We start from the raw sequence: 55,138 nt of genomic DNA on the forward strand, positions 1-55,138 counted from the left end.
CCGCTGGTTGCTGCGCCTGTCCGGAGGCCCGGACGCGCGCAGTGCGTCCGCTGAGGACTACTTCTTGCCCGGCTTCTTCTTGCCGGCGATCGCGCGACGCGGACCCTTGCGGGTACGGGCGTTGGTGCTGGTGCGCTGGCCGTGGACCGGCAGACCGCGGCGGTGACGGAGACCCTGGTAGCAGCCGATCTCGACCTTGCGGCGGATGTCGGCCTGGATCTCGCGGCGGAGGTCACCCTCGGTGCGGAGGTTGGCGTCCACGTACTCGCGGATCTTGACCAGGTCCTCTTCGGCCAGGTCACGAACGCGGGTGTCCGGGTTCACGCCGGCGGCGGCGAGGATCTCCTTGGACCGGGTGCGCCCGATACCGAAGACGTAGGTGAGGGCAACCTCCACGCGCTTTTCGCGCGGGATGTCAACACCTGAAACGCGTGCCATTCAATGGCTCCAGTTGTTATTTCGGGGGTCTTCCGCAGAACCACTCCCGACCGCCGACCCCTCGCTGGGAGAGGTGGTACGTCCGGGTCCCCGGCCCCCGCCGGAGGTGTCGTCAGCCGTGGCTTGGACGGGCTCTGCGTATGTACGTATTACGTGCGTCGCGCGAAGAACTGCGAGATGCAGGGGGTCGTGCGTCAGCCCTGGCGCTGCTTGTGGCGCAGGTTGTCGCAGATGACCATGACCCGGCCGTGACGGCGGATCACCTTGCACTTGTCGCAGATCTTCTTGACGCTCGGCTTGACCTTCATGGGATGTCAGGTTCTCCGGGTCAGTGCCGGCACCGCGCCGAAGCGGGCGGCGGCAAGATCTACTTGTACCGGTAGACGATCCGGCCACGCGTCAGGTCGTACGGAGACAGCTCCACGACGACCCGGTCATCCGGGAGGATGCGGATGTAGTGCATACGCATCTTGCCGGAGATGTGCGCGAGGACCTTGTGACCGTTCTGGAGCTCCACCTTGAACATGGCGTTCGGGAGGGACTCGATCACGGTGCCCTCAATTTCGATGGCACCTTGCTTCTTGGCCACGCTTCGCCTTTCGAATCGGCTACCTTGATCGTCTCTCGTCCGCCGCATGTGGACACACGGATGCACGAGAGCCGACGAGTCAGTCTACGTCAGCGGACTCCAAAAGACGAATCCGTCAAGTTTGCCCACCGCAGGAGATCCTTAGACCTCCGGGCGGGTGTCAATCACCCCAGAGGGTCGGGCGCCGTCCGGGGGCCGGGCATCACCCCAGAGGGTCGGGCGCCGCCTCCACTCCGTACTGGGCCAGCTTCTCGCGGCCGCAGTCCGGGGCGGTCAGGACCAGCGGGCCCTGCTCGGTGAGGGCGATGGAGTGCTCCCAGTGCGAGGACCAGGTGCCGTCGGTGGTGACGACGGTCCACTCGTCCTCCAGGACCTCGGTGTGGGGCGTACCGAGGGAGACCATGGGCTCGATGGCCAGGCAGACGCCCGGGACCAGCTTGATGCCCTTGCCGCGCTTGCGGGCGACGTAGTTCAGCAGGTGCGGGTCCATGTGCATCTCGGTGCCGATGCCGTGCCCGCCGTAGTCCTCGACGATCCCGTACTTGCCGGTCGCGGGGCGGGGCTGGCGGCGGATGTAGGACTCGATCGCCTTCGAGATGTCGACCAGGCGGTTGTTCACCTTCATCGCGGCGATGCCGGCCCACATGGACTCCTCGGTCACCCGGGACAGCTCGACCAGCTCCGGAGCGTGACCCGTGCCGACGAAGGCCGTGTACGCGGCGTCGCCGTGCCAGCCGTCGACGATCGCGCCGGCGTCGATGGAGATGATGTCGCCGTCCTTGAGGACCGTCCTGTCGTCCGGGATGCCGTGGACGACGACCTCGTTGACCGAGGTGCAGATGGTCGCGGGGAACCCGCCGTACCCGAGGAAGTTCGACTTGGCGCCGTGGTCGGCGATCACCTTGCGCGCGACCTGGTCCAGGTCCCGGGTGGTGGCACCGGGCACCGCCGCCTCGCGGGTGGCCGCGTGGATGGCGGCGACCACCAGCCCCGCCTCGCGCATCTTCGCGATCTGCTCGGGGGTCTTGATCTGCACCATGCTGCGGCGCCTTTCGGGTGGGGACGGTGACGGGGGCGGGACATCCACGATACGGCGGATACGAGGCAAGCAGTCGGCCGCGGCGCCCGAAGGACGCCGCGGCCGAATTCACTGCGAGTACTACACGTGCGCGCGCTCAGCCCTCGTCGGACTTCTTCAGCGCCGCCATGGCCCGGTCGGTCACCTCGGTGACCTTGCCGAGCGCGGAGATGGTGACCACCAGGTCCTGGGACCGGTAGTAGTCGATGATCGGCTCGGTCTGCGTGTGGTAGACCTCCAGCCGGGTACGCACCGTCTCCTCGCTGTCGTCCTCGCGCTGGTACAGCTCGCCGCCGCAGGTGTCGCAGACACCCTCGGCCTTCGGCGGGTTGTACGTGGCGTGGAAGACGTGCGCGCTGTCGTTGCGGCAGATGCGGCGACCCGCGATCCGCTTCACGACCTCGTCCTCGGGGACCTCCAGGTCGAGTACGGCGTCCAGCTTCACGCCCTCGTCCTTGAGCATCACATCAAGAGCTTCGGCCTGACCCACGTTGCGCGGGAAGCCGTCGAGCAGGAAGCCGTCGACCGCGTCCGGCTGGGACATGCGGTCCTTGGCCATCCCGATCGTCACCTCGTCCGGCACCAGCTGCCCCGCGTCCATGTAGGCGCGGGCCTGCTTGCCAAGGTCAGTGCCCTGGCTGATGTTGGCGCGGAAGAGGTCGCCCGTTGAGATGTGCGGAATCGACAGGTTCTTGGCAAGGTACGCAGCCTGCGTTCCCTTGCCGGCACCCGGCGGGCCGACGAGGACGATTCGCATCAGCGGAGGAACCCTTCGTAATTGCGCTGCTGGAGCTGACTCTCAATCTGCTTCACGGTCTCCAGACCCACACCCACGATGATGAGGATGCTCGTCCCGCCGAACGGGAAGTTCTGGTTAGCGCCACCGAAGCCTGCCAACGCCATCGTCGGCACCAGAGCGATCAGACCCAGGTACAGCGAGCCCGGCCAAGTGATCCTGTTGAGCACGTAGCTCAGGTACTCGGCAGTAGGTCGACCAGCCCGGATACCCGGGATGAAGCCACCATACTTCTTCATGTTGTCGGCCACTTCCTCGGGGTTGAACGAAATCGCCACATAGAAGAAGGCGAAGAAGACGATCAACAGGAAGTAGGCGGTGATGTAGTACGGGTGGTCACCCTTGACGAAGTGGTCCTTGATCCAGGTCGCCCAGCCCGCGGTGGAGTTGGAGAACTGGACGATCAGGGCCGGAATGTAGAGCAGCGAAGAAGCGAAGATGACGGGAATCACACCCGCCTGGTTCACCTTGAGCGGGATGTAGGTGGACGTACCACCGTAGGAGCGGCGCCCGATCATGCGCTTCGCGTACTGCACCGGGATACGGCGCTGGGCCTGCTCGACGAAGACGACCAGGGCCACCATCACGAAGCCGATCAGGATGACGGTGCCGAATTCGATCCAGCCGTCCGCGAGCTTGCCGCTCGTCTTGATGGCCCACAGGGCGCCGGGGAAGCTGGCGGCGATCGAGATGAACATCAGGATCGACATGCCGTTGCCGATGCCGCGGTCGGTGATGAGCTCACCGAGCCACATGACGGCGGCGGTTCCGGCGGTCATCGTGATGACCATGACGATGGTCGTGAACATCGACTGGTTCGGAACGATCTGGTCGGCGACGGGGCAGCCGCTGAAGAGCGCACCGCTGCGGGCGGTGGCGACCAGGCCGGTGCCCTGGAGGATGGCGAGCGCGACCGTCAGATAACGCGTGTACTGCGTGATCTTCGCCTGGCCGGACTGCCCCTCCTTCTTGAGGGCCTCAAGTCGGGGAATGACGACGGTCAGCAGCTGAAGAATGATGCTGGCCGTGATGTACGGCATGATGCCGAGCGCGAAGATCGTGATCTGCAGCAGCGCACCACCGCTGAACATGTTCACCAGGCCGAAAAGGCTGTTATTGCCCTTACTTGCCTGATCAACACAGGTCTGGACGTTCTCGTAGCTGACTCCCGGTACCGGGATATGCGCCCCGAGCCGGTAGAGCACGATGATGCCGAGTGTGAAGAACAGCTTCTTGCGCAGGTCGGGCGTCTTGAACGCCCGGGCGAAGCCGGTGAGCACGGTGCCTCCTGCGACCCCCGCGCAGAGCGTAGAGGTGACGGTCTTGAGGATCGACGGATACGTAACAGTCAAAGGGCTCCTGGGCGCGTACGTCCAGGGGTTACCACAGCAACGGACGCCACCTTACCGGCGTACATGCCCCCCTAGGAACGACCAACCGGGGATGCCCCATATGAGAGGGCATCCCCGGTCGGATGTTCAGTCCACCGAACTGTCCGAGTTGTCTCAGACGAGCTCAGTGACGGTGCCGCCGGCGGCGGCAATCTTCTCCTTGGCGGAGCCGGAGACGGCGTCAACCGAAACCTGCAGCGCCACGGAGATCTCGCCCTGTCCGAGGACCTTGACGAGGTGGTTGTTGCGCACAGCGCCCTTGGCGACCAGGTCGGCCACCGTGACCTCTCCACCCTCGGGGTAGAGCGTCGCGAGCTTGTCCAGGTTCACGACCTGGTACTCCGTGCGGAACGGGTTCTTGAAGCCCTTGAGCTTCGGGAGACGCATGTGGAGGGGCATCTGCCCACCCTCGAAGCGCTCCGGAACCTGGTAACGGGCCTTGGTGCCCTTGGTACCACGACCAGCGGTCTTACCCTTGGACGCCTCACCACGACCCACACGGGTCTTGGCGGTCTTGGCGCCCGGGGCAGGCCGGAGGTCATGCGCCTTCAGCGGCTTGTTCTCCGCCATGTCAGTCGACCTCCTCAACCGTCACGAGGTGGCGGACGGTGTGCACCATGCCGCGGAACTCGGGGCGGTCCTCCTTGACAACCACGTCGTGCAGGCGCTTGAGCCCGAGCGAACGCAGGGTGTCGCGGTGGTTCTGCTTGCTGCCGATGTACGACTTCGTCTGCGTGATCTTGAGGCGAGCCATTACGCACCCGCTCCCGCACGCGCACGAAGCAGAGCCGCGGGAGCGACGTCCTCAAGGGGCAGACCGCGGCGGGCCGCGATCTCCTCGGGACGCTGCAGGCCCTGGAGGGCCGCCACGGTCGCGTGCACGATGTTGATCGGGTTCGAGGACCCGAGCGACTTCGACAGGATGTCGTGAACGCCGGCGCACTCAAGAACGGCGCGCACCGGGCCACCGGCGATCACACCGGTACCGGGGGAAGCCGGCTTGAGCAGGACGACGCCCGCAGCCTTCTCGCCCTGGATCGGGTGAGGGATGGTGCCCTGGATGCGGGGGACCTTGAAGAAGTTCTTCTTGGCCTCTTCGACACCCTTGGCAATGGCCGCGGGAACTTCCTTGGCCTTGCCGTAACCGACACCGACGGTGCCGTCACCATCGCCCACCACGACCAGCGCGGTGAAGCTGAAGCGACGACCACCCTTCACAACCTTGGCGACACGGTTGATCGCGACGACGCGCTCGACGTACGCGGTCTTCTCGGCGGCAGCAGCGCCGCCGTCACGGCCCTTCCGGTCCCGCCGCTCGCCGCCACCGGCACCGCTTCCGCGGCGCTGGGGTCCAGCCATTGGATTTACCTCTCTCTGTTACGTCCGCTGTGCGTAGGAACCGGGGCTAGAACTTCAGCCCGGCTTCACGGGCGGCGTCAGCCAGAGCGGCAATCCGCCCGGCGTACTGGTTACCACCGCGGTCAAACACGACGGCCTCGACGCCTGCGGCCTTGGCACGCTCGGCGACCAGGGCGCCGACCTGCTTGGCCTGGCTGCTCTTGTCGCCCTCGCCACCACGGATGGAGACGTCCAGGGTCGACGCCGAAGCGAGCGTGTGGCCCGCGATGTCGTCGATGACCTGAGCCACCATGTGGCGGTTGGACCGCGTCACGACCAAGCGCGGACGCTCCGGCGAACCGGAGATGTGCTTGCGGACGCGGATGTGGCGACGCTTGAGAGCGGCACGCTTGTACGCGTCGCCCTTGGCGATCTTCACGCCGTATGCCATCGCTACTTACCAGCCTTTCCGACCTTGCGGCGGATGACCTCGCCGGCGTACTTGACGCCCTTGGCCTTGTACGGGTCAGGCTTCCGCAGCTTGCGGATCTTGGCCGCGGTCTCGCCGACCTTCTGCTTGTCGATGCCCTCGACAGTGAACTTCGTGGGGGTCTCCACCTTGAAGGTGATGCCCTCCGGGGCCTCGATCAGGATCGGGTGGCTGTAGCCCAGGGCGAACTCCAGGTTGGAGCCCTTCGCCTGGACGCGGTAACCGACACCACTGATTTCGAGCGCCTTGATGTATCCCTGGGTCACACCGGTGATCATGTTCGCCACCAGCGTGCGGGACAGGCCGTGCAGGGCCTTGTTCTGACGCTCGTCGTTCGGGCGGACGACGTTCAGAACGCCGTCCTCACCCTTGGTGACCTCGATCGGAGCCGCAACGGTGTGCGTGAGGGTGCCCTTGGGGCCCTTCACCGCGACCGTACGGCCATCGATGGTGACGTCCACACCGGCGGGAACCTGGATGGGGAGCTTGCCGATTCGCGACATGAGCTATTCCTCCGTTCCCGACTACCAGACGTAGGCGAGGACTTCCCCACCTACGCCCTTCTTCTGAGCCTGCTGGCCGGTCAGGAGACCGTGGGACGTGGAGATGATCGCCACGCCCAGGCCGCCGAGGACCTTCGGCAGATTGGTGGACTTTGCGTAGACACGCAGACCCGGCTTCGAGATTCGCTTGATGCCGGCGATCGAGCGCTCGCGGTTCGGGCCGAACTTCAGCTCGAGGACGAGGTTCTTGCCGACCTCGGCGTCCTCGACCTTCCAGCCCGTGATGAAGCCCTCCTGCTGGAGGATCTCCGCGATGTGCGACTTGATCTTGCTGTGCGGCATCGTGACGTCGTCGTGATACGCCGAGTTCGCGTTACGCAGACGCGTGAGCATGTCTGCGATGGGATCAGTCATGGTCATGAGTTGGCCTTCGGCCTCTCTCGCCGGGGTTTCCTGTATGCGCCATCCCTCTCCCCACTCAGTGGCGGGACGGGTGCGGTGCGGGGACCTACGGCGTAGTAAGTCGGTCTTGGACGGCAGGCGCCCAACCCTGCAAGCCTACGGCATGCGGAGCGGGACTCCTGCCGACCAGATGCTTACCGAGAGTCTCCGGTGATTCCCAACGCCCAGAGGGCGAAGGAGAATTACCAGGAGCTCTTGGTCACGCCCGGCAGCTCGCCGCGGTGAGCCATCTCACGAAGGCACACACGGCACAGGCCGAACTTGCGGTAGACGGAGTGGGGCCGGCCGCAGCGCTGGCAGCGGGTGTACCCGCGGACGCCGAACTTCGGCTTACGGGCGGCCTTAGCGATCAGAGCCTTCTTCGCCACGGTCAGTTCTCCTTGAACGGGAAGCCGAGGTGACGAAGGAGGGCACGACCCTCGTCGTCATTGGTCGCCGTGGTGACCACGGTGATGTCCATGCCCCGGACCCGGTCGATCTTGTCCTGGTCGATCTCGTGGAACATGACCTGCTCCGTGAGACCGAAGGTGTAGTTGCCACGGCCGTCGAACTGCTTGGGCGACAGGCCACGGAAGTCACGGATACGCGGAAGCGCGAGCGACAGCGTACGGTCCAGGAACTCCCACATGCGGTCACCGCGGAGGGTGACGTGGCAGCCGATCGGCTGCCCCTCGCGCAGCTTGAACTGCGCGATCGACTTGCGGGCCTTGGTGACGGCCGGCTTCTGACCGGTGATCGTGGTGAGGTCGCGCACGGCGCCGTCGATCAGCTTGGAGTCGCGGGCGGCGTCGCCCACACCCATGTTGACCACGATCTTGACCAGACCGGGAATCTGCATGACGTTCTCGTAGGAGAACTCCTCACGCAGCTTGCCGGCGATTTCCTCGCGGTAGCGCGTCTTGAGACGCGGCGCGGTGGTGGTAGTCATCAGATGTCCTCACCGGTGCGCTTGGCAACACGGATCTTGTTGCCCTCGTCGTCAAAGCGGTAGCCGACGCGAGTAACGACCTTGTTGCCGTCCTTCTCAACAACCAGCTGCACGTTGCTGACGTGGACCGGGGCCTCGGTCGTCACAATGCCACCGGTCTGCGAACCGCGAGCGGTCTGGCCGGCCTTGGTGTGCTTCTTGACCCGGTTGACACCCTCGACGAGGACGCGGTCCTGAGCGGGGTAGGCCACGATGACCTTGCCCTGCTTGCCCTTGTCCTTACCGGTGATGACCTGAACCAGGTCGCCCTTCTTGATCTTCATGCTTACAGCACCTCCGGCGCGAGCGAGATGATCTTCATGAACTTCTTCTCGCGCAGCTCACGGCCCACCGGGCCGAAGATACGGGTGCCGCGGGGGTCGCCGTCGTTCTTCAGAATGACGGCGGCGTTCTCGTCGAAGCGGATGTACGAGCCATCCTGACGACGACGCTCCTTGACGGTGCGAACGATGACGGCCTTGACGACGTCACCCTTCTTCACGTTGCCACCGGGGATCGCGTCCTTGACGGTGGCGACGATGACGTCACCGATGCCCGCGTAGCGGCGACCCGAGCCACCGAGAACACGGATGGTGAGAATTTCCTTCGCACCCGTGTTGTCGGCGACGCGCAGTCGCGACTCCTGCTGGATCACGTCTATCTCCTGATCGTCTGCCGGTTCCCGGCAGGGGCTCCGTTGCGGGAGCCCCTGCCGAGCCTGGCGGAACTGACCTGAGGGGAATGCCCCTCAGGAATTACTTGGCCTTCTCGAGGATCTCGACGATGCGCCACCGCTTGGTGGCGGACAGCGGCCGGGTCTCCATCAGGAGAACGCGGTCGCCGACACCGGCGGAGTTCTGCTCGTCGTGGGCCTTGAGCTTGTTCGTACGGCGGATGACCTTGCCGTACAGCGCGTGCTTGACGCGGTCCTCGACGGCGACGACGACGGTCTTGTCCATCTTGTCGCCGACGACGAGGCCCTCACGGGTCTTGCGGAAGCCGCGCTCGGTCTTGGTCTCAGTCACAGTGTTCTCGCTCATCAGACGCTCTCCACCGTCTCGATGCCGAGCTCGCGCTCACGCATCAGGGTGTAGATCCGGGCGATGTCCTTACGGACGGACTTGAGCCGGCCGTGGTTTTCGAGCTGTCCGGTCGCCGCCTGGAAGCGGAGGTTGAACAGCTCTTCCTTGGCCTCGCGGAGCTTGTTGAGGAGCTCCTCGTTGCCCAGCTCGCGCAGCTCGGACGCCTTGGTACCGGCCGACATCACGACTCACCTGCCTCGCGCCGAACGATCCGGCACTTCATCGGAAGCTTGTGAGCAGCGCGGGTGAGCGCCTCACGAGCAATCTTCTCGTTCGGGTAGGACAGCTCGAACATCACCCGGCCCGGCTTGACGTTCGCGATCCACCACTCGGGAGAACCCTTACCGGAACCCATGCGGGTCTCGGCCGGCTTCTTCGTCAGGGGACGGTCCGGGTAGATGTTGATCCAGACCTTGCCGCCACGCTTGATGTGACGGGTCATCGCGATACGAGCGGACTCGATCTGACGGTTCGTCACGTACGCCGGGGTCAGCGCCTGGATGCCGTACTCGCCGAACGCAACCTGCGTGCCACCCTTGGACATACCGCTTCGCTTCGGGTGGTGCTGCTTGCGGTGCTTGACCCTACGGGGGATCAGCATTTCGGTCAGGCCTCCGTTCCGGTGCTCTCAGCAGCCGGAGCAGCGGCGGGCGCCTCGGCCTTGGGGGCCTCGGCGGCCGGAGCCGACTGCTGCGGCTTGCGGCCGCGGCCGCCACGCTCGCCACCGCGGCCACCGCGGCCGGCCGGGCGGTCAGCGCCGCCACGGGCCGGGCGGTTGCCCGCACGGGCAGCAGCGTTCTCGGCGCGGACCTCGGCGATGTTCTTGACGTCGCCCTTGTAGATCCAGACCTTCACGCCGATGCGGCCGAAGGTCGTCTTGGCCTCGAAGAAGCCGTAGTCGACGTTCGCGCGGAGCGTGTGCAGGGGCACGCGGCCCTCGCGGTAGAACTCCGAGCGGGACATCTCGGCGCCGCCGAGGCGGCCACCGCACTGGACCTTGATGCCCTTGGCGCCGGCCTTCATCGAGCTCTGCATGCTCTTGCGCATGGCCCGACGGAAGGAGACGCGGGAGGACAGCTGCTCGGCGACGGCCTGGGCCACCAGCTGAGCGTCCACCTCGGGGTTCTTGACCTCAAGGATGTTCAGCTGGACCTGCTTGCCGGTCAGCTTCTCCAGCTCGCCACGGATGCGATCGGCCTCGGCGCCGCGGCGGCCGATGACGATGCCCGGACGGGCGGTGTGGATGTCAACGCGGACGCGGTCGCGGGTGCGCTCGATCTCGACCTTCGAGATGCCGGCCCGCTCCATGCCCTTCGTCATCATGCGACGAATGGCGACGTCTTCCTTGACGTAGTCCTTGTACAGCTTGTCGGCGTACCAGCGGGACTTGAAGTCCGTGGTGATGCCGAGCCGGAACCCGTGCGGGTTTACCTTCTGGCCCATTACCGGGTTCCTTCCTTGCTGCTGACGACCACGGTGATGTGGCTGGTCCGCTTACGGATCCGGTAGGCACGGCCCTGAGCACGCGGACGGAACCGCTTCAGGGTCGGGCCCTCGTCCACGTACGCCTCGCTGATGACCAGCGAGTTGGCGTCCGTGTGGTCGTAGTTGTGTGCAGCGTTGGCGATGGCGCTGTCCAGCACCTTGCCAACCGGCACGCTCGCGGCCTGCGGGGCGAAACGCAGGACCGCCTGAGCCTCCGTGGCATCCATGCCACGGATGAGGTCCACCACTCGGCGGGCCTTCATGGGCGTGACGCGGATGTACCGCGCCTGGGCCCTGGCTTCCATGGTTGTCCCTTCGGTGTAAGTCATAGTCAGGTCACCCCGCGTTAGCGGCGCTTCGACTTCCGGTCGTCCTTGACGTGGCCGCGGAAGGTGCGAGTCGGCGAGAACTCGCCGAGCTTGTGGCCGACCATCGACTCGGTGACGAACACCGGGACGTGGATCTTGCCGTTGTGCACCGCGATGGTGTGACCCAGCATGGCCGGGACGATCATCGAGCGACGGGACCAGGTCTTGATGACGTTCTTGGTGCCTGCCTCGTTCTGTACGTCCACCTTCTTGGCGAGGTGGCCGTCGACGAAGGGCCCCTTCTTGAGACTGCGCGGCATCTAAACCCGCTCCTAGCGCTTCTTGTTCGTCTTGCGGCGGCGGACGATGTACTTGTTCGACGCCTTCTTGGGCGAACGAGTACGACCTTCCTTCTTACCCCACGGCGAAACCGGGTGACGGCCACCGGAGGTCTTACCCTCACCACCACCGTGCGGGTGGTCGACCGGGTTCATCACGACACCACGGACGGTCGGGCGGACGCCCTTCCACCGCATGCGGCCGGCCTTGCCCCAGTTGATGTTCGACTGCTCGGCGTTGCCGACCTCGCCGATGGTGGCGCGGCAGCGGGCGTCGACCAGGCGGATCTCACCCGACGGCATACGAAGGTGGGCCATGGTGCCCTCCTTCGCCAGCAGCTGCACGGAGGCACCCGCGGAACGGGCGAACTTCGCGCCGCCGCCGGGCCGCAGCTCGATGGCGTGGATGGTCGTACCGACCGGGATGTTGCGCAGCGCCAGGTTGTTGCCGGGCTTGATGTCGGCGGCCGGGCCGTTCTCGACACGGTCGCCCTGCGCCAGGCCACGCGGCGCGATGATGTAGCGCTTCTCGCCGTCCGCGTAGTGCAGGAGCGCGATGCGCGCGGTGCGGTTGGGGTCGTACTCGATGTGCGCGACCTTGGCCGGCACGCCGTCCTTGTCGTGACGACGGAAGTCGATCACGCGGTAGGCGCGCTTGTGGCCACCACCCTGGTGGCGAACGGTCACACGACCGGCGTTGTTACGGCCGCCCTTGCTGTGCAGGGGGCGGACCAGCGACTTCTCCGGCGTGGACCGCGTGATCTCGACAAAGTCGGCGACGCTGGAGCCACGACGGCCCGGGGTCGTCGGCTTGTACTTGCGGATACCCATTTCTCAGTCCTCGTCCGATTCCGGACGACTCGACCTCACTTAAGAGGTCGGGCCGCCGAAGATGTCGATACGGTCGCCCTCAGCGAGGGTCACGATGGCGCGCTTGGTGTCAGCCCGCTTGCCGAAACCGGTCTTGGTGCGCTTGCGCTTACCCTGCCGGTTGATCGTGTTGACCCCGGTGACCTTGACCGAGAAGACCGCTTCCACGGCCTGCTTGATCTGGGTCTTGTTGGAGCCGGGCGCGACGATGAACGTGTACTTGTTCTCGTCGAGCAGCGCGTAGCTCTTCTCCGAGACAACCGGCTTGACGAGAACGTCGCGCGGGTCGGAGTAGGTCTTGCTGGTAACGGTCGCCTCGCTCATCAGGCGTCGCTCCCTTCGGTCTCAGCGGTCTGGGGGCCAGACACGAAGGACTCGAAGGCGGCCTGAGTGAAGACCACGTCGTCAGAGACGATCACGTCGTACGTGTTCAGCTGGCCCGGCTCCAGGATGTGCACCTGGGGCAGGTTGCGTGCGGAGAGCCACGCGGCCTCGTCGTTGCGGTCGACGACCAGGAGCACGTTCTTGCGCTCCGAGATCTTGCCGAACAGCGACTTGGCGGCCTTCGTGGAGACTCCACCCTCGACCACGCCGGTGACGACGTGGATGCGGGAGTGACGCGCCCGGTCGGAGAGGGCACCGCGCAGGGCGGCGGCCTTCATCTTCTTCGGGGTGCGCTGCGAGTAGTCACGCGGCTGCGGGCCGTGGACGACGCCACCGCCGACGAACTGCGGCGCACGGGTCGAGCCCTGGCGCGCGCGGCCGGTGCCCTTCTGGCGGTACGGCTTGCGCCCACCACCGCGGACCTCGCCACGGGTCTTGGTCTTGTGCGTGCCCTGACGGGCGGCTGCCAGCTGTGCGACGACGACCTGGTGGATCAGCGGGACGCTGGTCTTGGCGTCGAAGATCTCCGCGGGGAGCTCGACGGTACCGGCCTTGTCGCCTGCCGGCGAAAGGATGTCAATGGTGCTCATTACCTCAAGCCCCCTTGGCCGCGGTACGGACCAGGACGAGGCCGCCGTTCGGACCGGGGACCGCGCCCTTGATGAGCAGCAGACCCTTCTCCGCGTCGACCGCGTGGATGGTCAGGTTCTGGGTGGTGACGCGCTCGTTACCCATCCGACCGGCCATGCGCATGCCCTTGAAGACACGCCCAGGGGTGGCGCAGCCACCGATCGAACCGGGGGAGCGGTGCTTGCGCTGGACGCCGTGACCGGCACCGAGGCCCTTGAAGTTGTGACGCTTCATGACACCGGCGAAGCCCTTGCCCTTGCTCTTGCCCGTGACGTCGACCTTGACGCCGGACTCGAACACCTGGGCGGTGATCTCCTGGCCGAGCGTGTACTCGCTGGCGTCAGGGGTGCGGAGCTCCACCAGGTGGCGGCGCGGGGTCACGTCGGCCTTGGCGAAGTGGCCCTTGAGGGGCTTGTTCACCTTGCGCGGGTCGATCTCGCCGAAGGCGATCTGGACCGACTCGTAGCCGTCGCTGTCGTTGGTGCGGACCTGGGTCACGACGCAGGGCCCGGCCTTGACGACGGTCACCGGGACAACCCGGTTGTTCTCGTCCCAGACCTGGGTCATGCCGAGCTTCTCGCCCAGGACGCCCTTAATGTTCTTAGCCATCTCGCGCGTCACCTCAGAGCTTGATCTCGATGTCGACGCCCGCCGGCAGGTCGAGGCGCATGAGCGAGTCAACCGTCTTCGGCGTGGGGTCGAGGATGTCGATGAGGCGCTTGTGCGTGCGCATCTCGAAGTGCTCGCGCGAGTCCTTGTACTTGTGCGGCGACTTGATGACGCAGTACACGTTCTTCTCAGTGGGCAGCGGCACCGGGCCCGCGACCGACGCACCAGTGCGGGTCACCGTCTCGACGATCTTCTTCGCCGAGGAGTCGATGACCTCGTGGTCGTAGGCCTTGAGCCGGATGCGGATCTTCTGTCCCGCCATGGCTACTAGTAGTCCTGTCTCTCGTTAACGCTCTGGAACCCGAGGTTCTGGTAACTCCGCCTCCGACCCACGCGGTCGGGCGTGTCGCATCCCCTCTACGCAGAAGTCCCGAAGGATTTCCCAACCAAGGGGGTGCGGGCCAAAGACCGCGCTGCCGGGGGTGAAACCCCACCGGGTGCCTGGCCGGTGCCCCACTTACGCTTCCCGAAAGATTCCCGTACGTCCGGCCCGCATGGGGCCGACGAGTACTGTGGGACTCGCTTCCGGTCCTCCCGGCGGGAGGCGCGCAGCATTGACACTCAACCGAGCAACCTGGCCAGTGTGCCACACGGGTCATGAGCCTGGCCAATTGGGTCGGGGATCTTACCCCTCCCGAGTGGCTGGTCAAACGCGGGCACGCCCCGGTGCCCCCCCCCTTACCGCATATTCGGTCGAGCGCTCCCCGCTCCCGCCCCTACAGTGACCGGCCGGGCACGGCGTCGTCACGGGGGCACAGACATGCGTACGCACTATCCGCGGACCTCTCATCTGCCCTGGTCCCCCGGGGCCACCTCGGACGACGTGCGGATGACGGACCTCGCCGCGCTGACCGGTGCGGAGGTCGTGGTCACCGAGAAGCTGGACGGCGAGAACACCACGCTGTACGCCGACGGGCTGCACGCCCGCTCCCTCGACTCCGCGCACCACCCTTCCCGCACCTGGGTGAAGGCCCTCCAGGCCCGGATCGGCGCCCGCATCCCGCAGGGGTGGCGGATCTGCGGCGAGAACGTGTTCGCCCGGCACTCCCTCGCGTACGACTCGCTGGAGAGCCACTTCTACGGCTTCTCCGTCTGGGACGGCGACCGGTGCCTGGACTGGGACCGGACCGTGGCGTTCCTCCGCGACCTGGGCATCCCCGCACCTCCGGTGCTGTGGCGCGGGGTGTTCGACGCGAAGGCGCTGCGCGCGCTGAAGCTGGATACGGGGCGGCAGGAGGGGTACGTGGTGCGCCCGGTCGAGAGCTTCCCGGGCGTCGTGTTCGGGCGCCGGGTGGGCAAGTGGGTGCGCCCCGGGCATGTGGCGACGGACACCCACTGGATGCACGCGGAGGTCGTGGAGAACGGCCTCGGACCGGCCGCCGCCCTGTGGGCCGTACGCTCCGGCGCCCCCGTCGACCCGGCGGCCCTCGCCACGTCCGTCGGCACGGGCCCCGGCGACGGGGGCGCCGCCACGGCCCCCGCCGACGCCCCCGCCGCGCTCGCCCCCGCCGACGCCCCCGCCGCGCTCGCCGCCGCCGACGCCCTCGACGCGCTGGGCCGGGGCGGCGACGACCGGCTCGCCGGTGTCCTCGCCGCGCTGCTGCACGGCACCCGCCGCACCACCCTCGCCCCCGCGCTCGCCGGCCCCCTCGGCATGCCGCTCGCCCGCCGCGTCGCGGACCTCGTCGGGCTGTACCCCGCCCTGCACCGTCCCTACCCGGACGAGGAGCGGCGGGCCGGTCTGGCCCGGATGGCGCTCGCCGCCGACCTGAGCGTCCTGCACGCGCTGTCCGGGGTGCTGGCGGACACCCCCGAGGCGCGGGAGCAGGTCGAGTGGTCGGCCCTGCACGCGGAGGAGGTACGGGAACCGGCCGGCCTGAGCGAGGCGTTCGCCGATCTCGCGCCCGAGGCCGGGGCCCGGTGCCTGGCGCAGGCCCGCGAGGCGTACGCGCTGGGCCGCGTCACCACCGCCGACGAGGCGGTCGCCGCGACCTGGCGGTGGCGGTCCGGGGACTTCCCCCGCCTGATCCAGCTGGCCGGCCCCTCGGGCAGCGGCAAGAGCACCTTCGGCCGGGGCCTGCCGGGCACCGCCACCTGTATATCCCTGGACGATCTGCGCCTGGCGAGGGGTTCGCGCGCCGACCAGAGCGCCAACGAGGACGTCCTGCGCGAGGGCCTGGACCGCCTCGACGCCGCGCTCGTCCCGGGCGCGACGGTGGTCTGGGACGCCACCTCGCTCAACCCGCGCCGGCGCTCCCTGGTCCACGCGGTCGCCCGCCGCCGCGACGCCCTCGTCACCCACGCCGTGGCCTGGATCGGCGAGGACGAACTGACCGCGCGCAACGGGCGCCGCGAGCACCCCGTACCCCCGCAGGTGCTGGCGTCGCAGCTGCACCGGTTCGTCCCGCCGTACCCCGGCCAGGCGCACCGCACCTGGTACATCGGCACCAGCGGAACCGTGGAGGACCGGGCCTGATGCGCACGAGCGAGGAGATCTACCACCGGGTCCGCTGGGACGCCCGTTTCGACCCGGCGCGCTTCGTGCTGGGCGTGGCGCAGCGCGGCCGGGAGCCGAAGCGGGTGCCGCTGGACCGGTTCACGCCGGGCGGCGACATCCCCTGGCACCGGGTCCTCTTCTTCGAGGCGGACGGTGAGCTGGTCTGGGACCGGGCGACGGGCACGGACCGCATCGACGCGACGGACGCGGGCCGGATACGGGAGCCGCGCCACCTGCCGTCCCCTTACTTCACGGCCCGCGCCCCGCACACGTACTCGCCGACGACCGGCGCGTGGGAACGGGCGGAGGCCGGGGTCGCGGGGCCTTCGGGTCCGCTGACGGTCCTCACCTGGAACACGCTCTGGGACCGCTACGACAGCGACCGCATCGACACCGCCCGCCGCCGTCCCCTGCTCACCGAGGCCCTGCGCGCGGCGGACGCGGACGTCATCGCGCTCCAGGAGGTGGAGCCCGCGCTGCTCGCGCTGCTGCTGGCCTGCGACTGGATACGCGAGGGCTACGCGCTCGCCACCGACCCGTCCGGCCACGACGTCCCGGACCACGGCCTGCTGCTGCTCAGCCGCCTGCCGGTGAGCGAGGCGGCCGTGCACGTGCTGGGCCCGCACAAGGCGGTCGCGGCAGTGGTCGTCGAGACGGCGGACGGCCCCGTGACGGTGGCGGTCACCCACCTCAGCAGCGACCACTCCCCCGACGGGGCGGCCCGCCGCGAAAGCGAACTGGCCGAGCTGGCAACGGGGTTGGCGGCGGTGTCGGGCGAACTCGTGCTCGTCGGCGACTTCAACGACGGCGGCGACCATCCGCAGACCCGGCTCGCGATGGCGGACGCGTGGACGGAGACGCACGGCCCCGCCGACGACACCCCCACCTTCGACCCGTCGGCCAACCCCCTCGCCGCGGTCTCCTCCCTCTCGGGCCGCGTCTCCCGCCTGGACCGGGTGCTGCTGCGCACGGACCGGCTGCGGGCGCGTACGGCGACGCTGTGGGGGGAGGCGCCGGGACCGGGCGGTCTGTACGTCTCCGACCACTACGGGGTACGGGTGGAGCTGGCCGCGCCCTCCGCGCAGGCCGAAGAGGTCACGGACCGCGTCGCGTCGGCGCTTCCCGGGGCGCGCGTGCACCTCGTGGGCTCCCGGCGCATGGGCTGCGCACGCCCCGGCGCGGACCTGGACCTGTTGGCGGCGCTGCCGGACCTCTCCGGCGTACGGGACCGGCTCGCCACCGCCTTCCCGGAGGCGCGGGGCCTGCGCGAGGTCACGGGCGCCCGGGTGCCGGGGCTGCGCTGGTACGTGGACGGCCTGCGGGTGGACCTGGTCACCGTGGCGACGGGAGCCGTGCCCCCGGCCGAGGCGGTGGCGCGCCGGGCGGAGCTGGGCGAGGCGGCGGCGGTCGCACTGAGCGCGGTGAGCGACGCGGAGGCGGTGCTCCTGGCGGCGGAGCCGCACCGGGAGGCGTTCACCGCGCTCGCCCGGGAGGTCAAGGAGTGGGCGGCGGCCAGGGGTCTGGACTCCGCCCCGTGCGGCGGCCTCCCGGGCATCGCCTGGGCGCTCCTCGCCGCCCGCACCGCGCATGAGGGGGGCGGCCTCCGGGACTTCTTCGCGACGTGGGCGGCGTGGGACTGGCGCGACCCGGTGGGCGAGGGCCCGGCGGACGGCCACCCGGTCACGGTGTACACGCCGACGTCCCCGGTCCGCTCGTGCACGACACAGGTCTCTCCGGCCGGCCGCGACCTGCTCACGGCGGAGCTGTTGCGGGCGTGGGAGATCCTGGACACGGCGGACGCGGACGCCCGCGACCGGCTCTGTGCGCCCCCACCGCTCACCGAGCACCGCGCGTGGGCCCTGGCGGCAGCCGCCCCCTCCGAGGAGGGCCGCCTGCGCGGCCGCCTCCTCGCCCTCACCACCGCGTTGTCCGAGGCGGGGGCACCGGACGCCCGGATCTGGCCGCGCGTCCAGCCGGCGGGCAGCCGCACGGGCTACGCGATCGGCCTGGGCGCGACGCCCCCGGAGGCGCACCGGCTGGCGGAGATCGGGGCGGAGGTACTGCGCGGCCTCACAGCCGCATCGCTGACACCCCTGCCGCTTCCTCCCCTCACGGATCTCGAGGCGCATGACGCCCCTTGAACTGGGGTCAAGCCCCGCATGGCCGTGACTCGTGGAGACCGTTCTATGCGAGTACGTGACTGAATGCCCGCCGCTCTTGTGGAGCGGGTGGACGCTCCGTAGTTTGCTGACCACATCACACCGGAGGGGACCTCAGTGGACGAACTACGCGTGATCGCGGGCGGTCCGTGCAGGAGCGGTGACGACGACAAGTGCGGGAACGGCGACTGCCCGACCGTGTACGAGACGCAGGACCCCGGGATGTTGGCCATGCAGGGATACGACGTGTCCCACCCGACACCCGATGGCGAATCAGTCGTGTTGATTCCGGAAGAGATCCTGAAGGAGGCGGCCCGTGCCCGTGGATGGCTCTGACTCCGTGCTGCTCGACGGCGACGCGTGGCAGGCGTACTTCCGCGACTTCAAGCGCTCCGCCTTCCGGCTCGAAGTGCACCAGACGTACACCATGCCCGCCGAGGCTGAGACGGTCCGTGACTTCCTCGCAGGAGCCGAGCGGCCGGAAGGATTCAACGCGCCGTGGCACCAGACAATCCGGGACCATGCGGTGGCCGGTCGGACGATGACCCGCGCCAAAATCGTGCACCGTCCGCTCACCCCATACAGCCGGTACCTGTTTGAGTGGTGCATCCCCGACAACGTCGCGGCCGGGGAGGACTATCAGGTAGTCGATTCGACCAACCGCCCGAACCCCGGACTGCCTGAACAAGACTTCTGGTTGTTCGACGAATCGACGGTCGTTCACCTCAACTACCGCCCCGACGGAACGCAGATCAATCGAGAACTGATCCAAGAACCGGACATCGGTAAGTATCTCGCCTGGCGGGATCTCGCACTAGAAAGCGCCGTGCCGTTCAGTGCCTATCGAACCTGAAGCACAAGCACGGGAGCGAAAGGATTTGGCGGAGTCCCTGCGGGGACTCCGCCGTGCTTCCGGCCTGAGCGGTGAACGCTTGGCGCTGCGCTGCAACATGAGTCAGACGAAAATCAGCCGGATCGAAACCGGCCGAGCGCTGCCCGCAGTGAATGATGTGGAGCGCATCCTGAAAGCTCTTGCGGTCCCTGATGAGGTGGCCGACGAGCTTCTGCGGCTGGCGCGCCGGGCAAACGTGGATTACGCGTCCTGGCGCGCGTACGCTCGCGTTGGGCTGTACCACAAGCAAGCCGAGTTGAAGGCTCTCGAATCGTCCTCGCGCGTGATGCGGCACTTCCTGCCGGCCATCCCGACCGGCCTCCTTCACGTCCGTGAGTACGCCGTTGAAACGCTGACGCCCATGGTGCCCAGCGATCCGGCGAGGGACGTTGCCAGAGCCGTGCAGGCCCGCATGGACCGACAAGCGATCCTCGATGACTGTTCCCGCTCCTTCTGGTTCCTGCTGACGGAACAGTCCGTGAAGTGGCAACGGGCGAGTCTCGGAGCCATGGCGGCGCAGTGTGCGCACATGGCGGAGGTCAATCGGAAGCCCAATGTGGAGATTGGGATAGTTCCGCAGGGCGTACCGGTTCCGGGTACCCCGATGAATGTCTTCGTCGTCTATGACGACCGCCTGGTGACGGTCGAACTGTTCTCGGGGGAGGTGGTCATGCGCGACCCTCGCGATATCACCCAGCACCTGAATCTGTTTGATTTGTTCTGGTCACACGCCTTGACGGGCGAAGCCGCTTCAGAGTTCCTGGCCGAATCATCGGATGTGTTTATGCGTCAACGCAACTAACTCTTTCTCGGCCCTCGTTGGGGCCTGACTATGGACTCATGGAGAGTGAAGGACCCGGTATCTCGGTGGTCTACAAGCTCCGCCACACGGCTTGAGACGGCCTCTCTCCTCCATGACTTCCGCCCGGCACGGGCGGGGGGCAGTCCTGTCTTTGGGCTGTCGTCCATCCAGGAAGGCACATGATGAACGAGCTGTACGAACTCTCCATCTCCGAGAACGCCGTGTTCAACAAAGCATGCGGTGGCCCCTGCACCGAAGGGTGCGTAACCCTCACCAAGATCGGTGAGAACGCCTGGGCGCTGGGCGACAGCAAGAAGCCTGACATGTCGCCTCTGCGCTTCACCACCGAGGAGCTGAACGCGGCTGGTATCGACCCGGCCCGCTTCACCGTCTCCGCCTGACGGACACCTCATCTCCGACTGGTCTCCGTCCACGCCAACAGGCGGAGACCGGTCGGGCCCTACTCCCCTTGCACAACTCCCTTGCATACCCGAAGGGGAACCAGCCGTGCACCACCATGGGTATCTGTGGACCGGTTCCAGAGAACGGCTCGACCGGGAAGGAGACCGGCGGCCCCCGCACCTCAATCCGCCTCCCCTGCCGGCCGGCGAGGACGACAAGGATGGGCACAAGCTCAATCAGCGCTACCGAGAAGCCGCGTCCGAGTTCCGCTCGGGTGACCTGCCTCCGATGGAAACGGCCCTCTGGCTCATGAAGCCCCCCGCTCTGATCCGAGGGACATGGGACGAGCCAAAGGAAGCTGCCGAATGGCTTGGGGAACAGCTTGCCGAGTACGCCCCCCGGTTCATGTCCGGCGCTGACCGTGACAGTAATCGCCTTGCGATACTGGTCGGCTCCGTCGCCGAACAGCTGGGCCGGGGCGGAGATGCGTCACACGGCTTCTACCTCGAACGGCCCTCGTTCCTCTCTCTGGCCCTGGTGTCCTGCTCCCCGAACCGCACCGCCCCGGAACTGGGCTGCCCGCTTCGGTAGGTCCACGCAGCAACAAAGCTCCGGCCCATTCTGGCCGGTAGCCGAAGTGATCCGGCCATTCGCCTCGATCCGGTCACCTGCCGTGCACCGGAGTGGAAGTCTCCCCGAGGGCCGGATTCGGCCGGTCCACGACTACCAGTCTGGGGAACCGTGAGACGTATCGTCACCGCCTTAGCAGCCATGTTCGCTCTCCTCGTCACTCCGCTGATCGCCGGATCGCCCGCCCAGGCCGCCGACTGGCCGGGGAGCTGTACCACCTCCTACAGCGGACCGCTGGGCGTCGCGACCTGTACCGGAGTCGCCCCGGCGACCAAGTGGCAGGCGATCGATGTCTGTGCCCTGTTCATACCGGGCGTGCTGCTGCCCTACGAGTACTGGGCAGGGGGCAATACGGTCACCGGGAACGGCACATCGACGGTGGTGTGCGGCATCGGTGAGTACGCGGAGAACCATGTCCGTGCGGTCATCCTGGCCGACGGCCGGGTGCACACCCCGATCGTGGGCTGGGGCGGCAAGTGCGTCGACGTGGCCGGCGCATCGGCGCAGAACGCCGCCGCCGTCCAGCTCTACGACTGCAACAACACCACCGCGCAGGACTGGGCCCTGGCCTCCGACGGAACCCTGCGCGCCCTGGGCAAGTGCCTCAATGTGCAGCAGGGCAACACGGCCAACGGCACCAAGGTCGAGCTGTACGACTGCCGCGCGGGCTGGGATTCCGAGCAGTGGCAGTACCGGACCGACGGCTCCCTGATGAACACCCAGTCCGGCCGGTGCCTGGACGCACCTGACAACACCACGGCCAACAAGACCCGGCTCCAGATCTGGGACTGCAACGGCAACGCCAACCAGCACTGGACGATGACGGCCTGACCCACCGCCGGCCGTCAACGCATCCATGCCGCCCGGTGCGAGCGGTCGCGACGGTGCCGGGGTGCGGGTGGTGCCGGGGTGTCGGTGCCACCCGCGCCCGCGTTCCGCGACTGCGGACGGTTGATCCGGCGCTAGCAGTCGGCAGCGTACGAGACGAACCCCGCCCACGCGGTCTCGCCGAAGGCGAGCTGCGGTACGGACAGGTCCTTCGAGTCACGGACGCGCACCGAGCCGGGCGCAGCCGCGACCTCGACGCACTCGTTGCTGTTGCCGTTGTCGCTGTAGCTGCTCTTGACCCACTTCAGCCGAGAAGCGCCGCTGCCAGAGGTCCTGATGATCATGTCTCTCCCAGTACTTGCTCGATGTAGGCCCGCGACTCCCGGGGCGTGAGAGCCTGCGCCCGCATGATCCCACTTCGCAACTCGATGATGCGCACATGCTTTGGGTCAGCGACCGGACGGCTGCCGAACTCCCCTTCGGAACGCCCAACCGCCGAACCGTCCTTGAACTTCAGCACTTCCATCACGCCACCCATTCCCGCGTGGTCCTCGCGATTGGTCGGCATCACCTGGATCTCGACGTTCCGCAACTCCCCCACCTCCAGCAGGTGTTCGAGCTGGCGTCGCAGCACCATTCTGCCCCCGAGAGGGCGCCGAAGCGTTGCTTCTTCCTGCACAAAGCTGAGCTCCGGCACAGGTGAACGGCTGAAGATGGACTTTCGAGCCATACGAGCAGCTACCAGCCCCTCCACCTCGTCGGACGAGAAGGCGGGCCGACGCATCCCGAAGAGCGCCCGCGCGTACTCCTCCGTCTGCAACAGCCCGTGGATGTTGTGGCTCCCGTAAGCCGATAGCTCGACGGCCTGGGCCTCCATCTTGGCCAGCTCACGCATCTTCTTCGGGTACCGCACAGCCGCCAGGTCCTGCTTCATCGCGGCGATCTTCCCGCCCGCCTCGCACACCCCGTCCGCCACGTCCAGGTACTCCGGGCGGGGAATCCGCCTGCCGCCCTCCACCTTGTAGATCAGGTTCTCCCCGTAACCCAGCCGCGTCCCGAACTCCGCCGCCGTCAGACCCGCCGCCTCCCGCCACGCCCTGAGCTGGCGGCCCACGGCGGCGATCACCGCGACACCCGACTCGTCGTCGGGGTCGACGTCCCAGCCAGGTTCGTCCGCCCCGGCGTCGGCCTGCCGCTCCATGCCGATCTCATCCACACTCATCCGTGCCCCGCCTCCCGCGCGTGCCGTTCTTCCTCAACCGTGTACGTCCCCCGGCCGTCACCCCGTACAGCGGGGACAACGCTGGACAAGCTCGGGACAATGACCGTACGTAAGCGCCGAGTCACTGTGCACGGTACGCACGCGCGGCCACCCTGAGTGACGTGAATCGAGAAATCACCCGAACCGAACTTCCCGCTCCCGCGCGCGAGTTCGCCGTGCAGCTCTCCCCCACGCGCCGGGGCGCACGGCTCGCCCGGCTGCTCACCACGGCGCATCTGGGCGACTGGGGGCTCCCCACCGAAACGGCCGCGCACATCGTGGCCGAGCTGGCCGCCAACGCCGCCGCGCACGGGCGCGTGCCGGGCCGGGACTTCCGGCTGAGTCTCACCGTGAGTGATGGGTCGCGGCTGCGGATCGAGCTGACCGACACCCGGGGCGACCGGCTGCCCATGCCCGACTCCCCGGGTCCGTACGCGGAGAGCGGGCGCGGTCTGCTCATCGTCGAGGCGCTGGCGGACCGCTGGGGCGTCGTGGAGGGACCGGTGCCCCGTAAAACGGTGTGGGCCGAGCTCGACCTCGTACCGTGACGGACCCCACCGCGTCGCGGCCGGCCGCGTCCCGGGCCACCGGGTCGCGGTCCTCCACGACGTAAGAAAGGCTTTTAAAGAACCCGGGAAAGAACCAGAACCAACCCCACCCCACCCCGCTCTGACCTGCATCACTCGCGCGAGTGAACTAGGCCAACTGGGCTGGATTCGCCACGGGTTGCCTGGCATATGCTCGCCGCGACAACCCCAGAACATGAAACGGCCCCCGGCGAGACACCAATCTCGGCCGAGGGCCTGACCAACGAGGAAGAAAGCACCTTCCTGATGGCTACCCCGCAGGTTATCGCGCCCCCGCGCGCCCCGTCCGGCTCCCCCGGACCCCACCACGACGTCACGCCGACCTCCGGCGTCATCCACGTCAACATCCGCCACATCTCCGGTTTCACGGTCATCGGCAACCACCTCGCCCAGCACCCGGACCTCTCGCTCACCGCGATCGGACTCGCCGCGCACATCCAGTCGCTGCCAGCCGGGGCCAGGGTCGGCATCAAGTTCCTCGCCGCCCGCTTCCCGGAGAGCGAGGCCCGGATCGCCGCCGCGCTGAAGGAGCTGGAGGCCACCGGTTACCTCCTCCGCAGCCGCGTACGCCTCCCGGACGGCCGCTTCGTCACCCGTACGACCTCGTACAACCAGCCGACCGCCACGGCACCCGCGCCCGCACCCGCACCTCCTCGGCAGAAACCCGCCCCCGTCCCGGCGACCCCGCCCGCCCCGAGGAAGCAACAACCCCCGACCGGGGAACGGCACCCCGCAGCCATCACGCTCCTCGCCGGGCTCCGCCGCCACGCGCCCCAACTCACACTGTCCGCCCGGGACATCAGCGAACTCGCTCCCGCGGTCGCCACCTGGCTTGACCGCGACGTGCGGCCCGCGGCCATCCGGCACGCCCTGACCAGCGACCTCCCGGCCCCCGTCAGACACCCGGCCGGTTTCGTCCGCAACCGCCTCACCGCGCTCCTGCCGCCACCGCTCCCCGACACGGCGGGACCCGCGCGCGCAGCCGTCCCGCTCCAGGACTGCGACCGCTGCGAGCGCGTCTTCCGGGCGCCGGAGCCCGGACACTGCCGGGACTGCCGCGAGGCGGAGACGTACAGAGCCGCCTGACCAGGCGAAACCGGACCGCCCCGGCAGGCGTCTCTCCCCGCATGGAAACCGAACTCACGGCCCCCCGGCGTGAAGCCTTCACCGGCACCGCGGGGCTCCTGACAGCGGTAGTCGGCGCCCTGGCGGGGATCGCGGTCTGGCTTCCGTACGGCCGCAGGGGACTCTTCGGCGCCTTCGAGGGTGAGACCAATCCGGAGGTGCTCCTCCTGGGCCTGCCGGTCCTGGTGGCCGGCGGGACCCTCGCCACCCTGGCCGCCTTCGCCGCCGTACGAGGCAGGTGGCGCACCGCGCTCGGGCTGGCGGCGGCGGTCGCGGCGCTCGCGGCGCTCGGGTACGGCTTCGACGTCCTGGCCGCTCCGCAGGCGGCACAGGACTGCGGATCGCCCTGCTGAGCGGGCTACGCCGGGGGCGCCCCCTCTGCCGGACTCCCGCACTGCGGGAACGCCGAAGACGCACCGGCCCCCACACAGTCTGGTCGCGGTCGGTCACGCATGGTGGAATGTGTACGCCGTACGCGGATTCGACGGAGATTCGACTCGCCTCCGCCCCCGCCTCGGCGCCACGTTGCGTACAGGGGGATATCGACGTGCAGCACGCCACCGGCATGACGTACGAGCCTTCCGGGCCGCGGGAGTCCGCGCTCCGCGCGCTCACCGGCCTCCTCGACGACCACGCCCAACGGCGCGTCGCGGTCGTCGAGGGGCCGCCCGGCATCGGAAAGACCCGGCTGTTGCAGGAGTGGGCCCGGATCGCCACCGCCGCCGGCCGCACGGTGCGCGGCGCCTACGGGGCGCTCGCCTACCGGACGGTGCCCTACGGCATGCTGCTGGACGCCGTCCAGGACACCGCCGCGACCGAGGTGCTGGCCCGCGAATCGGTCGACCGCCCGGCGGACCGGGCGACCCGGCACCGCTCGCACCTGCTGGTCACCGAGGCGGTGCGCACCGCCCTCGCCACTCCCAGGGCGGCGGTCGTGCTGGACGACGTGCAGTGGTCGGACCCCGAATCGCTCGCGGTTCTGGAGCGGCTGGTGCGCACACCCGGGCCCGCCGGAGCGCCGGTCTTCGTGCTCGCCTACCGGCAGGGGGAATGCCCGGCCGGGCTGGCCCGTACGCTCGGCTCGGCCGACGCGTCACACCTGCTGCTGCCCCCGCTGGACGAGGCGGAGACGGCACGCATGCTGCCGGACATGAGCCCCGGCGACCAGGCGCTGCTGGCCCGGCTGGGCCGGGGCAACCCCCGCCACCTGCGGCTGCTGGCCGGGTTACCGCCGGACCGGCTGGCCGAGCTGGCGGAGAGCTATCCGCACCACGGGGGCCGCCCGGGGAGCTGGGAGTGGAGCGAGCCCGCCCGACCGGCGTCGCCGGTGAGCCCCCGGCCGATGCGGGGCATGGGCGAGGCCACCGCGATCCGCTGGGAGTTCGACGGGCTCGACGGGCCGACACTCCAGGTCCTCGCCTCGGCGGCGGTGATCGGCCCCGAGGTCTCGCCGCGCGAGGTGGCGGCGGTGGCGGAACTCCCCATGGAGGACGTCACGGCGGAGCTGGACCTGCTGGTGAACCGGGGGTATCTGGAGGTCGCGGACTGCCGCTTCCGGTTCGTGTACCCGCTGGGGCACCTCGCCGCGTACCGGCAGTTCGGCCCGGCGTGGCGGGCGGGCGCGCACCGCAGGGCCGCCGCGCATCTGATGGGGCACGGGACGGAGTCGTGGGAGTGGGCCGCGCACCTGGAGAAGGCGCTGCCGGAGGTGGGCGCACAGGAGCTGGCGCAGCTCGCCCGTGCGGCGGTCTCGGCGCTGCCGACGGCTCCGGAGCTGAGTATGCGGTGGCTGCGCAAGGGGCTGCACGCGGTGGGGCACCAGGGCGATGAGCTGCCGTTACGCGATGAGCTGGCGATCGATCTGGGGCGGGCGCTCGCCGTGCGGGGGGAGTTCGTGGACGCGCGGGCGGTGCTGCGGCCGGCGCTGGCGGCGTCGGGTGCCCCGGGCCGGCGGGCGCAGGCGCTGCTGGCGCTCATGGACCGGTTGCAGGGCCGGACGGACAGCGCGTACGAGGTGCTCGCCGACCTGACGGACCGCGAACAGGCCACCGCACCCGCCACCGCACCCGCCGCGGCCCCCGCCCCCAAGGCCCCGCACCTGCCGCACGCGGATCTGCCGCACGGCGACGGCGCGGAACTCCAGCTCGCCAGGATCGAGCTGATGAACGGCCGGTTCAAGGAGGCCGCGCGCCGGGCCGAGGTGCTGCTGGCCCGCTCCACCGACGCGGAGGAGTCGCTCGGGCCCTCGGTCCTGGCCGCGATGTGCGCGCTGGCCGGTGGGGACGCGGCCGGTGCGCGCCAAGGCATCGATGAGGCGGCCCGGCTCTGGGACCGGCTGAGCGAACCGGCCCAGTTGCGCACGATGAGCGTGCTGCCGGAGTTCGGGTGGGCCGGTTTCTTCCTGGAGCGGTACGAGAAGGCGAAGCGGCGGCTGGATGTGGCGGTGGGCGTGGCGGGTCTGCACGGCCAGCACTACCTGCTGCCGCATCTGCACACGCTGCGGGCGTGTCTGTACGGGACGACGGACGACCTGGCGGCGGCGGTGGCGGCGGCCGACACGGCGATGGAACTGTCCGAGGCGTCCGGGTCGACGGAGACGGTGGCCCTGGCGGCGGCGTTCCGGCTGCGCCCGCTGCTGTGGAGCCGGGGCACGGAAGCGGCCGGTGAGGCGCTGGCGCTGCTGCGCACCCTGCCGGAACCGCCGGTGGCCTGGTGGCGGGCCGCCCTGGTGTACGCGGAGGTGGAGGTGGGCATCGCGTGCGGGCGGCGGCCGAGCGGGGCGGAGACGGAGCGGCTGCTCGGTCTGCACGACGACGCCCGGCCGGATCCGATGCTGGCATACCGGTGCGAGCTGGCCGCCTCGGTGTACGCGGAGGAGGACGACGAGGAGGCGGTCGCCGCCCTGGTGCGGCGTGCCGAGATGTCGGCGAAGGCGCTGGGGCTGCGGGGCGCACGGGCGGCGGCGGACCAGGCGCGCGCCCGTCTGCTGAGGCTGCGCGGGGACACGGCGTCCGCCCTGGCGGCGGGCGAGGCGGCCGCCGCCGGATTCGAGGCGGCCGGCCAGTTGGTGCGGGCGGGGCAGGCCCAGGTGCTGGCGGCGTGCTGTGCGGGGCTGCCGGGCGACCCGGCGGACGGAGGGAGGGTCGCGGCGGCGCGGGCGCTGTTCGACAAGGCGGGGGCGCACGCGCTGGTGGCCGCGGTGGACGCGGAGGGCTTCCTGCCCCGCGTGCTGGCGGGACTGCGGCGGCGGCCCGTGCTGCCGTGGCCCGCGGTACCGCAGGGGGTCGGGACGGGGCATTCGGTGCTGTCGCCCCGGGAGCGGGAGATCGCGGATCTCGTGGCGAACGGGCTGTCCAACCAGGCGACCGCGCAGCGCCTGTTCGTGAGCGTCCGCACGGTGGAGACCCATCTCACCAGCGTGTACCAGAAGCTGGGCATCCGTTCACGGGCGGCGCTGGCCCGCGCCCTGGACCGTATGGACCCCCGCTGACGTCTCATCCGGTGGCGCCGGCGGGCAGGGCGGCGGGTTCGGCCTCGGCGGGCGCGGCCGGGCCGGCCGGCGCGGCCGGGCCGGCCGGCGCGCCGAACAGGTCGCGGTACAGGCCGGGGCGGGCGGTGAGTTCGGTGTGCGTACCGGAGTCGGTGATGCGGCCGCCGTCGAGGACGATCGTCAGGTCGGCGTTGCGGACGGCGGAGAGCCGGTGCGAGATGACGACCCGGGTCACCTTCAGTTCGCTCAGGGCCGCGTCGACCTGCTGTTCCGTGAGGGCGTCCAGGTGGCTGGTCGCCTCGTCGAGGAGCAGCAGGCGAGGGCGGTGGATGAGGGCGCGGGCCAGGGCGACGCGCTGGCGCTGCCCGGCGGACAGGGCTGCGCCGCCCTCGCCGACGGGGGTGTCGTACGCCATCGGGAGCCGCCGCACGTCCTGGTGGAGCCCGGCGATGACGCAGGCGCGTTCGATCTCGGACTCGTCGGCGTCGGGACGGCCGAGGAGGAGGTTGTCACGGATGCTGCCGCTGAAGAGGCGGAGTTCCTGGAGGACCGCGCCGAAGCCGGCCCGGAGTTCGGCGGGATCGATGTCCCGGACGGGTACGCCGTCGAGGAGCACCTCCCCGTGCTGCGGGTGGAGGAGGCCGAGCATGAGGAGGCCGAGGGTGCTCTTGCCGGAGCCGGTCCGGCCGACGATGCCCAGCTTGCCGCCCGCCGGGAGTTCCGCGGAGACACCGTCGAGGACGGGGGCGGCGTCGTGGTGGTAGCCGAAGCCGACGCCGCGCAGGGACAGGGCGAGCGGGCCGGTTCCGGGGAGCACCGCGTCACCGGGGGTCTCGGCCGGGGTGTCCAGGACGTCGTAGACGCGTTCGATCTGGGCACGCATGGTGGAGAAGCTCTGGGTCGCGGTGACCAGGGTCTGGATCGGGTTCAGGACGGACAGGGCCAGCGAGTTCGCGGCGAGCATGGTGCCCAGTGACATCTGGCCGGCGAGGACGAAGCGCAGCCCGCACCAGAGCAGGATCAGGGGCGCGAGGACGGCCAGGGTGGACTGGGCGGCCTGCACCCAGGCGGCGGTGCCGGCCCGGGTCGCCATGGCCTTCTGGTACCGGTCGAAGAGGGTGCGCCAGTGCTCGCGGACCCGCTCCCCCGCGCCGTTGGCCCGTACGGGCACCATCGCGTCCAGGGTCTCGACGAGGTAGCCCTGTTCCTCCGAGCGGAGGGTCAGCTCGCGTTGCGCGAGGCGCTTGATCCGCCCGTACGCACCGGCCAGGACAGCGCCCTGGAGGGCAGCCAGCAGGAACACGACGGGCAGGTAGCCGGGCACCATCACGCTCAGGATCGCCGCGTAGATGAGCAGGGTGCTGCCGTCGAGCGTGGCGGTCAGCAGGTGCTGGGTGAGGATCTCCCGGGTGCTGGAGACACTCTGGACGCGCAGCATGAGATCGCCGCGGGACCGCTGGAGGAAGAAGCGGATCGGCAGCCGCCACAGATGGTCGATGAACCCCTGCGTCAGCTCCGCGTCCGAGCGCACCCGCAGCCGGACCATGAGCAGCTGGCGCAGCAGGGCGAGCACCCCGTAGAGCAGCACCGAGCCGAACAGGGCGACGGCCAGCGTCCCCATGTCCACCGCCCCCTGTCCGGGCACGACCCGGTCCACCGCGACCTTGGTGGCCAGCGGCAGGGCGAGCCCCAGCACCTGGAGGAGCCCGGCGATCAGGGTGATCAGGGCCAGCATCCGCCGGTTGCCGGGGGCCGCGACGAACTCGCGCACGTACCGCACCAGCGGCAGCTGCCGCCACGGCATGCGGCGGCGTACGAAGCCGGGTCCCGGCGCCATGGCGAAAGAGACACCGCCGTACGCCTGCCGGAACTCCTCGTGGTTCTGCCGGTAGCGGCCGAGCCCGGGATCGGCCAACCGCACACCGCGCCGGGTCACCGACTCGACCACGACGAGGTGGTGCCGGGCCAGGAACGCCACCCGGGGCAGTGTCCCGGAGTCCCAGTCCTCGGGCCGGGAGCGGTCGGTACGCACGTCGAGGCCGTAGTCACCGGCAACCCGCACCAGCCGGCCCAGCCCGACGCCGTCGCGCCCCGGGCCCAGGCGCTCGCGGCACTCGGCGACCGGAGCCTGGTGCCCGTAGTGGCCGAGGACCATCGACAGACAGGCCGCTGCGCACTCGGTCTGCGCCAGCTGCTGCCGGAACGGCACCCGGACCGGCCTGCTGAGGAGCGTACGGAACATACCTGAACTCCCGGACTGCTGCGGCGTATTGGGCCGCACGCGGATTCTCCCGACACCTGTGGCGCGGAGGGACCGCGCCGGTCGATCGTCCGCGCCGGCCGCGCGCCGGACATCGTGGATTCCCGCAGTCCCCGGCGCGTCCTTCACTGCGGGTTTCCCGGATACCAGCCCTCAGCGGCCGTCCTAGCTTGTTCCCGGCGCCGCACCGGTGGCGTCGGAAACAAGCCGCTTCAGGCCGATCAACGAGGAGTAACCCATGCAGAACGAGCAGCAGGGCATCGACGAGCTGCTGGCCGGCTACAGCACCTACACCGACTCCGAGGAGCTGGTGGCGGCCGGGGCCGCGCCGTCGGTCATCGCCACCATCACGCTGACGAACACCGAGACCACGATCCTCACCCCGGAGACGTCGATCACCACGCTCCCCTGCTACCTCGCCTGATCCAGGTTCCGGGTGCCGTGCGCCGGCCGGCGCACGGCACCCTCCGAAGGGAGTAGTGCTCTGCCGTGTCCGTCACCGATGTGGGCCGTACGGTCCTCGCGCCACCCCCGCTCGACGCGGCCGGGGAGGTCAACACGCTGCTGTCCGAACTCGGCCTCGGCACCCTGCGGGAGGAGCAGGCGGGTGCGTACGCCGGGCGCAACGACAACTGGTTCGGCCCGACCACCACCGGGGCCGCCGTCTTCGTCAAGCGGATGAACGGCCCGGACGTGTCCCGGCGCCTCGACCGCATGGCCGCCTTCGACCGGGCCCTCGCGCTCGCCCGGCAATGCACGACCCTCAGCTGGGACACCCCGCAGCTGCTCGGGCTGCGCCCGGCGTCCGGTCTCGCGGTCTTCGCGCTGCTGGACGGCGCCGAGTCCCTCTCCGACCTCGCGCCGGAGGGCGAACTGCCGGTCGAGCTGTGCCGCCGTACGGGGCGCGCCCTGGCCGAGGTGCACATGCTGCCGTGGCCCGACGCACCGGCCGGCCCGGCGGACGCACCGGTGGCACCGGTCATGCGGTTCCTGGACTTCCTCAGCGAGAAGACCTGGCAGACCTCCAGCGCCGCCGAGCTGGAGCTGTGGTCGCTGCTCCAGCACGACGCCGCGCTCGCCGGCGGCCTGCGCGCCCTGCCGCACGGTGGCACATCGGGCCTCGTACCCAGCCACGGGGATCTGCGCCTGGACCAGTTCCTGCTGCACGGGGACCGGCTCCATCTCACCGACTGGGAGGAATTCCGGCCGGCCGAACCGGAGCTGGACCTCGGCGGTCTGGTCGGCGAACTCGTCCACCGCGCGGTCCGCTGTCTCACGGACACCCTGGACGACGGGCTCGCGGACGACCCGCGGGCGGCCCATGCCGCGATCATGAGCCGGGGCCGCCTCGCCCTCGCCCGCATCCGGCCCGGGGTCGGCGCGCTCATGGAGGCGTACCGCGCCGTACGCGGCCCGGTCGACCCGGCCCGGATCGCCGCACGCGCCGGCTGGCACCTGTTCGACCGCATCCTCGCCGGGGCCCGGCACTCCAACCGGCTCCACCCGCTCGACCGCGCCCAGGCCGGAATCGGCCGGGCCCTGATCCTCGCACCGCAGCGCTCTTCCGGCGCGATCGGACTGACGGAGGCACACTGATGGACCGCCCGGCCACCGGCACCATGCCCGGCCCGCAGGAGGCACCGCCCGCCGCCGAGGACACCGGCCTGTCCGGCCGGCTGGCCGCGCTGCTGGACACCGTCACCGTCGACCTCGCCGCCACAACCGTCACGGTCGACGGCCGCGACCACACCTTCGAGCAGCCGCAGCACGCCCGCGCCGCCCTGCGGAACGCGCTGTACGACTCCTGGCACGCGGGCATGGTGCCACCGCCCGAATCGGCCCGGCCCGAGGGCCCTCCCCGGGGCGGCGGCGCACTGGAACGCGCGCTCATCGACGCCGTACCGCACCGGAGGACCCGGATCACCGCCGCCGTGACCGGCATCGCCGCGCCCGGAACCGACCAGGGCGCCGAGGGCCTCGTCGTGGAGCACCAGGGCGTACGGCTGTGCGTCCCGCGGTCCGCGGTGACCGGCCCGGACCTGACGCCGGGCGCCTCGGTCCTGGTCGACGTCCCGGCCGTCCGGCCGTGGCTGTCGCCCGGCTTCCTGCTGGTGCACGGTTCGGCCGGGGGAGCCCGGCGCGGGGGCGCCGGCCTGGTGCGGGTCTATGTGCACCTGCCCCGTGCCGAGGACGCCGCACCGGTCTGGGGGGCCGTGCTCGGCGCGCTGGAGGGGCTGGGGGTGCCGTACCAGGCCAAGGTCCTCTCGCACCCGCGCCACTATCCGCGCCGGGACGCCCTCGTCGTCTACCTGGGCGACGCGCACGCGGACGCGGCGGCCACCGTGGCCGAGGCGGTGGAGCGCTTCCGTGGCGGGTCCGAGGGGGACCCGGTCATCGGTGAGGAGACGTCGGTCTTCGCCGCCCGGCTCGCCCCCGGGGTGGCGCTGGCCAGGGAGCCGGCCGACCCGCGGCCCGGGTGGCGGGGCCTGAGCTTCGGGCAGCACCGGGCCGCCGCCGTCGCCGACGGGCTGGTCGAGCACGCCACCGCCCCGGAGGCCGGGACCCGGACGGAGGCGGTGCGTGTGGCGCTGCTCAGGGCCGGGATCAGGCCGTCCGCCCCGGAACGCAACCTCTGAGCCGGGCCGCCCCGCCCGGCACAGCCGAAGGGCCCCGTCCCACCGCGCGAGGCGGTGGGACGGGGCCCTTCTTGGTGCTCTGTGCGGAGCAACCAGGTCAGACGAACAAGTGATTACTTGTTGATCTTGGTGACCTGGCCGGCGCCCACGGTCCGGCCACCCTCACGGATGGCGAACTTCAGGCCCTCTTCCATGGCGACCGGCTGGATCAGCGCGACGGACATGACGGTGTTGTCACCGGGCATGACCATCTCGGTGCCCTCGGGGAGGGTCACAACGCCCGTCACGTCCGTGGTACGGAAGTAGAACTGCGGGCGGTAGTTGTTGAAGAAGGGGGTGTGACGGCCACCCTCGTCCTTCGACAGGATGTAGGCCTGGGCCTCGAACTCGGTGTGCGGCGTGACCGAACCGGGCTTGATGATGACCTGGCCGCGCTCGACGTCCTCGCGCTTGATGCCACGGAGGAGCAGACCGACGTTCTCACCGGCCTGGCCCTCGTCGAGCAGCTTGCGGAACATCTCGATGCCGGTGACCGTGGTGGTGGTCTTCTCCTGCTTGATACCCACGATGTCAACGGTCTCGTTGACCTTGAGGATACCGCGCTCGATACGACCGGTGACGACGGTGCCACGACCGGTGATCGTGAAGACGTCCTCGATCGGCATCAGGAACGGCTTGTCGACGTCGCGCTCGGGCTGCGGGATGTTCTCGTCCACGGCCTTCATGAGCTCGAGGACGGTGTTGCCCCACTCCTTGTCGCCCTCAAGGGCCTTGAGCGCCGAGACCTTGACGACCGGAAGGTCGTCGCCCGGGAACTCGTACTCGGAGAGCAGCTCGCGGACCTCGAGCTCGACGAGCTCCAGGATCTCCTCGTCGTCCACCATGTCGGCCTTGTTCAGCGCGACGACGATGTACGGCACGCCGACCTGGCGGGCCAGGAGCACGTGCTCCTTGGTCTGCGGCATCGGGCCGTCGGTGGCGGCGACCACGAGGATGGCACCGTCCATCTGCGCGGCACCGGTGATCATGTTCTTGATGTAGTCCGCGTGACCCGGGCAGTCGACGTGAGCGTAGTGACGCTGCTCAGTCTGGTACTCGACGTGCGCGATGGAGATGGTGATACCGCGCTGGCGCTCCTCGGGAGCCTTGTCGATCTGGTCGAAGGCCGAGGCCTCGTTCAGGTCCGGGTACGCGTCGTGCAGCACCTTGGTAATGGCGGCCGTGAGGGTCGTCTTACCGTGGTCGATGTGACCGATGGTGCCGATGTTGACGTGCGGCTTAGTCCGCTCGAACTTCGCCTTCGCCACTGGGTCCTCCTGTGGAGTGGTTCTGTACGCCTTGCTTCATCGGCGCCAGGTGATCTTTGCTGGGATGCCGGCCCCCGGGGGCATTCTCCGCGAAGTGTGAACTCCGCGACGAATGCCCCACGGGCTCCGGTGACAAGCCTAAAGCGTGAGCTCGGGAGAGTTACTCGCCCTTGGCCTTCGCGATGATCTCCTCGGCGACGTTCCGCGGAACCTCGGCGTAGGAGTCGAACTGCATCGAGTAGCTTGCGCGACCCGAGGTCTTGCTGCGGAGGTCTCCGACGTAGCCGAACATCTCCGAGAGGGGCACGAGGCCCTTCACGACGCGAGCGCCGCTGCGCTCCTCCATGGCCTGGATCTGGCCACGGCGGGAGTTGAGGTCGCCGATCACTTCACCCATGTAGTCCTCGGGCGTGGTGACCTCGACCGACATCATCGGCTCCAGGAGCACGGGGGACGCCTTGCGGGCACCCTCCTTGAACGCCTGCGAACCGGCGACCTTGAACGCCAGCTCGGACGAGTCGACCTCGTGGTAACCACCGTCGAGAAGGGTGACGCGGACGCCGACCATCTCGTAACCGGCCAGGATGCCGAACTGCATGGCTTCCTGAGCACCCGCGTCCACCGAGGGAATGTACTCACGGGGGATGCGGCCACCGGTGACCTTGTTGACGAACTCGTACGACGCGTCGCCGCCCTCAAGGGGCTCGATGGCGATCTGCACCTTCGCGAACTGGCCGGTACCACCAGTCTGCTTCTTGTGCGTGTAGTCGATGCGCTCGACGGCCTTGCGGATCGTCTCGCGGTACGCCACCTGCGGCTTGCCGACGTTCGCCTCGACGCGGAACTCGCGCTTCATGCGGTCGACGAGCACCTCAAGGTGAAGCTCGCCCATACCACCGATGATGGTCTGGCCGGTCTCCTCGTCGGAGTGCACCTGGAAGGACGGGTCCTCCTCGGAGAGGCGCTGGATGGCGACACCCAGCTTCTCCTGGTCACCCTTGGACTTGGGCTCGATGGCGACCTCGATCACCGGCGCCGGGAAGTCCATGGACTCCAGGATCACCGGGTTCTTGTCGTCGCACAGCGTCTCACCGGTGGTGGTCTGCTTCAGGCCCATGACGGCGATGATGTCGCCGGCGCCCACCGAGTCGATCTCCTCACGCTTGTTCGCGTGCATGCGGTAGATCTTGCCGATGCGCTCCTTCTTGCCCTTGACGGAGTTCAGCACCGCGGTGCCGGCGTCCAGGCGACCGGAGTAGATCCGGACGAAGGTGAGCTTGCCGAGGTGCGGGTCGCTCGCGATCTTGAACGCGAGCGCGGAAAGCGGCTCGTCGTCCGAGGGCTTGCGCTTGACCACGGTCTCGGGGTCCTTGGGGTCGTGGCCCTCGATGGCCTCGACGTCCAGGGGGGAAGGCAGGTAGCGGACGACCGCGTCGAGCAGGGGCTGGACGCCCTTGTTCTTGAACGCCGTGCCACAGAACACCGGGGTGACGGTGGCGGAGTCGGCACCGCCCCTGGAGGCCAGGGTGATGCGGCGGACCGCCTCGTGCAGCTGGTCCTGGGTGGGCTCGGTGCCCTCCAGGTACAGCTCCATCATGGTGTCGTCGTTCTCGGCCACGGCCTCAAGGAGCTTGCCGCGCCATTCCTCGGCGGCCTCCTTGAGGTTGTCCGGGATGTCGACGACGTTGTACATCTCGCCCTTGGCGGCCTCTTCGGGGTACACGAAGGCCTTCATCGACACGAGGTCGACAACGCCCGTGAAGCCGGCCTCGGCGCCGATCGGCAGCTGCATGACGATCGGGGTCGCACCGAGGCGGTCCACGATCATGTTGACGCAGCGGAAGAAGTCGGCGCCGGTGCGGTCGAGCTTGTTGACGAAGCAGATACGCGGCACGCCGTAGCGGTCCGCCTGACGCCAGACGGTCTCGGACTGCGGCTCGACGCCGGCCACACCGTCGAACACGGTGACAGCGCCGTCGAGGACGCGGAGCGAACGCTCCACCTCGACGGTGAAGTCGACGTGACCCGGGGTGTCGATGATGTTGATGGTGTGGTCAACATCATTGAGCGGCCAGTGACAGGTCGTCGCGGCGGACGTGATCGTGATGCCGCGCTCCTGCTCCTGCTCCATCCAGTCCATCGTGGCGGCGCCGTCGTGGACCTCGCCGATCTTGTACGAAACGCCGGTGTAGAACAGGATCCGCTCAGTGGTGGTCGTCTTGCCCGCGTCGATGTGGGCCATGATCCCAATATTGCGGACCTTGGCCAGGTCAAGCGAAGTGGTGGCCATAAGGCTCAGTCTTCTCTCGGTCTCGATGGGGGTAGCGACTACCAGCGGTAGTGCGCGAAGGCCTTGTTGGACTCGGCCATCTTGTGGGTGTCCTCACGCTTCTTGACGGCAGCGCCAAGACCGTTCGAGGCGTCGAGCAGCTCGTTCATGAGCCGCTCGGTCATCGTCTTCTCGCGGCGGGCGCGGGAGTAACCGACGACCCAGCGCAGCGCGAGGGTGGCGGCGCGACCGGGCTTGACCTCGATCGGCACCTGGTAGGTGGCGCCACCGACACGGCGGGACTTGACCTCGAGCGAGGGCTTGACGTTCTCCAGCGCGCGCTTCAGCGTGATGACCGGGTCGGCGCCGGTCTTCTCACGAAGACCCTCCATGGCGCCGTACACGATCCGCTCGGCGGTGGAACGCTTGCCGTCGAGCAGGATCTTGTTGATCAGCGACGTGACAAGAGGAGAGCTGTAGACCGGGTCGATGATGACCGGGCGCTTCGGGGCGGGGCCCTTACGAGGCATTCTTACTTCTCCTTCTTGGCGCCGTAGCGGCTGCGGGCCTGCTTGCGGTTCTTGACACCCTGGGTGTCGAGCGAGCCGCGGATGATCTTGTAACGAACACCCGGCAGGTCCTTCACACGGCCACCACGCACGAGCACGATGGAGTGCTCCTGCAGGTTGTGTCCCTCACCCGGGATGTAGGCCGTGACCTCGATACCAGAGGTCAGACGCACACGCGCGACCTTCCGGAGCGCGGAGTTCGGCTTCTTCGGGGTGGTCGTGAACACACGCGTGCAGACGCCGCGGCGCTGGGGCGAACCCTCCAGTGCGGGCGTCTTGTTCTTCTCGACCTTGTCCTGCCGGCCCTTCCGGACCAGCTGCTGGATCGTAGGCACTACTTCTCCGGTTTCTGTGTGCCGTCGGTGAAACTAACCTGGAACATCGCCGACCCACGCGGTCGGGTGTGTCGAATCACGCAAGCTCCTGCCGCAAGGCACGAAGAGCACGGATCACGGTGGCCAAAGACAGACTCGCCATGCGGTTGAGGACACGCACACGAGCCCAGGCACACCCCAGGCACAAGGTCTGAGCGTACCTACCTCACGGACTTGGGTCAAAACAAATGCTGTCCAGGCCAGGAGTGGCGGCCCCGGACCGGAATCGGGGTGCGCCTGTCGCCCCTCACCACGGAAGGGGACGCGATCCGCCGCACACCGGGCCGGCGTCGCCCCCTCCCCGGATCAGCGAGCCGGGTGGACGCCCCGGCCATCAGCCGGTGGGCCGTCGCCGTGCCCGCGAGGTCGCCCATCCGTTCCGCGGCCGTGAGCGCGGTCCGCCGGCGCGCCGGCTGGTCCCGCCACGGACCCCGCGGCGCGGAGTGGGCGGCATGTGCCCAGGACAGTTGCCGGCATGCGACTCGAACCCGGATCACACCGTCTGCCGCACCGCGCGCAGCAGACGGGGCTCACCGGCGAGGGCCGCGGCTGCCTGGGCCAGGCCCGAACCCGGGTAGCGCCCCAGCCGCGGCCGGGGCGCTGAGCGCCAGGTACGTACGGGAGAAGATCCGTCGGACTCCGCTCTCCCCCATGGCGTCCGGCCTCGCCCGGGGCTGACCCAGTTCGGCGGCGAAGGTGCCGAGCGGAAGCGAGGGGTACACGGCTGCCCGTGCCGAAACGACGGACAGGGCAAGGGGCAGGCCCCCGGTCGCGCCGATGATCGCGTCGACGGCCGTCGGCTCGGCACCGACCCGCTCGGCACCGAGCCGCCGGGCCAGCAGCTCCACCGCCTCCCGCCGCGCCAGCACGTCCAGGATCAGCAGGCGGGCGCCCTCGGCCACGACCAGGCCGTCCAGCCGGTCGCGGCTGGTGATGACCACCGTGCCCGTGCCCGGCAGCAGCGCGCGTACCTGCTCCTCGTCCCGCGCGTTGTCGAGCACCACCAGCATGCGGCGGGACGCCAGCAGGCTCCGGAAGAGCCCGGCGCGGGCCCCCAGCCCTTCGGGTATGCGCGAGAACGGCACGTCGAGGGCTTCCAGGAAACCGCGCAGTGCCTCTCGTGGAGAGACCTCGTCGGCCGCGTCGTACCCCCTCAGGTTCACGTAGAGGTGACCGTCCGGGAACCGGTCGGCCACCCGGCGCGCCCAGTGCAGCGTCAGGGCCGTCTTGCCCACCCCGGCCATGCCGGACACCACCGATACGGCGCCGGCACACGGCGTCCCGTCCAGCTCGCCCAAAGGCGCGTCGAGGAGGCCCAGTTCCGTCTCCCTGCCCACGAAGTGCGGTGTGGTGGCGGGCAGTTGCTCCGGCCGCGCGCCCGAGGAAGCGGAGCCGGTACGGCTCCCGCCCACGGCGAGGGCGCGGGGCCTGTCGAGGAGACCGGGACGGTGATGCAGGATGTCGTCGTACAACCGGCTCAGACCGGGCAGCAGGTCGAGACCGGTCTCCTGGGTCACGACACGACGCGCCTGCCGGTAGGCGTCGAGCGCGCCGGAGACGTCCCCGATGCGGTACAGCCCCAGCATCAGCTGCCCCCAGGCCCGCTGACGCAGCGGATGCCGGTCGAGCATGGCCCGCAGGCTGCAGACCGCGCCGGCCGGACTGCCCATCTCCAGCATCGCCTCGCCCCGGTCCTCCTCAGCGATCAACCGCCGTTCCGTCGCCCGTTCGGCCAGTGCCGTCAGTGACGGCGACAGCGGCAGCCCGGCCAGCGGCGTCGTACCCCGCCACAGTCCTAAGGCGGCGGAGAGCTCGGTCTCCGCGACAGCGGGGTCGCCCGCGGCCAGGGCCGCGCGCCCCCGTTCGGCCGCCGCGTCGAACCGGTCCAGATCACGTTCGCCCGGTTCCACCCGCAGCAGGTAGCCACCCGATGCCTGCGGCATGCGCTCCCGCGTACCCCGGTCCAGCGACTTGCGCAGACCGCGGGCGTACGTCCGCAGGTTGGCCGCGCCGGACGCCGGAGGCGTGTCGCCCCACAGCACCGTGGTGAGTTCGTCGGCGCCGACCGTCTCGCCCGGGCGCAGCACCAGGGCGGCGAGCAGAAGCCTCTGTTTGACGGAGCCAAGGGGAAGCTCACGGCCGTCCCGAACCACTCGCAGGGGGCCAAGAACGTCGAAATGCACATACACCGCCCCCTGTGACCCCGAAGGGCCACGCCCCTTTACGAAAATTGTGCGCAGGTTATACGGAGGCCGTCGGTCATGTCACCTAGCATTCCGCCATCCCTATGGAGCGGACCCACGAAATGCCTGCTCAACGACCCCGCCCCCCACCCCTCAGGTCGTGTCGACGGAGTTTTCCCGGATTTCACTGAGTCGCTTTTCGGATGATTCACCAGGAGGTTGTGCATGAGGTTCGAAATACTCGGCCCGACCCGTGTCGTCGCAGGCGAGGCCGTGCTCGACGTCAAGGCCGCGAAGATGCAGTTGCTGCTGACCGCTCTGCTCGTCCGGGCGGGGCAGACGGTGACCACCCCACAGCTGGTGACCGAGCTGTGGGGCGATCTGCCTCCCCGCCGCGCCCTGGCCGCGCTCCACGTGTACATCTCACAGCTGCGGAAGTCGCTGGCCGCACTCCGCGAGGCGGGTGCGCCGGGCGCCGGAGGAGATCTCTCCGTGGCATCGCTCGTCACCGGCAGCTCGGGGTACGTCTTCCAGCTGCGCGAAGCCGGGCTCGATCTCCTCGATCTCCAGAACCTGATGGCGCGGGGACGGGCCTGCGCGAAGGCCGGTCAGCACGAGAATGCCTCCCGGTTGTTCCGGCGCGCTGTCGGACTGTGGCGGGGCCCGTGGCCCGGCGAGGGGGCGGAGGGCCCGATCATCAGCGGGTTCGCCACGTGGGTGAGTGAGGCGCGGATGGAGTGCTCCGAGCTGCTGATGGAGGCCCACCTCGCCGCCGGGCGCCACCGGGAGGTCATCGCACCCCTGCGCGCGCTCATCGCGCAGCACCCGCTCCGTGAGTCGTTCCACCGGCTCCTCATGCTGGCCCTGTACCGGTCGGAGCGGCAGGGGGACGCCCTGATGGTGTATCAGAATGCGCGGCGCTCCCTGAACCAGAGCCTGGGCGTGGAACCCGGCAGGCGCTTGAAGCAGGTGCAGCATCAGATCATCTGCGCGGACCGCTGCCTGGACCTGTCGGAATCCTGATCCGCCGGCCGGTCACGTCGGGCGGGCTGTCAGGTGGAAGCGTCGGCTCCGGTCGGGTCGGCGGTGCCGGCGGCGTCGCCCGGCACCGTCCGGCGCGCACGGGCCACCGACGGCCCGATCGCCGCGACACCCACCAGGAAGATCGCACCCATCGCCAGCCATCCCTCCGCCGTGTGGCCCACCACCAGCACCGACACCACGGCGGGGCCGACCGTCGCCTGCACCACCATGTGGAGGTGGAAGGCACCGAGGTACTCACCCCGGGCGTGCTCGGGGGCGAGTCCGAATCCCAGGCCGAAACCGCTCGCGGACTGCCAGAGTTCGGCCAGGGTGAGAAGCAGGACGGCACAGAGCACGATCCCGCCGGTGGCCACGTTCCCCCACGCTCCGCCCAGGGCCAGCGCGGCACACGCGGCGGCACTGACGAGGCCGGCCCTGCGGGCCGCGGTGACAGCACCGTCGAGGGTGTCCGCGCCCCGGGAGGCCGCCACCTGGAAGAGCACCACCAGAACCGTGTTCACACCCATGATCAGCGGGACGATCCCGTGCGGGAGGTCAGTGCTCTGCACGATCCACAGCGGTATCCCGACCAGGAGTACGGCACTGTGCAGGGCCAGCAGGCTGGAGGCGCCGACCACGGCGAGGAACGGCCTGTCACGCAGCGCGCGGAATCGGCCCGCTCCTCCGCCGCCGGACTTGACGACGGTCGCCGGCAGCCCCAGCACCAATGAGGCGGCCAGCAGGAAGGTGAGCCCGTTGCCCAGCGGCAGCGCCTGAAGCGCCATGCCTCCGAGGCCGATCACTGTCGCCGAGAGCAGGGTGCCGACGGTGAAGCCCACGTTGAAGAGCGAGCGCAGGGCGGCACGGGCCGTCACCCTGTCCTGCTCCGGGATCAGCTCCATGACCAGGGCGCCGAAGGCCGGGCCGCAGCCGAATTCGAGTGCGCCGATGAGGATCACCAACGGGAAGAACAGCACGGGTGAGTGCACGAGCGGATACAGCGCGTACGCCCCGGCGAGTATGAACAGGAGGATGGCCAGCAGACGCCGGGCGCCTGTCCGGTCGGTCATCCGGCCGAGCAGCACGCTGGACACGAACCCGCTGAACCCGGCGAGGGAGAGACCGAGGCCCACCGTGGCCACCGGCAGGTCGGCGACCAGGACGAAGTAGACCGCCGAGCCGGACAGGAAGAGTCCGTTCCCCATGCTGTCGAGGAAGTGCAGGATCCCCAGCCGCCGGGCTGGGCCGGTAAGTGTGGAGAAGTTGTCCCGGACGAATTTTCTCAGCATGTGGGTGACCGATCGACGGAAGCGGGCGGAAGAGGGGGCAGGGTGTCGAAAGCAGGACGTGCTCAGCCGGCCGGGGGCGACCCGGGGGCGGTGGAGGGAAGGCCGGGCGCGGGAGCGGGAGCGACCACCACACCGGTGGGAGCGGACGCCAGGCAGGCAGCAGCGACGCCCTCGACGTCGTCGCGTGTCGTGGCGCGCAGCCGGTTCTCGTAGTCACGGAGCCAGTGGGGCTCCAGACCGCTCGCCAGCACTCCGGTCAGGGTGGAAGCCGTGCCCGAGCGTGAGGAGCAGGCCATCGCCATCGAGCCGACGGCGTAGTTGCAGGCGCCGGCGAGCTCCTCCGCAGTGAATCCACCGTCCGCGAGCCGGTGCAACTCCTCCCGGATCAGAGCCAGGGCGCGTGCCGCTCCGTCGGTCCTGACATCCGCCTCGACGGTGAACGCGGCCGTCCGGCCGAGCGGATCGAGCACTGCCCGGGGGGCGTATGCGAGGCCCTCCCGCTCGCGGAGCACACGGGTCAGCCGACTGCCGTAGTAGCCGCCGAGCATCAGCACCGCGAGTTGGAGCGCGGGGTAGGAGCCGTCCCCTCGGCCGGGGACGACGCCGCCCAGCCTGATCAGGGTCTGCGGGGTCTCCGGCAGCAACAGGGTGACCGGCTCCGTCCGTGGCCGGCCCGGCTCCGGGGCGGTCCCGTCACCGTCACCGGCGTGCTCGGTCGCCGCGGGCAGCAGCGTGACCGCGGCGGCGAGCAGGGCGTCGGCGGCGCCGCTGCCCACGACGACCGCCCTGCGTCCGGCGGCCGGGGGACCGGCGAGCAGAGCCGTCAGCTCCGCCCCGGTGACGTGCGCGGCGTGGGCGGCGGTGGGGGGTATCCCGTACGGGTGGTCCCCGTACACGGCGGCGAGGAATCCCGCGCGGGCCACCGCGGCCGGGTGCCCGGCGGCGGCTGTGATCCGTGCGCCGACCCGGGCCGCCGCCGTTCGTACGCGGTCGGGTGCGAACAGCCCGTCTCCGGAGAGGGCGGCGGCAACCCGTGCGGCGACGTCCGACAGATCCTCCCCGAAGGTGCGGAGAGCGATCACCAGCCGGTCGGCGCGCGCCTCGACGCGGGTAACCGCGAGCGAACCCACGGACTCCTCCAAGGCGGCCCCGAGCACCTCGGACGCGACCTTCGTCCGCGTGGTGTGGGCCCGGGACGCGGCGGTCAGAGGCAGCAGCAGGCGCGCCTCGGCGAGGCCGGCGGAGCCGGGCCTGCCGACGGCCACCGCCGTGCCGCCCGGCGTCGCGGCGCCCAGATGCGTGAACGGGGCGAAGTGCGGCCGGGGAAGTGCCCGCGGCTCCGGGCCCCGTGACATCTCCCTCATCGGGCAGCTCCTGACGACGACGGGACGGCGGAGACGGGGAGGCTGGTGATCCGGGCTCCGGGAAGGCCCGCGTAGTGCCCGGCCCACCTGGCCACCTCCTGGTCCGGTACCACGCGCAGGGCATCGGGCACCGACTCCAGGTGGTGGGGATCGTCGTGGACCGCCGCGCCGACCGCGAGCCACGAGGCACGGCTCGTCACGGAGTCGAGTTCCGCGTGCAGGTGCAGCGCGGTCTGCCGGCGGATGGCGGCGAGCGGTTCCGCGACCGGGACCCGCCCGTCGGCGATCCCGCCGAGCAGGTGTCGCACACACTGCTCCGCCTCGTCGGGCGAGGCGTCCACCGGGTGGGGGAAGTCCACCGCGAACAGGGCGCCGTGAGCGATGTCGAACGGATTGCCGGTGCGGGAGACACGTGCCCGGAGTTCTCCTCGGGGACGGCTGTCCGGCGCGTGGCAGCCGCAGCGGTCCCCCAGCGTCTCCAGGACTTCGCTCAGCAGCACGGTCGCCAGGTGGCCGGACGGGTCGAGGGAGGGCGAAGGGCTGCGGAACCCGCAGACCGTCCGGCCCGCCGGGGCGACCCGGTCGCCCCGGTACCGGTGCCGGGGCCCGGTGACCGGTGTCTCCTCGGCCCGGTCGTGCCGCCACGCCGGCCGGGCCGGCAGCCCGCCCAGCATCCGCTCGACGAGACCGAGAGCACGGTCCGGGTCGAAGTCGCCCGCCAGCGCCAGATGGATGTTCTCCGGGGCGTAGGACCGGTCGTAGAACCCGCGGAGCGTCTCCGGGTCCAGCCCGTTCAGCGCTTCGGGATCACCGTAGCCGTTGTGGCGGTTCTCCCAGGTGTCGTGCAGAAGGTCCGGGAGGTCGAAGAGAACGAGCCCACCGTGGGGCCGCTGGAGGATGTTGCGGCGAATCTCGGCGAGCACCACGTCCTTCTGCGCGGCGACGTGGGAGGCGGAGAGATCCGGGTCCGCCAGGCGGTCGCGTTCGATGCGCAGTCCGACCTCGAACCCGTCGGCCGGCAGCACCGAGGTGTACTGGGTGTAATCGGCGGCCGTTCGCGCGTTCATCGTGCCGCCCATGGCCAGCACCGCCTCGGTCAGTGGTCTGCTGCTGGACGCGCCCTGGACCAGGACGTGTTCGAGGAGGTGGGCGGCGCCGGCGACCGGTTCGTTGCGGAACCCGGTGCCGACGTGCAGGCAGACCGCGACGACGTGCGTACCGGGAAGCGGCTCCAACAGGACCCTGAGCCCGTTGCCGAGGCGGATGGTCCCGGTCATGAGCGGTCCTCCCGCAGAGCCGAGTACAGCACCTGATCGTGCCAGGCGCCGCCCCGCCACTGCGCCCGGCGCAGAACGCCTTCTTGGACGAACCCAGCCTTCTCCAGGGCGCGTCGCTCGGCGATGTTGGCGTGATCGGTCCATGCCTGGACGCGCTCGGCGCGGGTGTGGTCGAAGAGGTAGTCGAGCAGCTGCCGCTGGGCCCGGGTCCCGGTGCCCAGCCCCCGGGCCGACGGGAACAGCCCGATGGCCACCGTCCAGCACGACGACGTGTCGGGACGCCCCCAGGCGGACCGGAACCACTCGGTCCGGCCCACGGTCGCGCCGTCGGCCGTCACGCTCAGCACTCCGCCCTCCGGTCCGAGCAGCCCGTCATCGGCGAGCCGCCGGCGCATGCGGAGGGCAGGCGTGAAGCCGAACCACTGGTGAGGACCGGTTCCTTCGGCCGTGGCGAACTCCCTTTCGAAGAGATCGAGATCGGCCTCGGTGACGGGCCGGAGGGACACTTCATGGATCACGGGGTGCTCCTGGTAGCGGGTGTTTCCTCATGCGGGTACGCCTCGTCCTCACCGTCCGCGAGCCGGACGGGAAGGCTTCCGTCCGCCTCGACGACATCGCACCAGCCCGGAGGAGCGACGCCGCGGCGCAGGTCGCGGTGGACGAGCAGCCATCGCGCCGCGAAGCGCACCAGCGGCCGGACCGGTACCGCACGGCAGACGGCGTCACCGATCCGTACCTCACGCATCGCGCCGCCGGCCTTCTCGTAGGCCGCCCCGATGGACGGGAAGTCACCTTCCCAGACCAGCAGTTCGGGCACGTCGTACCACTCGGTCGCGCCGTCGGCACCGGCGCGGGGCAACGCCCACCGTCCGGACCGGCGCCCGGGGTAGGCCACCTGGTACTCGGCAAGGTGCAGGACCGTGCACCTCCCCCACCCCGTCCCCAACATCAGCACCGTCGCGTCGAGGTCCCACAGGCGCCCCAGCGGGCTCTGCGCGGAGAACCGCCAGGCGTCGGGATGACGGCCGACGACGGCTGCCGCCAACGGACCCTGCGCCGCGAACGATACGTGCGGGTGCGGCGACCTCAGCGTGTCCGGCAGCGACCTCACCAGGTCCGGGACTGCCCCGATGGTCCGGGCGACCGGGGTGCACAGCGGGTCGTACGGGGGGATCTCCGCGGACACGTCGGGGTGCGGAGCCAGGTCTCGGCGCAGCCAGGTGCGCGGGTGGCAGAGCTGAGGGGTGAAGGCGGGCACCACCAGGGTGCCCGTGGGGCCGATGGCGTCGCGCAGGGCGAGTTGGACGCTCTGCGCCCCGCCGGCCACGTAGCCGAAGGAACGGAGCGATGTGTGGACCAGGACCACGTCCCCGGACGCGGTTCCCAATGCGCCGAGCCCACGGACCAACGAGCCCCGGGTCACGACCTGGCGGGGCACCCCCGCGGACGGCTCCCCGTGCGTCACGGCCCCTCCCCCGCGTCCGCCTCGCGGCCGAACTCCTCCGCGCAGGCCGTGAGCGCCCAGCGGTACCACGCGCGCACATTGCCCGGCCGGCTCAGCGGGTGGGCCTCCGTCGGGAAGAACGCCGCCTCGCTGCGAGCGCCCTCGCTCAACAGCAGCCGGTGCGTCCTCAAGGTCTCCGTCGGCGGCACCAGACCGTCGTGGACTCCGTGCGAGAGCAGCACGCGTGTGCCCGGCGGCACCGGTCCCCGGGGGAGGCTCTGTGCGCGGTAGTCCGCCTCCCGGTCCACGAGGTCGCCGTACTCGCGAACCCACTGCCAGCCCACATCGCTTCCGCCGGCCACCTGAACGAAGTCGAGCGGCGCGGCGTGCGCCGCCACCAGCCGCGGGCGCAGCTCCGCCGCCGTCGCCAGAGCGAGATACCCCCCGAAGCTGCCGCCCATCAGGGCGAGACCGGTGTCCTCCAGACCCGCTTCGGCCCGCAGCAGGCGCACCTGCTCGGCGGCAGCCGCGGCGATGCCGGTGCGCCACACACGCCAGCCCGCGGTGACGGCGTCCCCGTACCCGAGACTCAACGGCGGCTCGACCAGGGCCACCGCATATCCGCGGGCCACGAACGGCCAGGGATTCCATCTCCAGGACCACTCGGTCCAGCTCTTGAACGGGCCTCCGTGAAAGAACACGACGGTGCCGCGCGCCGGCGCGTCCTCCGGCAGGCACAGCCAACTGGCCAGCCGGCCTTCCACACCCGCGACCCGCTGCGGACGGTACACCGCCCTGCCGGGACGCTCCGGCATCCGAGTCGTCTCCACCCGTTCGACAGCGGCACCGCCCAGGTCCATGACGTCGAGGACCGGCGGCTCGTCGGGGGTCGACGACAGCACTGCCACGCCCCCGCCCCGGACCCGCAGGTCGAGGACCGATCCCGGGACCCGCAGGACCGACCGGCGGCCGCTGTCGAGGTCGTGCACATGGATGGACCTGAGCGGTCCGTCCTCGGCGGTGCACACGAGCCGGCCCGCGCCGCTCCATCCGGCCGGCCGCTGCCACAGTCCGTCCGGAGCCGCCAGCCTCCGCAGCTCCCACGTCTCGCTGTCCAGCACACAGGCGATCTGCCGGGGCGGCTCGTCGCCGGACGGGACCGAGGTACCGAGGTAGGCGACGGACCGTCCCTCCGGATGCTGCACCGGGTAGCAGAGGTCCAGCCCGTCGAAGTCGATCGGCCTGCCGGGCCGGTTTCCGTCGGCGGGCACCGCGAGCAGCGAGAAGGAGCGGACACCTCCGGGGGACTGCGCGTACATCCCCAGCAGCAGCGTTCCTTCCCCCGCCCAGGCCACCTCGCCGGTGAGCTGCCTCCCGGGTGGCACCTCCAGACGCACCTCGCGCGGCTCGGCGGCGGCGTCGGTCGGCACCAGGAGCACGCGCCAGTCGTCGAGGGGGCGGCGAGCGGCTCCGAGCGAGATCTCCGATCCGTCGGACCAGACCGCGTCGGAACCGGCGAAGGCCCCGTGTGCGCGGGGGGCATGCCGGCCGGCAACACCCACGAGACAGGCGACCTCGGACGTACCGGGCCGCTCGGCGAGGCCGAGAACCCGTCCGGTGGTGCCGTAGAGCACGCGTTCCGGCCCCTCGACGCCCCGCAGGACGAGACTCTGGCCGTTCCGGCGGCGCACGCACACGAAGCCGCCGTCCACCCTCACCGCCTCGTCGGCGTACGGCATCGTCCACACGGGCCGCCAGGTCGCTCCGGGGCCGCGCGCGTAGCAGAGCAGCGTGGGGACCAGGGCGTTGTCGAGGGTGGGCGCAGAGACTCCGAGAAGCACCGCGTCGTCCCCAAACGCGGCTACCCGGTCGGCCCGGGGCTCGGACACCAGCTCCTCCACGAACCGCATGGCCGCCTCGTGACGACTGGCGCTGCCGTACGTCGCACGGAGTGCGGGAACAGTCATCACGCCGCCTTCCGGGCCAGGCCGTCGACCAGTTCCAGGTCGAAGACCCGGGCGGACCGAACCGCCTCGTTCTCGTCCCGGAATCCGCGCTCCATCACGCACAGCCGGAAGTCGTGGTCGCTGTGCGCCTGCCACAGGTCCCGGAGCACCTCCCGGCAGCGGTCCTGCGACACCGGAGCGGCACCGACCGGTGACAGCAGCCGCAGGCACCAGTGCTCCACCTCGGCGGGGGAAGCACCCCCCAGCGCCTCCTGGGGGAGGTCGTAGTAGGCGAATCGCCCCGGCGGAAGTCTGAAGGTACGGGCCAACAGCCGTTCCTCGGCCGTCCAGTCGGCTGTGGCCACGGTGGGCCGGGCCAGCAGGGCGTCCGGGCGCGGCGCCGGCGGAAAGCCACCGGCGGCCAGTACCTGACCGGCGCCGGCCTCCGGCGGGACACCGACGGCCTCGGCGGCGAGCCGCAGCGTGTAGGCGCGATGACGGACGGGGAAGTCGGCGGCGAACAGCTGGAGACAGGCCAGCGCGCTCCTGGCCGTCACCGGCGACCCCGGCACCAGCGGGCGGTGGTCGAACTCCCCCTCCCTGCCGTACGAACTGCGCCACACCGATTCGGCCGCCATCGCCCCGGCCCGGATGCCGGGCGCCGTCCCGGCGTCCTCCTCGGCCAGTACGGACAGGGCGTGCAGGGCGTCCTGCTTCTTCACATCGCCCTGTGCGCCGATCCTGGCCAGTACGGTCTCCACCGCGCCGCGGGCGGGTCCCGCCGCGCGCAACAGGGCCTGCGCGGACCGTTCGGTGAAATGCAGGCGTGCGGCGACTCGTTCGGCGTCTGCGGCCGCCTCCGCGCCCAGTTCGCCCGTGGCCACCAGTTCCTCGACCGCGTGCCGGACACCGACCAGTGGAATGGTGAGCCCCCGGCCCTCGCCGTCGTCCGCGTGCAGCAGCGCGACGTCCGAGTCGGCCACCAGGCGACCGTCCCGCGCCTGTTCGTAGACCCGCCCGAACCCCCTCATCCCGAAGGCGTCCAGCTCGGCGGCGCGCAGAGCACCCAGACTGCCCGCCCCAGCGACGTCCACGCCCCGGGCCAGCATGGCCAGGATCTCCTTGTGCCGGATCGGCGCGAAGTGCTGGTAGACCCCGTCCACGAGCAGAATCCGGTCACCCGGCCTCGGGTCGAGCGCGAAGAGGTCACCGTGCCGGACCGGGGGAAGGTAGGAGAATCCGTTGTCGGGGCGTTCACCCGGGGGCAGCGTCGGACCGACGAACGCGAAGCGGCGAGACGTCACACAAAGCTCCTGCTGGTGAGTTCCCGTGGTCGGGGGTGGTCCAGGGAGAGGCCGAGGCCGGGCGCGAAGACCTGGACGACAGGTGGCCAGGGGGCGGCCGGCGGGGTGAGGTCCACCGCCATCACGGGCCGGCCGGTACACGCGTGCACCGACTCCACGACCCCGTCGAGCACCTCGCCGAGCGGCCGGACGGGCGGGTCCTGACGGGGCAACTCCTCCTGCTCGCCCGTCGGACCGAGCGGAGGCCGCGGCGCGGGCCCCGAGCGCCGGAAGCTCCAGTCGGGGATGTCGTCACGCGCGCCGCTGATGGTGGAACCGCGGCTCTGCACCGCTTCCATCAGAGCCCGTTCGGCGGCGATGGCCGCCACGGTATGACAGCCGGAACCGCCGAACACCTGCCACATCTCCGGCTGCACCAGCCAACAGGTGTACGTCCAGGTTCCGGGCACGGACGGAATCCGCTCCAGGATCAGCTCCGCCCCGGTCGCGCGCACCCGTTCCCACACCGGCCCGAGACGCGGGCCCAGTCGTTCCGGGGCCACCCGGACGCCGTCACCCGGTTTCCACCGCGCCAGGGAGTCACGCTCCACCAGTTCGAGCAGACCGTGCAGTGCCGCCTCCACATGGTCGTTGCCGCCCGCGAGACCGTTGGTCGTGGTGACGAAGAGAGGCGGCTGCCACCCGTCGTGTGCCCACCCCCGCAGACCGACAGCGGCGGCCGGCACCGGGGTCCCCTTGCCGGACACCAGGTCCCAGCCCTCCGTCCACCCCAGCTCGGTCCGGTCGTCGGCCAACGACGCCGGGTGCAGCGACAGTTCGGAAACGCTGTAACCCGGTGTCAGCCGGGCCGCGGAGCCGCGGTGGACGACCGGCACGGACGCCTCCTCGGCCACCGCCACCTCCAGGGACTCCACGACCGCGGATATCCGCGCGGCGCAGTGGGTGAGGCCCTTGCCCGCGCTCGCGACCAGCGTCGCCGCCCCCGGCCGTATCGCCGACCACACCGGTATCCCGAGGACGTCGAGATCCGTGAGGTCCGCCACGCGGGTCACACCACGCGCCGCCAGCAATGGCCGAAGACGCGCCCAGGTCTCCTCGGGCTCGATCCCGCGCAGGGTGCCCCGGGAGGTGACCGGCGGCGCTCCGCCGGTCATCCAGGGGGCGTGTGCAGGGCTCACCTGTGCTCCCTGCGGAGCTTCACCGCCGCGTCGCGGACGCTCCGCTCGTCGGCCTCGGCCAGGTGGTCCAGGAGCGCCTTGCGCACGGATTCCACCCGCTCGTCGAGGCTCCGGAGGTGGTGGTCGCGCTCGATCTCGGCGAAGGCGGTGCCGCCCATGAAGGAGGCGAGCAGGATGCTGGCGAGATTCTCCGCCGTGGGCTCCTCGACCGTGATCGCGATGTGGATCGAGTTGCCCTCGCGGGCGGTCGCGAAGTGTGGGGTGCCGTGTGGCATGTACAGCACGTCACCCGGCCGCAGCGTCGCCTCGACACGCTGGTCGTCGGCGATCATCCCGTCATGGAGGACCGAGTCGCTGGTCGAGCCCGGGTGGATTCGTCCGAACGTCCAGTCCTTCACCCCGGCGACCTGAAGGACGAAGACATGCGCGCCGTCGTAGTGCGCCTGCATCGCCGTCTTGCCCGGCGGGCTGAGGAAGACGAAGGATTCGAGTCCGCCCTGGAAACGCGGTTCCATGCCCTTGACGAGCGCCCGGATCCGCGGATGCCAGTGCTCGGCCTGGTTGAACTTGAAGGTACCGCCCGCCTCGAAGTCGCGCCGGATCTGTTCCTCCCGCACATAGCCCGGCAGTTCATGACCCACCACGTTCCGCTTGGTGGTCATGTCGCTGATCGCGGTGCGCACACCCTCGTTGAACGCGGTGAAGTACGGCCGGGAAAGCATCCCGCACTCGACCTCGTCCCACATCTCCCGCTCGGTGATCAGGCCGGTGAGGTCACTCGGGGCGCGGAGCACCACGGGCTGGTTCGCCCAATGGTCCCGGAAGAAGGCGTCGGTGTCACCGACCAGGTGTTCCAGCAGGGTGGGGGTCTCCGCCGGGCCGTCCTCGTCCCGCGGGGCGGACACCGGTGCCGCAGTCGTCATCAGCCGATCTCCGTTCGCATGGAATCCAGGGCGGTCCGCGTCCAGCTGGGGCCGTCCAGTTCAGCGACGGTGCGTACGAGAGCCGCCCGCACCTCACTGGTGCGCGCGTCCAGCGCGCGGGTGTGGAAGTGGTGCACGAGGTCCTCCTCCTTGTCGAGGAACCGCCGCAGCACCGCGTCGACCAGGTTCTCGGGCGTGGGCCCGGTGAGGGTGAAGGTCAGATGCATCGACCCACCGTCCAGCGCCACGGCGTCGTGCGGCCAGCCGTGCGGCAGGTACAGCACGTCGCCGGGTTCCATGGTGAACACGTGGGTGGGGCTGGAGCTGTCGACGTCCAGCCCGGCCTGGGCACCGATCTGACCGGGCGCCGCATGCAGGTGCCACTCCTTGCGTCCCTCGATCTGGATCGCCAGCACATGCGCCGCGTCCCGGTGCGGCAGCATGCCCTGCTGCGCCCCCGGGGTCCAGAAGATGTACGAGTTGGCCGCGCAGTCGGTCTGTTCGCCGAGGCTGCGGGCCAGCTCACGCGTCGGCCGGTGCCAGTCGGCGACCTGGTTCAGCTTGAGGCTGGCCCCGCCGGCCATGAGCCTGCGGATCGCGACGGGGTCGGGGAAGCCACCTACCTTGTGCCCGATGACATCCCGCACCGTGGTGTACGAGGACGCCGGCGGTGACTCTCCGCTCTTGAGCAGGGTGAAGTACGGCCACTTGAGCAAGCTGGCGTCCAGGCGGGCCTCGATGTCGGCCGAGGACAGCAGCAGCGAAGGATCGACCGCCCCCCTCGCGAGGTGGTGTCTCAGGCCCCATGTGGCCTCTCCCAGAAGCTCCTCCCGCACCGCGGCGGACAGGACGTTGGCTGTGCTCATCTGCGATGTTCCCCATCCCTGTGCTCGGTGGAACCCGGGAGCGCGGAGCGCTCCCGGGTTTCGATCGACCGGAACGGTCAGGCCTCGTTGATCTGGCTCATGACCATCATCGGAGCGTCCTGGGACTCGTCGTGGTGCAGGACCGACGCACGCTCGGGGTCGATGACGCCCTCGCCCGCAAGGCGGGACTCCGCCGGGTTCGCGACGAGCTCGGTGTCGTTCAGGGACTGCAGAACGTCACGCAGTGCCATAACAGCAACCTCCGTGTAGACCACTGCCGATCAGTGGCGACGGGGCTATAACCGCACAACCTTCTAAGGAAACCACTGAGGAATCTCTAAAATCGCAGGTCGGACGAGGGTCCCCCGGAAGGCCCCCGGACACGCCGAAGGGCGGCCACCCCCACGGGATGGCCGCCCTCCGGTCGTATCAAGCGACTCGCTTACTGGTTGTACGGACCGTAGTCGTAGTCCTCCAGCGGAACGGCCTGGCCGGAGCCCGTGCCGAACGGCGAGTAGTCGATGTCGTCGTAGCCGACGGCCGAGTACATCGCGGCCTTGGCCTCCTCGGTCGGCTCGACCCGGATGTTGCGGTAGCGGGACAGGCCCGTACCGGCCGGGATGAGCTTACCGATGATGACGTTCTCCTTGAGGCCGATCAGGGAGTCGGACTTGGCGTTGATCGCCGCGTCCGTCAGGACCCTGGTCGTCTCCTGGAAGGAGGCCGCGGACAGCCACGACTCCGTCGCCAGCGAGGCCTTGGTGATACCCATCAGCTGCGGACGGCCGGAGGCGGGGTGACCGCCCTCGGTGACCACACGACGGTTCTCGGTCTCGAACTTCGAGCGCTCGACGAGCTCGCCCGGCAGCAGTTCCGCGTCGCCGGACTCGATGATCGTCACGCGGCGGAGCATCTGCCGGATGATGATCTCGATGTGCTTGTCGTGGATCGACACGCCCTGCGAGTTGTAGACCTTCTGGACCTCGCCGACCAGGTGGACCTGGACCGCGCGCTGACCGAGGATGCGCAGCACGTCGTGCGGGTTGGTGGCACCCACGGTGAGCTTCTGGCCCACCTCGACGTGGTCGCCCTCGCCGACCAGCAGACGGGCACGCTTGGAGATCGGGAAGGGGATCTCGTCGCTGCCGTCGTCCGGCGTGACGACGATCTTCTTGGTCTTCTCGGTCTCCTCGATCCGGACCCGGCCCGCGGACTCCGAGATCGGGGCGACACCCTTGGGCGTACGGGCTTCGAAGAGCTCGACGACTCGGGGCAGACCCTGGGTGATGTCGTCACCGGCCACACCACCGGTGTGGAAGGTACGCATCGTCAGCTGGGTACCGGGCTCACCGATGGACTGGGCGGCGATGATGCCGACCGCCTCACCGATGTCGACCAGCTTGCCGGTGGCGAGCGAGCGTCCGTAGCAGAAGGCACAGGTGCCGACCGCGGACTCACAGGTCAGGACCGAGCGGGTCTTGACCTCCTCGACGCCGGCGCCCACCAGGGCGTCGATCAGGACGTCACCGAGGTCGACGTTGGCAGGCGCGATGACCTTGCCGTCCACGACGACGTCCTCGGCGAGCATGCGGGCGTAGACCGAGGTCTCGACGTCCTCCGTCTTGCGGAGCACGCCGTCGGCACCCTTGACGGCGATCTTCAGCTTGAGGCCGCGGTCGGTGCCGCAGTCCTCCTCGCGAATGATCACGTCCTGCGAGACGTCCACCAGACGACGGGTCAGGTAACCCGAGTCGGCGGTACGCAGGGCGGTGTCCGCCAGACCCTTACGGGCACCGTGCGTGGAGATGAAGTACTCCAGAACGGTGAGGCCCTCACGGAAGGACGCCTTGATGGGACGCGGGATCGTCTCGTTCTTGGCGTTGGACACCAGACCACGCATACCGGCGATCTGACGCATCTGCATCATGTTTCCTCGGGCACCCGAGTCAACCATCATGAAGATGGGGTTCGTCTTGGGGAAGTTCTCGTTCATGGCCTCGGCAACCTCGTTGGTCGCCTTGGTCCAGATCGCGATGAGCTCCTGCGTGCGCTCGTCCTTGGTGATCAGACCGCGCTCGTACTGCTTCTGGACCTTCTCGTCCTGCTCCTCGTAGCCCTTGACGATGGCCTTCTTGGCCTCGGGCACGACGACGTCGGAGATGGCCACGGTGACGCCGGAACGGGTCGCCCAGTGGAAGCCGGCCGCCTTCAGGTTGTCGAGCGTCGCCGCCACGATGACCTTGGGGTAGCGCTCGGCGAGGTCGTTGACGATCTCGGAGAGCTGCTTCTTGCCGACCGAGTAGTCAACGAACGGGTAGTCCTCGGGCAGCAGCTCGTTGAAGAGCGCGCGGCCCAGGCTCGTCCGCAGCCGGAAGGTGTCACCCGGCTGGTACTCGGGCTCGCCCTCCTCGGCGACCGGCGGCACCCAGCCACGC

The 55,138-nt window shown here is 69.8% G+C and carries 63 protein-coding genes (1 of these 63 running past the window's edge); 16 read left to right on the top strand and 47 right to left on the bottom strand.

The genetic code is table 11. The features are described from left to right. Positions 1-57: 57 nt before the first annotated feature. From rpsM to rpsJ, 27 genes are all read right to left on the bottom strand, one after another. Positions 58-438, bottom strand: a complete 381-nt coding sequence (gene rpsM, locus B082_RS0104415) for a 30S ribosomal protein S13 (RefSeq protein ID WP_018550606.1) — start codon at positions 436-438, stop codon at positions 58-60. Between the two features lie 194 nt (positions 439-632). Then, positions 633-746, bottom strand: a complete 114-nt coding sequence (rpmJ, locus tag B082_RS0104420) for a 50S ribosomal protein L36 (RefSeq protein ID WP_003956441.1) — start codon at positions 744-746, stop codon at positions 633-635. A 59-nt stretch (positions 747-805) separates the two neighbouring features. Beyond that, complete coding sequence (gene infA, locus B082_RS0104425) at positions 806-1,027, bottom strand: translation initiation factor IF-1 (protein WP_003956442.1); 222 nt, start codon at positions 1,025-1,027, stop codon at positions 806-808. Positions 1,028-1,229: 202 nt separating this feature from the next. Next, positions 1,230-2,066, bottom strand: a complete 837-nt coding sequence (map, locus tag B082_RS0104430) for a type I methionyl aminopeptidase (protein ID WP_018550607.1) — start codon at positions 2,064-2,066, stop codon at positions 1,230-1,232. A gap of 136 nt (positions 2,067-2,202) precedes the next feature. Then, positions 2,203-2,862: an adenylate kinase gene (locus tag B082_RS0104435; RefSeq protein ID WP_018550608.1), complete on the bottom strand. Its 660-nt coding sequence runs from the start codon at positions 2,860-2,862 to the stop codon at positions 2,203-2,205. Next, entirely contained in the window at positions 2,862-4,181 is a 1,320-nt protein-coding gene (secY, locus tag B082_RS0104440; RefSeq protein WP_018550609.1) for a preprotein translocase subunit SecY, read from the bottom strand. Before secY ends, B082_RS0104435 begins: the two co-directional genes overlap by 1 nt. A 225-nt stretch (positions 4,182-4,406) precedes the next feature. Then, entirely contained in the window at positions 4,407-4,862 is a 456-nt protein-coding gene (rplO, locus tag B082_RS0104445; RefSeq protein ID WP_018550610.1) for a 50S ribosomal protein L15, read from the bottom strand. 1 nt (position 4,863) lies between these two features. Continuing rightward, positions 4,864-5,046 (bottom strand): 50S ribosomal protein L30, encoded by a 183-nt coding sequence (gene rpmD, locus B082_RS0104450; RefSeq protein ID WP_018550611.1) that lies wholly within the window; start codon positions 5,044-5,046, stop codon positions 4,864-4,866. Beyond that, positions 5,046-5,651, bottom strand: coding sequence for a 30S ribosomal protein S5 (gene rpsE, locus B082_RS0104455; protein ID WP_018101216.1), 606 nt, complete (start codon positions 5,649-5,651; stop codon positions 5,046-5,048). Before rpsE ends, rpmD begins: the two co-directional genes overlap by 1 nt. Before the next feature lie 46 nt (positions 5,652-5,697). Beyond that, positions 5,698-6,081: a 50S ribosomal protein L18 gene (gene rplR / locus B082_RS0104460; protein WP_018550612.1), complete on the bottom strand. Its 384-nt coding sequence runs from the start codon at positions 6,079-6,081 to the stop codon at positions 5,698-5,700. A gap of 2 nt (positions 6,082-6,083) precedes the next feature. Then, positions 6,084-6,623, bottom strand: coding sequence for a 50S ribosomal protein L6 (gene rplF / locus B082_RS0104465; protein WP_018550613.1), 540 nt, complete (start codon positions 6,621-6,623; stop codon positions 6,084-6,086). Positions 6,624-6,644: 21 nt separating this feature from the next. Then, entirely contained in the window at positions 6,645-7,043 is a 399-nt protein-coding gene (gene rpsH / locus B082_RS0104470) for a 30S ribosomal protein S8 (RefSeq protein ID WP_018550614.1), read from the bottom strand. A gap of 224 nt (positions 7,044-7,267) precedes the next feature. After that, a complete protein-coding gene (locus B082_RS0104475; protein WP_003948630.1) occupies positions 7,268-7,453 on the bottom strand; it encodes a type Z 30S ribosomal protein S14 in 186 nt (61 codons plus the stop codon). A 2-nt stretch (positions 7,454-7,455) separates the two neighbouring features. Next, positions 7,456-8,013 (bottom strand): 50S ribosomal protein L5, encoded by a 558-nt coding sequence (gene rplE / locus B082_RS0104480; protein ID WP_018550615.1) that lies wholly within the window; start codon positions 8,011-8,013, stop codon positions 7,456-7,458. After that, positions 8,013-8,336, bottom strand: coding sequence for a 50S ribosomal protein L24 (gene rplX / locus B082_RS0104485; protein WP_018550616.1), 324 nt, complete (start codon positions 8,334-8,336; stop codon positions 8,013-8,015). Before rplX ends, rplE begins: the two co-directional genes overlap by 1 nt. Before the next feature lie 2 nt (positions 8,337-8,338). Next, positions 8,339-8,707, bottom strand: coding sequence for a 50S ribosomal protein L14 (gene rplN, locus B082_RS0104490; RefSeq protein ID WP_003966950.1), 369 nt, complete (start codon positions 8,705-8,707; stop codon positions 8,339-8,341). A gap of 100 nt (positions 8,708-8,807) precedes the next feature. Beyond that, positions 8,808-9,092, bottom strand: coding sequence for a 30S ribosomal protein S17 (gene rpsQ, locus B082_RS0104495; RefSeq protein ID WP_018550617.1), 285 nt, complete (start codon positions 9,090-9,092; stop codon positions 8,808-8,810). Then, on the bottom strand, positions 9,092-9,316 hold the full coding sequence (gene rpmC / locus B082_RS0104500; RefSeq protein ID WP_014047786.1) for a 50S ribosomal protein L29: 225 nt from the start codon (positions 9,314-9,316) through the stop codon (positions 9,092-9,094). Before rpmC ends, rpsQ begins: the two co-directional genes overlap by 1 nt. Next, the gene (gene rplP / locus B082_RS0104505) at positions 9,316-9,735 is read right to left on the bottom strand and encodes a 50S ribosomal protein L16 (RefSeq protein ID WP_003966953.1); all 420 of its coding nucleotides are present in this window, start codon (positions 9,733-9,735) and stop codon (positions 9,316-9,318) included. Before rplP ends, rpmC begins: the two co-directional genes overlap by 1 nt. A 5-nt stretch (positions 9,736-9,740) precedes the next feature. Then, positions 9,741-10,577 (bottom strand): 30S ribosomal protein S3, encoded by an 837-nt coding sequence (gene rpsC / locus B082_RS0104510; RefSeq protein ID WP_018550618.1) that lies wholly within the window; start codon positions 10,575-10,577, stop codon positions 9,741-9,743. Further along, positions 10,577-10,924: a 50S ribosomal protein L22 gene (gene rplV / locus B082_RS0104515; RefSeq protein WP_026249422.1), complete on the bottom strand. Its 348-nt coding sequence runs from the start codon at positions 10,922-10,924 to the stop codon at positions 10,577-10,579. The genes rpsC and rplV overlap by 1 nt, the downstream gene beginning before the upstream one ends. Before the next feature lie 41 nt (positions 10,925-10,965). Further along, positions 10,966-11,247, bottom strand: coding sequence for a 30S ribosomal protein S19 (gene rpsS / locus B082_RS0104520; RefSeq protein WP_018101224.1), 282 nt, complete (start codon positions 11,245-11,247; stop codon positions 10,966-10,968). A gap of 12 nt (positions 11,248-11,259) precedes the next feature. After that, on the bottom strand, positions 11,260-12,096 hold the full coding sequence (rplB, locus tag B082_RS0104525) for a 50S ribosomal protein L2 (RefSeq protein ID WP_018550620.1): 837 nt from the start codon (positions 12,094-12,096) through the stop codon (positions 11,260-11,262). A gap of 39 nt (positions 12,097-12,135) precedes the next feature. After that, on the bottom strand, positions 12,136-12,459 hold the full coding sequence (gene rplW / locus B082_RS0104530; RefSeq protein ID WP_014154589.1) for a 50S ribosomal protein L23: 324 nt from the start codon (positions 12,457-12,459) through the stop codon (positions 12,136-12,138). Next, positions 12,459-13,109 (bottom strand): 50S ribosomal protein L4, encoded by a 651-nt coding sequence (rplD, locus tag B082_RS0104535; RefSeq protein WP_018550621.1) that lies wholly within the window; start codon positions 13,107-13,109, stop codon positions 12,459-12,461. Before rplD ends, rplW begins: the two co-directional genes overlap by 1 nt. Positions 13,110-13,113: 4 nt before the next feature. Further along, positions 13,114-13,758 carry a 50S ribosomal protein L3 gene (gene rplC, locus B082_RS0104540; protein ID WP_018550622.1) on the bottom strand — a complete coding sequence of 215 codons (645 nt, stop codon included), beginning with the start codon at positions 13,756-13,758 and terminating at the stop codon, positions 13,114-13,116. A gap of 13 nt (positions 13,759-13,771) precedes the next feature. Beyond that, a complete protein-coding gene (gene rpsJ / locus B082_RS0104545; protein WP_003948644.1) occupies positions 13,772-14,080 on the bottom strand; it encodes a 30S ribosomal protein S10 in 309 nt (102 codons plus the stop codon). Positions 14,081-14,578: 498 nt separating this feature from the next. Between rpsJ and B082_RS0104550 the strand changes: the two genes are divergently transcribed. The 8 genes from B082_RS0104550 (at position 14,579) to B082_RS0104580 (ending at position 22,031) form a co-directional block, all read left to right on the top strand. Then, a complete protein-coding gene (locus B082_RS0104550) occupies positions 14,579-16,294 on the top strand; it encodes an RNA ligase family protein (protein WP_026249423.1) in 1,716 nt (571 codons plus the stop codon). Continuing rightward, positions 16,294-18,456: an RNA repair domain-containing protein gene (locus tag B082_RS35570; RefSeq protein ID WP_018550624.1), complete on the top strand. Its 2,163-nt coding sequence runs from the start codon at positions 16,294-16,296 to the stop codon at positions 18,454-18,456. Before B082_RS0104550 ends, B082_RS35570 begins: the two co-directional genes overlap by 1 nt. 135 nt (positions 18,457-18,591) lie before the next feature. Beyond that, positions 18,592-18,810 (top strand): hypothetical protein, encoded by a 219-nt coding sequence (locus B082_RS0104560; protein ID WP_234018108.1) that lies wholly within the window; start codon positions 18,592-18,594, stop codon positions 18,808-18,810. A gap of 4 nt (positions 18,811-18,814) precedes the next feature. After that, positions 18,815-19,327: a DUF6879 family protein gene (locus tag B082_RS0104565; protein WP_026249424.1), complete on the top strand. Its 513-nt coding sequence runs from the start codon at positions 18,815-18,817 to the stop codon at positions 19,325-19,327. A 25-nt stretch (positions 19,328-19,352) separates the two neighbouring features. Further along, the gene (locus B082_RS0104570) at positions 19,353-20,168 is read left to right on the top strand and encodes a helix-turn-helix domain-containing protein (RefSeq protein ID WP_234018109.1); all 816 of its coding nucleotides are present in this window, start codon (positions 19,353-19,355) and stop codon (positions 20,166-20,168) included. A 179-nt stretch (positions 20,169-20,347) separates the two neighbouring features. Further along, positions 20,348-20,569 (top strand): hypothetical protein, encoded by a 222-nt coding sequence (locus B082_RS0104575; RefSeq protein WP_018550628.1) that lies wholly within the window; start codon positions 20,348-20,350, stop codon positions 20,567-20,569. Positions 20,570-20,675: 106 nt separating this feature from the next. Then, the gene (locus B082_RS37765) at positions 20,676-21,161 is read left to right on the top strand and encodes a hypothetical protein (RefSeq protein WP_078622489.1); all 486 of its coding nucleotides are present in this window, start codon (positions 20,676-20,678) and stop codon (positions 21,159-21,161) included. Positions 21,162-21,341: 180 nt separating this feature from the next. Further along, positions 21,342-22,031, top strand: a complete 690-nt coding sequence (locus B082_RS0104580; RefSeq protein WP_018550629.1) for a ricin-type beta-trefoil lectin domain protein — start codon at positions 21,342-21,344, stop codon at positions 22,029-22,031. A gap of 131 nt (positions 22,032-22,162) precedes the next feature. Here B082_RS0104580 and B082_RS0104585 read toward each other — a convergent pair whose 3' ends face one another. Together B082_RS0104585 and B082_RS0104590 are read right to left on the bottom strand one after the other, a co-directional pair. Continuing rightward, on the bottom strand, positions 22,163-22,372 hold the full coding sequence (locus tag B082_RS0104585) for a DUF397 domain-containing protein (RefSeq protein WP_018550630.1): 210 nt from the start codon (positions 22,370-22,372) through the stop codon (positions 22,163-22,165). Further along, positions 22,369-23,250 carry a helix-turn-helix domain-containing protein gene (locus tag B082_RS0104590; protein ID WP_018550631.1) on the bottom strand — a complete coding sequence of 294 codons (882 nt, stop codon included), beginning with the start codon at positions 23,248-23,250 and terminating at the stop codon, positions 22,369-22,371. Before B082_RS0104590 ends, B082_RS0104585 begins: the two co-directional genes overlap by 4 nt. Before the next feature lie 161 nt (positions 23,251-23,411). Here B082_RS0104590 and B082_RS0104595 point away from each other — a divergent pair, with 161 nt between their 5' ends. From B082_RS0104595 to B082_RS40220, 4 genes are all read left to right on the top strand, one after another. Next, the gene (locus B082_RS0104595) at positions 23,412-23,837 is read left to right on the top strand and encodes an ATP-binding protein (protein WP_026249427.1); all 426 of its coding nucleotides are present in this window, start codon (positions 23,412-23,414) and stop codon (positions 23,835-23,837) included. 285 nt (positions 23,838-24,122) lie between these two features. Continuing rightward, a complete protein-coding gene (locus B082_RS0104600; RefSeq protein ID WP_018550633.1) occupies positions 24,123-24,962 on the top strand; it encodes a hypothetical protein in 840 nt (279 codons plus the stop codon). A 41-nt stretch (positions 24,963-25,003) separates the two neighbouring features. Then, the gene (locus B082_RS0104605; protein WP_018550634.1) at positions 25,004-25,354 is read left to right on the top strand and encodes a hypothetical protein; all 351 of its coding nucleotides are present in this window, start codon (positions 25,004-25,006) and stop codon (positions 25,352-25,354) included. 194 nt (positions 25,355-25,548) lie between these two features. Continuing rightward, complete coding sequence (locus B082_RS40220; RefSeq protein WP_018550635.1) at positions 25,549-28,491, top strand: helix-turn-helix transcriptional regulator; 2,943 nt, start codon at positions 25,549-25,551, stop codon at positions 28,489-28,491. Between the two features lie 4 nt (positions 28,492-28,495). Here B082_RS40220 and B082_RS35575 read toward each other — a convergent pair whose 3' ends face one another. Further along, positions 28,496-30,733 (bottom strand): peptidase domain-containing ABC transporter, encoded by a 2,238-nt coding sequence (locus B082_RS35575; RefSeq protein WP_018550636.1) that lies wholly within the window; start codon positions 30,731-30,733, stop codon positions 28,496-28,498. Between the two features lie 256 nt (positions 30,734-30,989). On the opposite strand from B082_RS35575, the gene B082_RS0104620 reads away from it, so the two are divergent. The 3 genes from B082_RS0104620 to B082_RS0104630 all read left to right on the top strand — a co-directional run bounded on the left by B082_RS0104620 (position 30,990) and on the right by B082_RS0104630 (position 33,387). Beyond that, positions 30,990-31,175: an LxmA leader domain family RiPP gene (locus B082_RS0104620; RefSeq protein ID WP_018550637.1), complete on the top strand. Its 186-nt coding sequence runs from the start codon at positions 30,990-30,992 to the stop codon at positions 31,173-31,175. A 65-nt stretch (positions 31,176-31,240) separates the two neighbouring features. Beyond that, the gene (gene lxmK, locus B082_RS0104625; RefSeq protein WP_018550638.1) at positions 31,241-32,347 is read left to right on the top strand and encodes a class V lanthionine synthetase subunit LxmK; all 1,107 of its coding nucleotides are present in this window, start codon (positions 31,241-31,243) and stop codon (positions 32,345-32,347) included. Then, positions 32,347-33,387: a T3SS effector HopA1 family protein gene (locus tag B082_RS0104630; protein ID WP_018550639.1), complete on the top strand. Its 1,041-nt coding sequence runs from the start codon at positions 32,347-32,349 to the stop codon at positions 33,385-33,387. The genes lxmK and B082_RS0104630 overlap by 1 nt, the downstream gene beginning before the upstream one ends. 113 nt (positions 33,388-33,500) lie before the next feature. On the opposite strand, the gene tuf is transcribed toward B082_RS0104630, so the two are convergent. From tuf to B082_RS35580, 5 genes are all read right to left on the bottom strand, one after another. Then, a complete protein-coding gene (gene tuf / locus B082_RS0104635) occupies positions 33,501-34,694 on the bottom strand; it encodes an elongation factor Tu (RefSeq protein ID WP_018550640.1) in 1,194 nt (397 codons plus the stop codon). 160 nt (positions 34,695-34,854) lie between these two features. After that, complete coding sequence (gene fusA, locus B082_RS0104640; RefSeq protein ID WP_026249429.1) at positions 34,855-36,984, bottom strand: elongation factor G; 2,130 nt, start codon at positions 36,982-36,984, stop codon at positions 34,855-34,857. A gap of 38 nt (positions 36,985-37,022) precedes the next feature. Continuing rightward, positions 37,023-37,493 (bottom strand): 30S ribosomal protein S7, encoded by a 471-nt coding sequence (gene rpsG / locus B082_RS0104645; RefSeq protein ID WP_018101248.1) that lies wholly within the window; start codon positions 37,491-37,493, stop codon positions 37,023-37,025. 2 nt (positions 37,494-37,495) lie between these two features. Further along, positions 37,496-37,867: a 30S ribosomal protein S12 gene (rpsL, locus tag B082_RS0104650; RefSeq protein ID WP_003948652.1), complete on the bottom strand. Its 372-nt coding sequence runs from the start codon at positions 37,865-37,867 to the stop codon at positions 37,496-37,498. Between the two features lie 569 nt (positions 37,868-38,436). Beyond that, positions 38,437-40,089 (bottom strand): AfsR/SARP family transcriptional regulator, encoded by a 1,653-nt coding sequence (locus tag B082_RS35580; RefSeq protein WP_158688856.1) that lies wholly within the window; start codon positions 40,087-40,089, stop codon positions 38,437-38,439. Positions 40,090-40,314: 225 nt separating this feature from the next. Here B082_RS35580 and B082_RS0104660 point away from each other — a divergent pair, with 225 nt between their 5' ends. Beyond that, entirely contained in the window at positions 40,315-41,112 is a 798-nt protein-coding gene (locus B082_RS0104660) for an AfsR/SARP family transcriptional regulator (protein WP_018550642.1), read from the top strand. 29 nt (positions 41,113-41,141) lie between these two features. Here the strand turns inward: B082_RS0104660 and B082_RS0104665 are convergent, their stop codons facing one another. From B082_RS0104665 to B082_RS0104720, 12 genes are all read right to left on the bottom strand, one after another. Then, a complete protein-coding gene (locus B082_RS0104665; RefSeq protein WP_018550643.1) occupies positions 41,142-42,401 on the bottom strand; it encodes an MFS transporter in 1,260 nt (419 codons plus the stop codon). Positions 42,402-42,463: 62 nt separating this feature from the next. Continuing rightward, the gene (locus tag B082_RS37390; RefSeq protein ID WP_018550644.1) at positions 42,464-43,765 is read right to left on the bottom strand and encodes a M16 family metallopeptidase; all 1,302 of its coding nucleotides are present in this window, start codon (positions 43,763-43,765) and stop codon (positions 42,464-42,466) included. Continuing rightward, positions 43,762-45,042 (bottom strand): M16 family metallopeptidase, encoded by a 1,281-nt coding sequence (locus B082_RS37395; RefSeq protein ID WP_018550645.1) that lies wholly within the window; start codon positions 45,040-45,042, stop codon positions 43,762-43,764. Before B082_RS37395 ends, B082_RS37390 begins: the two co-directional genes overlap by 4 nt. Then, positions 45,039-45,560: a GNAT family N-acetyltransferase gene (locus tag B082_RS0104680; RefSeq protein ID WP_018550646.1), complete on the bottom strand. Its 522-nt coding sequence runs from the start codon at positions 45,558-45,560 to the stop codon at positions 45,039-45,041. The genes B082_RS37395 and B082_RS0104680 overlap by 4 nt, the downstream gene beginning before the upstream one ends. Then, positions 45,557-46,507 (bottom strand): aminoglycoside N(3)-acetyltransferase, encoded by a 951-nt coding sequence (locus B082_RS35595; RefSeq protein WP_018550647.1) that lies wholly within the window; start codon positions 46,505-46,507, stop codon positions 45,557-45,559. Before B082_RS35595 ends, B082_RS0104680 begins: the two co-directional genes overlap by 4 nt. Beyond that, positions 46,504-48,453 (bottom strand): prolyl oligopeptidase family serine peptidase, encoded by a 1,950-nt coding sequence (locus B082_RS0104690; RefSeq protein ID WP_086023899.1) that lies wholly within the window; start codon positions 48,451-48,453, stop codon positions 46,504-46,506. The genes B082_RS35595 and B082_RS0104690 overlap by 4 nt, the downstream gene beginning before the upstream one ends. Continuing rightward, a complete protein-coding gene (locus B082_RS39740) occupies positions 48,453-49,736 on the bottom strand; it encodes a TfuA-like protein (protein ID WP_018550649.1) in 1,284 nt (427 codons plus the stop codon). The genes B082_RS0104690 and B082_RS39740 overlap by 1 nt, the downstream gene beginning before the upstream one ends. Further along, a complete protein-coding gene (locus B082_RS39745) occupies positions 49,733-50,914 on the bottom strand; it encodes a YcaO-like family protein (RefSeq protein WP_158688857.1) in 1,182 nt (393 codons plus the stop codon). Before B082_RS39745 ends, B082_RS39740 begins: the two co-directional genes overlap by 4 nt. After that, a complete protein-coding gene (locus B082_RS0104705) occupies positions 50,911-51,837 on the bottom strand; it encodes a JmjC domain-containing protein (protein ID WP_018550651.1) in 927 nt (308 codons plus the stop codon). The genes B082_RS39745 and B082_RS0104705 overlap by 4 nt, the downstream gene beginning before the upstream one ends. After that, positions 51,837-52,703: a JmjC domain-containing protein gene (locus B082_RS0104710; RefSeq protein WP_018550652.1), complete on the bottom strand. Its 867-nt coding sequence runs from the start codon at positions 52,701-52,703 to the stop codon at positions 51,837-51,839. Before B082_RS0104710 ends, B082_RS0104705 begins: the two co-directional genes overlap by 1 nt. 77 nt (positions 52,704-52,780) lie before the next feature. After that, positions 52,781-52,954, bottom strand: coding sequence for a hypothetical protein (locus B082_RS39135; RefSeq protein WP_018550653.1), 174 nt, complete (start codon positions 52,952-52,954; stop codon positions 52,781-52,783). 191 nt (positions 52,955-53,145) lie between these two features. After that, positions 53,146-55,138, bottom strand: partial view of a DNA-directed RNA polymerase subunit beta' gene (locus B082_RS0104720; RefSeq protein ID WP_018550654.1) — the 3' portion only. 1,907 nt of this gene lie beyond the right edge of the window; 1,993 of the gene's 3,900 nt are visible here — the last part of the coding sequence; its start codon lies off the right edge, out of view — the gene reads right to left on this strand; it ends in the stop codon at positions 53,146-53,148.

The sequence above is a fragment of the Streptomyces sp. ATexAB-D23 genome (genome assembly GCF_000373645.1).
Taxonomy (GTDB): Bacteria; Actinomycetota; Actinomycetes; order Streptomycetales; family Streptomycetaceae; genus Streptomyces; species Streptomyces castrisilvae.

Excerpts from the sequence above, each read along its gene's own strand:
- rpsM (WP_018550606.1), bottom strand. The coding sequence starts at position 438 with ATGGCACGCGTTTCAGGTGTTGACATCCCGCGCGAAAAGCGCGTGGAG.
- rpmJ (WP_003956441.1), bottom strand. The coding sequence starts at position 746 with ATGAAGGTCAAGCCGAGCGTCAAGAAGATCTGCGACAAGTGCAAGGTG.
- map (WP_018550607.1), bottom strand. The coding sequence starts at position 2,066 with ATGGTGCAGATCAAGACCCCCGAGCAGATCGCGAAGATGCGCGAGGCG.
- B082_RS0104435 (WP_018550608.1), bottom strand. The coding sequence starts at position 2,862 with ATGCGAATCGTCCTCGTCGGCCCGCCGGGTGCCGGCAAGGGAACGCAG.
- rplO (WP_018550610.1), bottom strand. The coding sequence starts at position 4,862 with ATGGCGGAGAACAAGCCGCTGAAGGCGCATGACCTCCGGCCTGCCCCG.
- rpmD (WP_018550611.1), bottom strand. The coding sequence starts at position 5,046 with ATGGCTCGCCTCAAGATCACGCAGACGAAGTCGTACATCGGCAGCAAG.
- rpsE (WP_018101216.1), bottom strand. The coding sequence starts at position 5,651 with ATGGCTGGACCCCAGCGCCGCGGAAGCGGTGCCGGTGGCGGCGAGCGG.
- rplR (WP_018550612.1), bottom strand. The coding sequence starts at position 6,081 with ATGGCATACGGCGTGAAGATCGCCAAGGGCGACGCGTACAAGCGTGCC.
- rplF (WP_018550613.1), bottom strand. The coding sequence starts at position 6,623 with ATGTCGCGAATCGGCAAGCTCCCCATCCAGGTTCCCGCCGGTGTGGAC.
- rpsH (WP_018550614.1), bottom strand. The coding sequence starts at position 7,043 with ATGACCATGACTGATCCCATCGCAGACATGCTCACGCGTCTGCGTAAC.
- rplE (WP_018550615.1), bottom strand. The coding sequence starts at position 8,013 with ATGACTACCACCACCGCGCCGCGTCTCAAGACGCGCTACCGCGAGGAA.
- rplX (WP_018550616.1), bottom strand. The coding sequence starts at position 8,336 with ATGAAGATCAAGAAGGGCGACCTGGTTCAGGTCATCACCGGTAAGGAC.
- rpsQ (WP_018550617.1), bottom strand. The coding sequence starts at position 9,092 with ATGAGCGAGAACACTGTGACTGAGACCAAGACCGAGCGCGGCTTCCGC.
- rpmC (WP_014047786.1), bottom strand. The coding sequence starts at position 9,316 with ATGTCGGCCGGTACCAAGGCGTCCGAGCTGCGCGAGCTGGGCAACGAG.
- rplP (WP_003966953.1), bottom strand. The coding sequence starts at position 9,735 with ATGCTGATCCCCCGTAGGGTCAAGCACCGCAAGCAGCACCACCCGAAG.
- rpsC (WP_018550618.1), bottom strand. The coding sequence starts at position 10,577 with ATGGGCCAGAAGGTAAACCCGCACGGGTTCCGGCTCGGCATCACCACG.
- rplV (WP_026249422.1), bottom strand. The coding sequence starts at position 10,924 with ATGGAAGCCAGGGCCCAGGCGCGGTACATCCGCGTCACGCCCATGAAG.
- rpsS (WP_018101224.1), bottom strand. The coding sequence starts at position 11,247 with ATGCCGCGCAGTCTCAAGAAGGGGCCCTTCGTCGACGGCCACCTCGCC.
- rplB (WP_018550620.1), bottom strand. The coding sequence starts at position 12,096 with ATGGGTATCCGCAAGTACAAGCCGACGACCCCGGGCCGTCGTGGCTCC.
- rplW (WP_014154589.1), bottom strand. The coding sequence starts at position 12,459 with ATGAGCGAGGCGACCGTTACCAGCAAGACCTACTCCGACCCGCGCGAC.
- rplD (WP_018550621.1), bottom strand. The coding sequence starts at position 13,109 with ATGAGCACCATTGACATCCTTTCGCCGGCAGGCGACAAGGCCGGTACC.
- rplC (WP_018550622.1), bottom strand. The coding sequence starts at position 13,758 with ATGGCTAAGAACATTAAGGGCGTCCTGGGCGAGAAGCTCGGCATGACC.
- rpsJ (WP_003948644.1), bottom strand. The coding sequence starts at position 14,080 with ATGGCGGGACAGAAGATCCGCATCCGGCTCAAGGCCTACGACCACGAG.
- B082_RS0104550 (WP_026249423.1), top strand. The coding sequence starts at position 14,579 with ATGCGTACGCACTATCCGCGGACCTCTCATCTGCCCTGGTCCCCCGGG.
- B082_RS35570 (WP_018550624.1), top strand. The coding sequence starts at position 16,294 with ATGCGCACGAGCGAGGAGATCTACCACCGGGTCCGCTGGGACGCCCGT.
- B082_RS0104575 (WP_018550628.1), top strand. The coding sequence starts at position 20,348 with ATGATGAACGAGCTGTACGAACTCTCCATCTCCGAGAACGCCGTGTTC.
- B082_RS0104580 (WP_018550629.1), top strand. The coding sequence starts at position 21,342 with ATGTTCGCTCTCCTCGTCACTCCGCTGATCGCCGGATCGCCCGCCCAG.
- B082_RS0104585 (WP_018550630.1), bottom strand. The coding sequence starts at position 22,372 with ATGATCATCAGGACCTCTGGCAGCGGCGCTTCTCGGCTGAAGTGGGTC.
- B082_RS0104590 (WP_018550631.1), bottom strand. The coding sequence starts at position 23,250 with ATGAGTGTGGATGAGATCGGCATGGAGCGGCAGGCCGACGCCGGGGCG.
- B082_RS0104600 (WP_018550633.1), top strand. The coding sequence starts at position 24,123 with ATGGCTACCCCGCAGGTTATCGCGCCCCCGCGCGCCCCGTCCGGCTCC.
- B082_RS0104605 (WP_018550634.1), top strand. The coding sequence starts at position 25,004 with ATGGAAACCGAACTCACGGCCCCCCGGCGTGAAGCCTTCACCGGCACC.
- B082_RS35575 (WP_018550636.1), bottom strand. The coding sequence starts at position 30,733 with ATGTTCCGTACGCTCCTCAGCAGGCCGGTCCGGGTGCCGTTCCGGCAG.
- B082_RS0104620 (WP_018550637.1), top strand. The coding sequence starts at position 30,990 with ATGCAGAACGAGCAGCAGGGCATCGACGAGCTGCTGGCCGGCTACAGC.
- B082_RS0104630 (WP_018550639.1), top strand. The coding sequence starts at position 32,347 with ATGGACCGCCCGGCCACCGGCACCATGCCCGGCCCGCAGGAGGCACCG.
- fusA (WP_026249429.1), bottom strand. The coding sequence starts at position 36,984 with ATGGCCACCACTTCGCTTGACCTGGCCAAGGTCCGCAATATTGGGATC.
- rpsG (WP_018101248.1), bottom strand. The coding sequence starts at position 37,493 with ATGCCTCGTAAGGGCCCCGCCCCGAAGCGCCCGGTCATCATCGACCCG.
- B082_RS0104660 (WP_018550642.1), top strand. The coding sequence starts at position 40,315 with ATGAGGTTCGAAATACTCGGCCCGACCCGTGTCGTCGCAGGCGAGGCC.
- B082_RS0104665 (WP_018550643.1), bottom strand. The coding sequence starts at position 42,401 with ATGCTGAGAAAATTCGTCCGGGACAACTTCTCCACACTTACCGGCCCA.
- B082_RS37390 (WP_018550644.1), bottom strand. The coding sequence starts at position 43,765 with ATGAGGGAGATGTCACGGGGCCCGGAGCCGCGGGCACTTCCCCGGCCG.
- B082_RS37395 (WP_018550645.1), bottom strand. The coding sequence starts at position 45,042 with ATGACCGGGACCATCCGCCTCGGCAACGGGCTCAGGGTCCTGTTGGAG.
- B082_RS0104690 (WP_086023899.1), bottom strand. The coding sequence starts at position 48,453 with ATGACTGTTCCCGCACTCCGTGCGACGTACGGCAGCGCCAGTCGTCAC.
- B082_RS0104705 (WP_018550651.1), bottom strand. The coding sequence starts at position 51,837 with ATGACGACTGCGGCACCGGTGTCCGCCCCGCGGGACGAGGACGGCCCG.
- B082_RS0104710 (WP_018550652.1), bottom strand. The coding sequence starts at position 52,703 with ATGAGCACAGCCAACGTCCTGTCCGCCGCGGTGCGGGAGGAGCTTCTG.
- B082_RS39135 (WP_018550653.1), bottom strand. The coding sequence starts at position 52,954 with ATGGCACTGCGTGACGTTCTGCAGTCCCTGAACGACACCGAGCTCGTC.